General features: G+C 67.3%; 60 protein-coding genes (2 of these 60 only partly in view). 31 read left to right on the forward strand and 29 right to left on the reverse strand.

Annotated features, from left to right (window positions below; all coding sequences use genetic code 11):
• Nucleotides 1–1153 carry the 3' portion of an MFS transporter gene (locus ACIG5A_RS26835; RefSeq protein ID WP_397244752.1) on the forward strand. The gene continues 242 nt to the left of window position 1, outside the view, so the window shows 1153 of its 1395 coding nt (coding positions 243–1395); the start codon falls outside the window, past its left edge; it ends in the stop codon at nt 1151–1153.
• A gap of 59 nt (nt 1154–1212) precedes the next feature.
• Here the strand turns inward: ACIG5A_RS26835 and ACIG5A_RS26840 are convergent, their stop codons facing one another.
• Nucleotides 1213–1794: a TetR/AcrR family transcriptional regulator gene (locus ACIG5A_RS26840; RefSeq protein ID WP_397244754.1), complete on the reverse strand. Its 582-nt coding sequence runs from the start codon at nt 1792–1794 to the stop codon at nt 1213–1215.
• A gap of 296 nt (nt 1795–2090) precedes the next feature.
• Between ACIG5A_RS26840 and ACIG5A_RS26845 the strand changes: the two genes are divergently transcribed.
• Entirely contained in the window at nt 2091–2300 is a 210-nt protein-coding gene (locus tag ACIG5A_RS26845; protein WP_397244756.1) for a hypothetical protein, read from the forward strand.
• A 6-nt stretch (nt 2301–2306) separates the two neighbouring features.
• On the opposite strand, the gene ACIG5A_RS26850 is transcribed toward ACIG5A_RS26845, so the two are convergent.
• Entirely contained in the window at nt 2307–3170 is an 864-nt protein-coding gene (locus tag ACIG5A_RS26850) for a hypothetical protein (RefSeq protein WP_397244759.1), read from the reverse strand.
• A gap of 300 nt (nt 3171–3470) precedes the next feature.
• Here ACIG5A_RS26850 and ACIG5A_RS26855 point away from each other — a divergent pair, with 300 nt between their 5' ends.
• Complete coding sequence (locus ACIG5A_RS26855) at nt 3471–3800, forward strand: ArsR/SmtB family transcription factor (RefSeq protein ID WP_397244761.1); 330 nt, start codon at nt 3471–3473, stop codon at nt 3798–3800.
• Nucleotides 3800–4483, forward strand: a complete 684-nt coding sequence (locus ACIG5A_RS26860) for a cation transporter (RefSeq protein ID WP_397244763.1) — start codon at nt 3800–3802, stop codon at nt 4481–4483. The genes ACIG5A_RS26855 and ACIG5A_RS26860 overlap by 1 nt, the downstream gene beginning before the upstream one ends.
• Here the strand turns inward: ACIG5A_RS26860 and ACIG5A_RS26865 are convergent.
• Complete coding sequence (locus ACIG5A_RS26865) at nt 4480–4902, reverse strand: hypothetical protein (protein ID WP_397244765.1); 423 nt, start codon at nt 4900–4902, stop codon at nt 4480–4482. The genes ACIG5A_RS26860 and ACIG5A_RS26865 overlap by 4 nt on opposite strands.
• A 292-nt stretch (nt 4903–5194) precedes the next feature.
• On the opposite strand from ACIG5A_RS26865, the gene ACIG5A_RS26870 reads away from it, so the two are divergent.
• Both ACIG5A_RS26870 and ACIG5A_RS26875 read left to right on the forward strand, forming a co-directional pair.
• Complete coding sequence (locus ACIG5A_RS26870) at nt 5195–5674, forward strand: gluconokinase (RefSeq protein ID WP_397245916.1); 480 nt, start codon at nt 5195–5197, stop codon at nt 5672–5674.
• A 113-nt stretch (nt 5675–5787) separates the two neighbouring features.
• A complete protein-coding gene (locus ACIG5A_RS26875) occupies nt 5788–6660 on the forward strand; it encodes an alpha/beta hydrolase family esterase (RefSeq protein WP_397244767.1) in 873 nt (290 codons plus the stop codon).
• A 24-nt stretch (nt 6661–6684) separates the two neighbouring features.
• Here ACIG5A_RS26875 and ACIG5A_RS26880 read toward each other — a convergent pair whose 3' ends face one another.
• A complete protein-coding gene (locus ACIG5A_RS26880; protein ID WP_397244769.1) occupies nt 6685–7311 on the reverse strand; it encodes a sigma factor-like helix-turn-helix DNA-binding protein in 627 nt (208 codons plus the stop codon).
• A gap of 4 nt (nt 7312–7315) precedes the next feature.
• On the opposite strand from ACIG5A_RS26880, the gene ACIG5A_RS26885 reads away from it, so the two are divergent.
• From ACIG5A_RS26885 to ACIG5A_RS26900, 4 genes are all read left to right on the forward strand, one after another.
• Nucleotides 7316–7720, forward strand: coding sequence for a nuclear transport factor 2 family protein (locus tag ACIG5A_RS26885; protein ID WP_397244771.1), 405 nt, complete (start codon nt 7316–7318; stop codon nt 7718–7720).
• Between the two features lie 146 nt (nt 7721–7866).
• Nucleotides 7867–9186 (forward strand): preprotein translocase subunit SecY, encoded by a 1320-nt coding sequence (gene secY / locus ACIG5A_RS26890; RefSeq protein ID WP_397244773.1) that lies wholly within the window; start codon nt 7867–7869, stop codon nt 9184–9186.
• Between the two features lie 20 nt (nt 9187–9206).
• Nucleotides 9207–10061: a LuxR C-terminal-related transcriptional regulator gene (locus ACIG5A_RS26895; protein ID WP_397244776.1), complete on the forward strand. Its 855-nt coding sequence runs from the start codon at nt 9207–9209 to the stop codon at nt 10059–10061.
• 146 nt (nt 10062–10207) lie between these two features.
• Nucleotides 10208–11155 carry a hypothetical protein gene (locus tag ACIG5A_RS26900; RefSeq protein WP_397244778.1) on the forward strand — a complete coding sequence of 316 codons (948 nt, stop codon included), beginning with the start codon at nt 10208–10210 and terminating at the stop codon, nt 11153–11155.
• Between the two features lie 57 nt (nt 11156–11212).
• Here ACIG5A_RS26900 and ACIG5A_RS26905 read toward each other — a convergent pair whose 3' ends face one another.
• Entirely contained in the window at nt 11213–11650 is a 438-nt protein-coding gene (locus ACIG5A_RS26905) for a TIGR03618 family F420-dependent PPOX class oxidoreductase (protein WP_397244780.1), read from the reverse strand.
• Between the two features lie 88 nt (nt 11651–11738).
• The gene (locus ACIG5A_RS26910; RefSeq protein WP_397244783.1) at nt 11739–12563 is read right to left on the reverse strand and encodes an alpha/beta fold hydrolase; all 825 of its coding nucleotides are present in this window, start codon (nt 12561–12563) and stop codon (nt 11739–11741) included.
• Between the two features lie 463 nt (nt 12564–13026).
• Here ACIG5A_RS26910 and ACIG5A_RS26915 point away from each other — a divergent pair, with 463 nt between their 5' ends.
• The gene (locus tag ACIG5A_RS26915; RefSeq protein ID WP_397244785.1) at nt 13027–14112 is read left to right on the forward strand and encodes an S-(hydroxymethyl)mycothiol dehydrogenase; all 1086 of its coding nucleotides are present in this window, start codon (nt 13027–13029) and stop codon (nt 14110–14112) included.
• A 178-nt stretch (nt 14113–14290) separates the two neighbouring features.
• Here ACIG5A_RS26915 and ACIG5A_RS26920 read toward each other — a convergent pair whose 3' ends face one another.
• Both ACIG5A_RS26920 and ACIG5A_RS26925 read right to left on the reverse strand, forming a co-directional pair.
• Entirely contained in the window at nt 14291–14947 is a 657-nt protein-coding gene (locus tag ACIG5A_RS26920) for an NAD(P)-dependent oxidoreductase (RefSeq protein ID WP_397244787.1), read from the reverse strand.
• Nucleotides 14944–15552 carry a TetR/AcrR family transcriptional regulator gene (locus ACIG5A_RS26925; RefSeq protein WP_397244791.1) on the reverse strand — a complete coding sequence of 203 codons (609 nt, stop codon included), beginning with the start codon at nt 15550–15552 and terminating at the stop codon, nt 14944–14946. The genes ACIG5A_RS26920 and ACIG5A_RS26925 overlap by 4 nt, the downstream gene beginning before the upstream one ends.
• A gap of 162 nt (nt 15553–15714) precedes the next feature.
• On the opposite strand from ACIG5A_RS26925, the gene ACIG5A_RS26930 reads away from it, so the two are divergent.
• Complete coding sequence (locus tag ACIG5A_RS26930; protein WP_397244793.1) at nt 15715–16077, forward strand: hypothetical protein; 363 nt, start codon at nt 15715–15717, stop codon at nt 16075–16077.
• Nucleotides 16078–16283: 206 nt separating this feature from the next.
• Here the strand turns inward: ACIG5A_RS26930 and ACIG5A_RS26935 are convergent, their stop codons facing one another.
• Nucleotides 16284–16562, reverse strand: a complete 279-nt coding sequence (locus tag ACIG5A_RS26935; RefSeq protein WP_397244795.1) for a hypothetical protein — start codon at nt 16560–16562, stop codon at nt 16284–16286.
• Between the two features lie 172 nt (nt 16563–16734).
• Between ACIG5A_RS26935 and ACIG5A_RS26940 the strand changes: the two genes are divergently transcribed.
• Nucleotides 16735–17115 (forward strand): hypothetical protein, encoded by a 381-nt coding sequence (locus ACIG5A_RS26940; RefSeq protein WP_397244797.1) that lies wholly within the window; start codon nt 16735–16737, stop codon nt 17113–17115.
• 4 nt (nt 17116–17119) lie between these two features.
• Here the strand turns inward: ACIG5A_RS26940 and ACIG5A_RS26945 are convergent, their stop codons facing one another.
• The 3 genes from ACIG5A_RS26945 to ACIG5A_RS26955 form a co-directional block, all read right to left on the reverse strand.
• Nucleotides 17120–17698 (reverse strand): pyridoxamine 5'-phosphate oxidase family protein, encoded by a 579-nt coding sequence (locus ACIG5A_RS26945; RefSeq protein ID WP_397244799.1) that lies wholly within the window; start codon nt 17696–17698, stop codon nt 17120–17122.
• Nucleotides 17699–17783: 85 nt separating this feature from the next.
• Entirely contained in the window at nt 17784–18575 is a 792-nt protein-coding gene (locus tag ACIG5A_RS26950; RefSeq protein ID WP_397244801.1) for a M50 family metallopeptidase, read from the reverse strand.
• A gap of 42 nt (nt 18576–18617) precedes the next feature.
• The gene (locus tag ACIG5A_RS26955) at nt 18618–19667 is read right to left on the reverse strand and encodes a Gfo/Idh/MocA family oxidoreductase (RefSeq protein ID WP_397244804.1); all 1050 of its coding nucleotides are present in this window, start codon (nt 19665–19667) and stop codon (nt 18618–18620) included.
• Between the two features lie 473 nt (nt 19668–20140).
• Between ACIG5A_RS26955 and ACIG5A_RS26960 the strand changes: the two genes are divergently transcribed.
• Together ACIG5A_RS26960 and ACIG5A_RS26965 are read left to right on the forward strand one after the other, a co-directional pair.
• A complete protein-coding gene (locus ACIG5A_RS26960) occupies nt 20141–21715 on the forward strand; it encodes a mannitol dehydrogenase family protein (RefSeq protein WP_397244806.1) in 1575 nt (524 codons plus the stop codon).
• Nucleotides 21712–22404 (forward strand): HAD family hydrolase, encoded by a 693-nt coding sequence (locus ACIG5A_RS26965; protein ID WP_397244808.1) that lies wholly within the window; start codon nt 21712–21714, stop codon nt 22402–22404. The genes ACIG5A_RS26960 and ACIG5A_RS26965 overlap by 4 nt, the downstream gene beginning before the upstream one ends.
• A 30-nt stretch (nt 22405–22434) precedes the next feature.
• Here ACIG5A_RS26965 and ACIG5A_RS26970 read toward each other — a convergent pair whose 3' ends face one another.
• The 6 genes from ACIG5A_RS26970 to ACIG5A_RS26995 form a co-directional block, all read right to left on the reverse strand.
• Nucleotides 22435–22854, reverse strand: a complete 420-nt coding sequence (locus ACIG5A_RS26970) for a MarR family winged helix-turn-helix transcriptional regulator (RefSeq protein WP_397244810.1) — start codon at nt 22852–22854, stop codon at nt 22435–22437.
• Entirely contained in the window at nt 22847–24217 is a 1371-nt protein-coding gene (locus tag ACIG5A_RS26975; RefSeq protein ID WP_397244812.1) for an MFS transporter, read from the reverse strand. Before ACIG5A_RS26975 ends, ACIG5A_RS26970 begins: the two co-directional genes overlap by 8 nt.
• 160 nt (nt 24218–24377) lie before the next feature.
• Nucleotides 24378–25640, reverse strand: coding sequence for a cytochrome P450 (locus tag ACIG5A_RS26980; RefSeq protein ID WP_397244815.1), 1263 nt, complete (start codon nt 25638–25640; stop codon nt 24378–24380).
• A gap of 227 nt (nt 25641–25867) precedes the next feature.
• The gene (locus ACIG5A_RS26985; RefSeq protein WP_397244817.1) at nt 25868–27538 is read right to left on the reverse strand and encodes a hypothetical protein; all 1671 of its coding nucleotides are present in this window, start codon (nt 27536–27538) and stop codon (nt 25868–25870) included.
• Between the two features lie 91 nt (nt 27539–27629).
• Nucleotides 27630–28301 (reverse strand): response regulator, encoded by a 672-nt coding sequence (locus tag ACIG5A_RS26990; protein WP_397244820.1) that lies wholly within the window; start codon nt 28299–28301, stop codon nt 27630–27632.
• Nucleotides 28283–29989 carry an ATP-binding protein gene (locus tag ACIG5A_RS26995; protein WP_397244822.1) on the reverse strand — a complete coding sequence of 569 codons (1707 nt, stop codon included), beginning with the start codon at nt 29987–29989 and terminating at the stop codon, nt 28283–28285. The genes ACIG5A_RS26990 and ACIG5A_RS26995 overlap by 19 nt, the downstream gene beginning before the upstream one ends.
• Nucleotides 29990–30135: 146 nt before the next feature.
• Between ACIG5A_RS26995 and ACIG5A_RS27000 the strand changes: the two genes are divergently transcribed.
• The 5 genes from ACIG5A_RS27000 to ACIG5A_RS27020 all read left to right on the forward strand — a co-directional run bounded on the left by ACIG5A_RS27000 (nt 30136) and on the right by ACIG5A_RS27020 (nt 34005).
• A complete protein-coding gene (locus ACIG5A_RS27000; protein ID WP_397244824.1) occupies nt 30136–30942 on the forward strand; it encodes an ABC transporter ATP-binding protein in 807 nt (268 codons plus the stop codon).
• On the forward strand, nt 30932–31822 hold the full coding sequence (locus ACIG5A_RS27005; RefSeq protein ID WP_397244826.1) for an ABC transporter permease: 891 nt from the start codon (nt 30932–30934) through the stop codon (nt 31820–31822). The genes ACIG5A_RS27000 and ACIG5A_RS27005 overlap by 11 nt, the downstream gene beginning before the upstream one ends.
• A gap of 3 nt (nt 31823–31825) precedes the next feature.
• Entirely contained in the window at nt 31826–32878 is a 1053-nt protein-coding gene (locus tag ACIG5A_RS27010) for an ABC transporter substrate-binding protein (protein WP_397244828.1), read from the forward strand.
• 84 nt (nt 32879–32962) lie between these two features.
• Nucleotides 32963–33118, forward strand: a complete 156-nt coding sequence (locus ACIG5A_RS27015) for a hypothetical protein (RefSeq protein ID WP_397244830.1) — start codon at nt 32963–32965, stop codon at nt 33116–33118.
• A complete protein-coding gene (locus ACIG5A_RS27020; protein ID WP_397244832.1) occupies nt 33115–34005 on the forward strand; it encodes an alpha/beta fold hydrolase in 891 nt (296 codons plus the stop codon). Before ACIG5A_RS27015 ends, ACIG5A_RS27020 begins: the two co-directional genes overlap by 4 nt.
• Nucleotides 34006–34127: 122 nt before the next feature.
• On the opposite strand, the gene ACIG5A_RS27025 is transcribed toward ACIG5A_RS27020, so the two are convergent.
• Together ACIG5A_RS27025 and ACIG5A_RS27030 are read right to left on the reverse strand one after the other, a co-directional pair.
• The gene (locus tag ACIG5A_RS27025) at nt 34128–34886 is read right to left on the reverse strand and encodes a siderophore-interacting protein (RefSeq protein WP_397244834.1); all 759 of its coding nucleotides are present in this window, start codon (nt 34884–34886) and stop codon (nt 34128–34130) included.
• Between the two features lie 82 nt (nt 34887–34968).
• A complete protein-coding gene (locus tag ACIG5A_RS27030; protein WP_397244836.1) occupies nt 34969–35961 on the reverse strand; it encodes an LLM class flavin-dependent oxidoreductase in 993 nt (330 codons plus the stop codon).
• Between the two features lie 182 nt (nt 35962–36143).
• Between ACIG5A_RS27030 and ACIG5A_RS27035 the strand changes: the two genes are divergently transcribed.
• Entirely contained in the window at nt 36144–37571 is a 1428-nt protein-coding gene (locus ACIG5A_RS27035) for an amino acid permease (RefSeq protein WP_397244838.1), read from the forward strand.
• A gap of 79 nt (nt 37572–37650) precedes the next feature.
• Here ACIG5A_RS27035 and ACIG5A_RS27040 read toward each other — a convergent pair whose 3' ends face one another.
• Nucleotides 37651–38403, reverse strand: a complete 753-nt coding sequence (locus ACIG5A_RS27040) for an IclR family transcriptional regulator (protein WP_397244840.1) — start codon at nt 38401–38403, stop codon at nt 37651–37653.
• A 313-nt stretch (nt 38404–38716) separates the two neighbouring features.
• Between ACIG5A_RS27040 and ACIG5A_RS27045 the strand changes: the two genes are divergently transcribed.
• The 4 genes from ACIG5A_RS27045 to ACIG5A_RS27060 all read left to right on the forward strand — a co-directional run bounded on the left by ACIG5A_RS27045 (nt 38717) and on the right by ACIG5A_RS27060 (nt 41252).
• Nucleotides 38717–38965 (forward strand): hypothetical protein, encoded by a 249-nt coding sequence (locus ACIG5A_RS27045; RefSeq protein ID WP_397244842.1) that lies wholly within the window; start codon nt 38717–38719, stop codon nt 38963–38965.
• Between the two features lie 183 nt (nt 38966–39148).
• Nucleotides 39149–39844: a hypothetical protein gene (locus tag ACIG5A_RS27050; RefSeq protein WP_397244844.1), complete on the forward strand. Its 696-nt coding sequence runs from the start codon at nt 39149–39151 to the stop codon at nt 39842–39844.
• Nucleotides 39845–39858: 14 nt separating this feature from the next.
• On the forward strand, nt 39859–40125 hold the full coding sequence (locus ACIG5A_RS27055) for a hypothetical protein (RefSeq protein WP_397244846.1): 267 nt from the start codon (nt 39859–39861) through the stop codon (nt 40123–40125).
• A 53-nt stretch (nt 40126–40178) separates the two neighbouring features.
• A complete protein-coding gene (locus ACIG5A_RS27060; protein ID WP_397244848.1) occupies nt 40179–41252 on the forward strand; it encodes a response regulator transcription factor in 1074 nt (357 codons plus the stop codon).
• Between the two features lie 40 nt (nt 41253–41292).
• Here ACIG5A_RS27060 and ACIG5A_RS27065 read toward each other — a convergent pair whose 3' ends face one another.
• The gene (locus ACIG5A_RS27065; protein ID WP_397244850.1) at nt 41293–42231 is read right to left on the reverse strand and encodes a GlxA family transcriptional regulator; all 939 of its coding nucleotides are present in this window, start codon (nt 42229–42231) and stop codon (nt 41293–41295) included.
• A gap of 72 nt (nt 42232–42303) precedes the next feature.
• On the opposite strand from ACIG5A_RS27065, the gene ACIG5A_RS27070 reads away from it, so the two are divergent.
• The gene (locus ACIG5A_RS27070; protein ID WP_397244852.1) at nt 42304–42903 is read left to right on the forward strand and encodes a DJ-1/PfpI family protein; all 600 of its coding nucleotides are present in this window, start codon (nt 42304–42306) and stop codon (nt 42901–42903) included.
• A 332-nt stretch (nt 42904–43235) separates the two neighbouring features.
• Here ACIG5A_RS27070 and ACIG5A_RS27075 read toward each other — a convergent pair whose 3' ends face one another.
• The 5 genes from ACIG5A_RS27075 to ACIG5A_RS27095 form a co-directional block, all read right to left on the reverse strand.
• Nucleotides 43236–43694, reverse strand: a complete 459-nt coding sequence (locus tag ACIG5A_RS27075) for a winged helix-turn-helix transcriptional regulator (protein WP_397244853.1) — start codon at nt 43692–43694, stop codon at nt 43236–43238.
• A gap of 309 nt (nt 43695–44003) precedes the next feature.
• Entirely contained in the window at nt 44004–44408 is a 405-nt protein-coding gene (locus ACIG5A_RS27080) for a hypothetical protein (RefSeq protein ID WP_397245950.1), read from the reverse strand.
• A gap of 529 nt (nt 44409–44937) precedes the next feature.
• Nucleotides 44938–45513 (reverse strand): GNAT family N-acetyltransferase, encoded by a 576-nt coding sequence (locus ACIG5A_RS27085; protein ID WP_397244855.1) that lies wholly within the window; start codon nt 45511–45513, stop codon nt 44938–44940.
• Nucleotides 45514–45908: 395 nt separating this feature from the next.
• Nucleotides 45909–46853: a helix-turn-helix domain-containing protein gene (locus ACIG5A_RS27090; protein WP_397244857.1), complete on the reverse strand. Its 945-nt coding sequence runs from the start codon at nt 46851–46853 to the stop codon at nt 45909–45911.
• Between the two features lie 51 nt (nt 46854–46904).
• Nucleotides 46905–48317 carry an MDR family MFS transporter gene (locus ACIG5A_RS27095; protein ID WP_397244859.1) on the reverse strand — a complete coding sequence of 471 codons (1413 nt, stop codon included), beginning with the start codon at nt 48315–48317 and terminating at the stop codon, nt 46905–46907.
• 100 nt (nt 48318–48417) lie between these two features.
• Between ACIG5A_RS27095 and ACIG5A_RS27100 the strand changes: the two genes are divergently transcribed.
• Nucleotides 48418–49434 carry an NADP-dependent oxidoreductase gene (locus tag ACIG5A_RS27100; protein WP_397244861.1) on the forward strand — a complete coding sequence of 339 codons (1017 nt, stop codon included), beginning with the start codon at nt 48418–48420 and terminating at the stop codon, nt 49432–49434.
• Between the two features lie 4 nt (nt 49435–49438).
• Here the strand turns inward: ACIG5A_RS27100 and ACIG5A_RS27105 are convergent, their stop codons facing one another.
• Nucleotides 49439–50284, reverse strand: a complete 846-nt coding sequence (locus tag ACIG5A_RS27105) for an SAM-dependent methyltransferase (RefSeq protein ID WP_397244863.1) — start codon at nt 50282–50284, stop codon at nt 49439–49441.
• A 464-nt stretch (nt 50285–50748) separates the two neighbouring features.
• Here ACIG5A_RS27105 and ACIG5A_RS27110 point away from each other — a divergent pair, with 464 nt between their 5' ends.
• Nucleotides 50749–51027: a hypothetical protein gene (locus tag ACIG5A_RS27110; protein ID WP_397244865.1), complete on the forward strand. Its 279-nt coding sequence runs from the start codon at nt 50749–50751 to the stop codon at nt 51025–51027.
• A 51-nt stretch (nt 51028–51078) separates the two neighbouring features.
• On the opposite strand, the gene ACIG5A_RS27115 is transcribed toward ACIG5A_RS27110, so the two are convergent.
• Nucleotides 51079–52668 carry an alpha/beta hydrolase gene (locus ACIG5A_RS27115; RefSeq protein ID WP_397244867.1) on the reverse strand — a complete coding sequence of 530 codons (1590 nt, stop codon included), beginning with the start codon at nt 52666–52668 and terminating at the stop codon, nt 51079–51081.
• Between the two features lie 246 nt (nt 52669–52914).
• Here ACIG5A_RS27115 and rfbC point away from each other — a divergent pair, with 246 nt between their 5' ends.
• The 3 genes from rfbC to ACIG5A_RS27130 all read left to right on the forward strand — a co-directional run.
• Complete coding sequence (rfbC, locus tag ACIG5A_RS27120) at nt 52915–53475, forward strand: dTDP-4-dehydrorhamnose 3,5-epimerase (RefSeq protein WP_397244869.1); 561 nt, start codon at nt 52915–52917, stop codon at nt 53473–53475.
• 199 nt (nt 53476–53674) lie between these two features.
• A complete protein-coding gene (locus ACIG5A_RS27125; protein ID WP_397244871.1) occupies nt 53675–54211 on the forward strand; it encodes a DUF1214 domain-containing protein in 537 nt (178 codons plus the stop codon).
• Between the two features lie 122 nt (nt 54212–54333).
• Nucleotides 54334–54678 carry the 5' portion of a class I SAM-dependent methyltransferase gene (locus tag ACIG5A_RS27130; protein ID WP_397244873.1) on the forward strand. 897 nt of this gene lie beyond the right edge of the window, so the window shows 345 of its 1242 coding nt (coding positions 1–345); the start codon lies at nt 54334–54336; its stop codon lies beyond the right edge, outside the window.

The following is a 54678-nucleotide window of genomic DNA, read 5'->3' on the forward strand; positions in this document are numbered from 1 at the left end:
CGCCGCGGGCTGGCTGGTGCTGCTGGCCGGTTCGGTGATCGCGGGCGCCGCGGGCAATGTCGGCGTCGAGCTCGCCGGTCGGGCTATTCAAGGTGGTGGGGCCGCGTTGATCGCGCCCTCGGCGCTGACACTGCTGATGATGCTGTTCGGCGGCTCGCCGCAGGAACTCACGAAGGCGCTGGCGATCTACGGTGCGGCGGCGCCCGCCGGCGGCACCGCCGGTGTCTTCCTCGGCGGCGTCATAACCGAATACCTCAGCTGGCCATGGGTTTTCTACATCAACGTCCCGATCGCGTTGCTCGCGCTGATCGCTGTTCCGGCCCTGATGCCGAGCGCGCCGGCGCGTTCCGGCTCCGTCGATGTGTTCGGCGCGATCGCGGTCACGGCTGGACTCGCCGCCGCCGTCTACGGCATCGTGCGCGCCCCCGAGGTCGGCTGGGGTTCGGGGCAGACCTGGGCCGTGCTCGCCGTCGCCGCGGCGCTGATCGCCGGGTTCGTCGTCCTGCAGTCCCGTCGTCGTGAACCGCTCATGCGTCTCGGCATCTTCCGTGCGCCGAATCTGGCCGCCGCCAACGTGGCTCAGCTGCTCCTCGGCGCGGCCTGGGTGCCGATGTGGTTCTTCCTGAACCTGTACCTGCAGCAGGTGCTCGGCTACAGCGCGTTCCCGTCCGGCGCCGCACTGCTCCCGATGACGACGCTGATCATGCTCGGCATGGTGGTGCTCGCACCGCGGGCGATGCAGCGCTTCGGGGCCAAGCCGATGATCGTCACCGGGCTGGTCGTGCTCGGCCTCGGTCTCGGCATCATGTCGCTGATCCGGCCGACCGGTAACTTCTGGGTCGACGTGCTGCCCGCCTCGCTGGTCGCCGCAGGCGGCATGTCGCTGGCCTTCATCCCGTCACTCGGCACCGCGATCTCGGCGGCGCGCCCGGAAGAAGGCGGGCTGGCCTCCGGTCTGGTCAACGTGAGCTACCAGGTCGGTTCCGCTGTCGGTCTGGCCGCGATGACCGCGGTCGCCACCGCCTTCGGCGCGGACAAGCTCGGCAATCTGCCCGAGCTCACCGACGGCTACTCCGCCGCCTTCCTCGGTGCGGCAGTCGTCGCCCTGGCGGGCGCTGGCGTCACCGCGCTCACTATGTGCGCATCGGAGTGACCCGAACAACCGCACACCCCTTGATTTCTCGCACACGCAATCGCATGCGATGCGGGAAATCAAGGGGTGTGCGGCTCGGCGGTGTCGGGGGGAAGGTTGAGGATGAGATTGCCTGCGCGGGAAGTGACTTGGTCACGGGTGCGACCCGGGTGGTCGGCGGCGAGGAAGTGCCGGCCGATGGCCAGGCAGAAGGCGAGGAGGCTGCGGGCCTCGATCTCGTCGGGATCGGAGCAGAAGGTGCCGATCGCGTCGCGGGAGAGCTGGATGCGCTGATTGTCCACGCGGCGTAGGCGTTCGGCGACGGCATCGTCGCGGCGGGCCCAGTCCCGGATGGCGAGATCGATGGGGAGGATGCGGTCGCTGGAGAAGGTGAGCTGTCCGGCCAACCGGACCTTGTCCAGCGCGGTGCCGCCCTCCTGCTCGATCTGGGCAAGCACGTCGTCGACGCTTTCGCGCTCCCAGGTGTCGAGCATCGCGGTCAGCAGCGCCTCGCGGTCGGCGAAGTGGCCGTAGAACCCGCCCTTGGTCACCCCGAGCGCCTTGGCAAGCACCTCGACGCGGACGGCGTCCACACCGCCGGTGGCCAGTGCCTGCAGGCCCGCCTCGACCCATGCTTCGCGCGGAGTGCGCAACGCGCCCATAGTGAATCGCTCACTTTCTCACAGATATGTTGTACGGAGCCGTATCACCGACTTGACCTCGGCGTCGTACGCTTCCGTACAACTCTAGAGGGAGTCTCGATGATCAAGTGGGCCGGTTGGATCATCGTGTTCAGCGGAGCCGCGCACACGATCGGCGCGTTCACGATCCAGGAGGCCTGGCGCCATGCCGGGGCGTGGTTCGGCGGCGCGCTGTGGCACGACCACCCCACCGCGATCGCGCCGCCACCGCACAAGTCGCACAGCCGGAGATCGCCGACGTGGATTACCTTGGCGGCGTGGGGTTTACCGAATACGCACCAGGTGACGTCGTCTACTTCCCGGAGGGGCCGTTCAGCGGTATCTGCGCGGTCGTGCGGGAGGTCGACGTGCGCGGCGCCACGCTGCGCATCGACTTCGGTGAGGGCCTTGCCCATCGTGAAGGAGGCGTGCTGCGCGAGCGGCGGCACTGGTTGACCGTCGCTTTCGACGAGGTCGAGTTGGTCTGAGAGTTGTTATCCGCCAAGGGATGAGCCGCGCCACGCCAGGTGGAGCTCGTTCGTGCCGATCGCGGGCCGGAAGGCGCACAGTGCCGGGGCGCAGCCGGTTTCGAAGGCATCGATGCGTACCGGCGGTTGCCAGGTCTGGTCGCCGTCGAACGAGGAATACCAGATCTCCGGTCCGCTGGCCGATTTCCAGGCCAGGTGGAGTCCGCCGTCGTGCGCGGCCAGGGCCGGTGCGAGATCGGAGTAGGCGTCGGGCGGGTTGGCGCGGGAGGTCCAGGAGATGCCGTTGCCGGAACTCCAGAGGCGAATCCACTTGTCGTCGTCCAGTGTCGCTTGCGCGCCACGATGGGCGAGGTAGATGGTGTCGCCGAGCACGGTCACGCCGGGGCTGTCCGCTGAGGCCATGCCGGGCAGATAGGTGGGAGCGCTCCATCCGCTCGCGCCGCGCACACAGGTGTAGAGGTTCTGGTCGGTGGTGAGCAGGTACTCACCGCCGCGCCAGAAGGCGTGCAGCACACCGTGGTACGCGGCCAGGCAGGGCGCGCCCGCGGTTTCCGCGCCGCCGAGGATCTGCTGGGCCTCCCACTTGCGGCCGTCGATCGAGGTGGACCAGTAGATGTTCTGATCGCGATCCGCGCCCCTCCAGGCCAGGTAGAGCGTGTCGTCCAGCGCGGCCATGGCCGGCTGCTGGGAGGTGCCGACATACGGCAGATTCCACGGTACTTCCCAGCTGTCGCCGTCGCCGGTGCAGGCCAGCCAGATGCTGTCGGTACTGTCCTCGGCACGCCAGGCCATGTGCAGATTCTGCTGGAATACGGCAAGTGCGGGACCGCCGGGCGAGGTGGCGCCGGGTACCGGGCTTGTTCGAGCCAAGATCCGCCCGTGGCCGCGCCGGAGGCCCAGAGCCGGGTATCGGGATTTCGTCGGGGAAGCGGAGACATCACAGACTCACCGCGACTTTCTACACAGACGTGAGGGAAAGAGCGACATCGTTGTGCGCGAGAGGTTTTCAGTATGACGCGCGGCCGACTCGATCGCGAATATCGAGGCGGCTCCGAGGTATTCGGGCGGTACTGACGCACCTTGTATTCCACGGTGCAGTCGATCCTTCGCCGGAGCCGAGCCGATGGTTCAGATTTTGGTGAATACAGGGGAATCTGTACTATTGGTGGAGTGGAGACCGCATTGCATACCGACGCGCTGGCGCGGTTCGGGCACGCGCTGTCCGATTCGACGCGCACGCAGATACTGCTGAGCCTGCGCGAGGGGCCGAGCTATCCGTCGGAGTTGGCGGAGCGGATCGGGGTGTCGCGGCAGATCTTGTCCAACCACCTTGCCTGCCTTCGTGGTTGCGGGCTGGTGGTCGCGGTTCCCGAGGGCCGGCGCAGCCGCTACGAGCTGGCCGATCCGCGGATCGAGCGGGCGCTGGCGGATCTGCTCGGCCTGGTGCTCGCGGTCGATCCGGCGTGCTGTCCGGCCTCGGGGACGGCAGGGTGCTGCTGATGTCGGCCCCGTTGGGTATGCCGTCGCTGCGGGTGGGGCCGACGCCGCAGCGCCGGTCGGAGCTGGCGCGGCGGATCCGCTGGTTCGTCGCCGCGACCATCTCCTACAACGTGATCGAAGCGATCATCGCCCTCACCGAAGGGACGCGGGCCTCTTCGGCCGCGCTCATCGGATTCGGGCTCGATTCGGTGATCGAGGTGTCCTCGGCCGCGGCGATCGCCTGGCAGTTCGCCGGTCGCGATCCCGAGCAGCGGGAGAAGATCGCGCTGCGGATCATCGCCTTCTCGTTCTTCGCGCTGGCCGCTTATGTCACCGTGGACTCGGTCCGCGGCCTGCTCGGAATCGGTGCGGCCCGGCATTCGCCGATCGGGATCACGCTGGCCGCCGTCAGCCTGGTCGTCATGCCGGTACTGTCCTGGGCGCAGCGCCGCGCGGGCCGCGAACTCGGCTCCGCCTCCGCGGTCGCCGACTCCAAACAGACGCTGCTCTGTACCTACCTTTCCGCGATCCTGCTGGTCGGGCTGCTGCTCAACAGCCTGTTCGGCTGGTCGTGGGCCGACCCGATCGCCGCGCTCGGCATCGCCGTCGTCGCGGTGAAGGAGGGCGTCAACGCCTGGCGCGGCGACACATGCTGTCCCGCACCGGCCGTCACGGGTGGAACCGATGCCTGCTGTCCGCGCTAGGTGCAGGATGCGCCGGTGACATCCACGTCGACGTACTTGGTCAGGCTGGGGCGCGGCACGCCCGTGTACGCCGCCAGCGTGTGTACGCCCGTGACGGTCGGGGTCCAGGTGGTCGTCGCCTTCTTGTCGACCGAGACGACGGCGCCGAGCGAACGGTCCTCGGTCATGTCCTTGAAGACGACGGTCTCGGGCTGGTAGGTCAGGGTGGCCGTCACGGTGTAGGGGCAGCCGACCCGGTAGCCGTTGTCCGACGGCGCGACGGCGACGCGGGCGACGACCGCCGCGGCGTCCGGTGCGGTGACCAGCAGCAGTGCGGTCGATGCGGCCAGTGCGCAGCCGACCGCGCCGAGCCGCCGCAGGGCGCGGGTGGGGTGGATGTCCTTGGAATCGGCATACTTTCGATGCTTCGGCAGATACATGGAGGTCCCCCTGTGGGAATGATCCGCCGACGATCCGGCGGATCGAGTCGATAGGGTCGACTATCCTCGCCGCCGAGTTGAACACGGCCACTTCCGATCTGATGTGACCTACCTCACTGTTGGCGTCAATGTTGCTGCGCTGCAATCGAATACCTCTCGGCAGAACCCGGCATGCGGTGCCGTCGATCCGCCGGTTTCCACGTGGTGCGCGCACCCGTAGACTGCGGCGAACTACCAGCAACGTCAGGAGCCCGCAGTGACCGAACCGGACCTACACCCGATCGTTGTCGTCATGGGCGTCTCCGGTTCCGGGAAATCCACCGTCGGCGCCGTCCTCGCGGAAACGCTCGGGGTCGAATACGCCGAAGGTGACGCCTTCCACCCCGCATCCAATATCGCGAAGATGTCCGCGGGCATCCCGCTGACCGACGACGACCGTGCCCCGTGGCTGGACATCATCGCGACGTGGCTCGCCGAGCATGTGTCGACGGGCGGCGTCGTCAGCTGCTCCGCCCTGAAACACGCCTACCGCGATCGCCTGCGCGCCGCCGCACCCACCGCCTTCTTCCTGCACCTCGCCGCGTCGCACGAAGAACTGTCCCGCCGCATGTCCACCCGCGCAGGACATTTCATGCCGACCGCCCTGCTCGACTCCCAATTGGCCACCCTCCAGCCGCTGTCCGCCGACGAATGCGGCACGACGCTCGACGCCACCGCCGCGCCGGTGGACATAGTCGAGGAAGCGCTTACAGCATTGCGCATTTCGCGTTGATGCGCCTTTGCTGGGGCGCCTGGTCCCGTATCGGCCAGCGATCTGAGCAATGCCGGAATGCACTGGCGCAGTGACATAGTGAGGTGATGGGTCGGGCTCGTGGACTGGTTACGGTGATCGTCGCGGTGTGCGTCTGCTGCGCGTGCGCCTGTACCGATCCGGGAACTCCCGCTGCCCCGCGGCTGTCGCCGAGCCCTCCCGCCGCGCCCGCGCCGGCGGAACAACCCGCTCCCGGTGATCAGAAGATCACGCTGGATTTCGGCGGAAAGCCGCGGACCTACGTGGTGCATGCGCCACCGACCTACGATGGCCACGCGGCTCTCCCATTGGTCGTCGGCCTGCATTACTCCAATGGAGACGCGGCGGCCATCGCGACGATGAGCGGCCTGAATGCCAAGGCGGACACCGACAATGTCCTGGTGGTCTACCCGGAGGGGTACCAGCGCGAATACAACGCGCTCAACTGCTGCGGTGGGGAAGACGATGTCGGTTTCGTGAAAACCGTTGTCGCCCGCATGGTTTCCCTCTGGAGGGCGGATCCGCGGCGGATATTCGCCGTGGGGATGTCCAATGGCGGGGAAATGGCGTTCAGAATCGCCGTGGAACTGCCCGCCACATTTGCCGCGATCGCCGTGGTCAGTGGCGGCTTCATCGGCCCCAAAACGGTGGAGCAAAGCTATCGGCCTGCGACCCCGGTCTCGGTGATCACGTTCCTCGGCGGCAGAGATCGCCGTTATTTCGCGTTCAACGCCGGAATCGAACGTTGGCAGCAGCAGCTCGCTTGCGTGCCCATCGGTACGGCCTCGCTGGCGAAGGGGATTACCGTCAGCACGGACATATGTAGCGACGTCAGCAATCTGGTGGTCTACCGACTGCCGCACATGTATCACTCGTGGCCGGGCGCGCGAGAGGGCGAGCTGGCCGATCCGGACGCCGGAGTCGATGCCACCGATCTGGTGTGGGAGTTCTTCCGAGCACACGGGTAGTCGCCTACCGCACTGTGCCGCCGATCAGCGGATATGGGTGAGCTTGGCGCGGTTGAGGATGATGCGGATGGCATGAATTCGGTTGTCGCTGCTCACATCCAGCGACAGCACCAAATAGGGCAGGCCGTGCGAGGTGACCACCGCGCCGGGGCTCGCGTTGACGCCGGTCGGACGCAGGCCGAGTGCGGGTGGCCACGCCCAGGTGATCGAGCACAGATAGGCGCCGACCGCGGCCGCGCCACGGACCGGTTCGCGCGGTGTTTCCGAGGTGCCGTCCGCGTCCGCCCAGAACGTGACCTCCGGTGCGAAAAGCTCGACGAGCGTGGCCATATCGCCGCCTACCGCCGCGGCCAGGAATCGCTCGGTGATCTCCCGATGCTCGCCGAGTGTGGGCTGGTGGCGAGGCCGGCGCGCCTGCACGTGCCTGCGTGCGCGGTAACCGAGTTGGCGGGTGGCCCGTTCGGTACGCCCGATCATCTCGGCGATTTCGGTGTGCTCGAATCCGAAGGCCTCGTGCAGGACGAAGACCGCGCGCTCGACCGGATCCAACGCCTCCAAGATCACCAGCAGCGCCATCGACACCGATTCCGCGAGTTCGGCTCCCGTGTCGGGACCGGTCAGCAGCGGCTCGGGAAGCCATGGGCCGCTCAATCCGATGACTATTCCCGATCAGCGCACCGAATCGACCCGTGAGCTGGTTGCCGAGCTGTTCCGCAGATTCGGCGACGGCAACCTCGACGGAGCGCTCGCACTGCTCAGCGACGATTTCCTCTCGCACAATCCGCGGATCCCGCACGACCCGGCGACCAGCACGGGCAAGGAAGCGTTCGCCGCGTTCTTCGAGACGCAGGCGGGCCGGGCCCTCGCGGCCGCACAGCAGGACATCGTGCGGGTGATCGTCGAGGGTGATCACGCGGTCGTCCACACCCGGATGGTGACCGGATCGACCGTCACGGCGGTGGTCGATATCCTGCGCGTGCGCGACGACTTGTTCGTCGAACACTGGGATGTCGTCCAGCAGGTGCCGGAGCCACTGCCGCATCCACACGGGATGTTCTGACGCGCGGTCAGCGTGGCGATTCCCTCTATGGAGGGAGGCGGAAGTCCGACTCGTCGGCGACGCGGACAGGCCGGGTTCTTTCGTACCGTCGAAAGTCCCGTGGCAGGAATCAGCCTGTCCGACATCGTCGTTCGCCAGGAGGATTCGTGCTTTCCGCCTTCGTGCCGGTATTCCGGAGCCCGGATCTGCGGCGGAAGATTCTCGTCACGCTCGGTCTGCTCGCGCTGTATCGCCTCGGCGCGGCATTGCCCTCGCCCGGTGTGGATCTTCCCGCGGTCCGCTCCTGCCTCGCCCTCGTTTCCGGCGGTGAGTCCGCCGGTATCTACCAGCTCATCAACCTCTTTTCCGGCGGTGCGCTGCTCCAGCTTTCGGTGTTCGCGATCGGCATCACGCCCTACATCACCGCCAGCATCATCACCCAGCTGCTGACCGTCGTGATTCCGCGGTTCGAAGAACTGCGCAAGGAAGGCCACACCGGCCAGGCGAAGATCACGCAGTACACCCGCTATCTGACAATGGCATTGGCGGTGCTGCAAGCCTCGACGGTGGTGGCGCTGGCCGCGCGCGGTCAGTTGCTCCGCGACTGTCCCGAGAAAATCCTCTCCGACACAGCCACTTTCGGCGTGATCGTGATCGTGCTGGTGATGACCGCCGGTGCGGCGCTTGTCATGTGGTTCGGTGAGCTCATCACCGAGCGCGGTATCGGCAACGGTATGTCGCTGCTGATCCTCGCCGGGATCGCGGCGCAGGCGCCGAAACAGGTCACCTCGATTCTGGACAGCAAGGGCTGGCCGATGCTGGCCGGGATCGGCGTCGCGATAGTGCTGCTGATCGTCGGCGTGATCTTCGTCGAGCAGGGGCAGCGCCGGATTCCGGTGCAGTACGCCAAGCGGGTGGTCGGCCGGAAGATGTACGGCGGTTCGTCGACGTATCTGCCGCTGAAGGTCAACCCGGCCGGTGTCATCCCGGTGATCTTCGCGTCGTCGCTGCTGTACCTGCCGACGCTGCTCGCACAGGTGACGCGCGACAGTTCGGGCACGCCCGCCCGGTGGCAGGAGTTCATCCAGAAGTACCTGACCAGCCCGGCCAACCCGGTGTATCTCACGGTCAACGTGGTGCTGATCGTGTTCTTCACCTACTTCTACGTCGCGATCACCGTCAATCCGGCGGAGCGCGCGGACGAGATGCGGAAGTTCGGCGGCTTCATCCCCGGCTACCGGCCCGGCAAACCGACCGCGGACTACCTGACCTACGTCCTGAGCCGGATCACCCTGCCCGGCGCCCTCTACCTCGGCGCCGTGACCGTGCTGCCGAACCTGCTGCTCGGCGCCGGGGCCGGGGGGACGACGTCGAGCCTCGCGTTCGGCGGCACCTCGGCGTTGATCGTGGTGAGCGTCGGTCTCGACACGATCAAACAGATCGAAAGCCAGCTGATGAACCGGAACTATGCGGGCTTCCTGCGCTGAACCGGATACGGTCGACAACTATGGGAAGGTCCACACACCGGCTGCACCGGGTGGTGTCGTCGCTCGTGCTCGCCGTCACCGCGGCGACGCTCTCGGTCGCCGTCGCGCCCGCCGCCAACGCATCGACCGTCGACGCCATCGAGAATTATCAGCCCGGAGACCGCGCACTCGCGCCGATCGAACCTTCCCCGCGATCGACGATTTCCGTCTTGCTCGCGGAGCAGCCGGTGTTTCGGTCGGGCCTGCGGGCGGCGATCGGCACCCAGCGCGACATCCGCTGTGTCGCGGAGGTCGGCGACGGCGCCGCGGCCATCAGGGAAATCGAGCGGTTGCGGCCCGATGTCGCCATCATCGGCCTCGACCTGCCCGGTCTCGACGGGCGAGCTGCCGCGGATACGGTCGCGAGCCTCGGTGGCGCCACCAGGATCCTCGCGCTCACCAACGGCCACACCGATGAAAGCCTTTACCACGCACTATGTCTCGGCGCGACGGGCGTCCTCGCCAAAGGAGTGCCCGCCGACGGCCTGATCTCCGCCATCCGGACGGCGGTGCACAGCGAAGCGCTGATCGATCCGAACCTGACCCGCCGCCTCGTCACGCGCCTCACCAACGGAATCGAACCGTTCCCGACCGCCCCGGAACTCGAAACCCTCACCGCCCGTGAGCATCAGGTACTCATGCTGATGGCCAAGGCCTGCACGAACCCCGAGATCGCCGCCATGCTCGGCGTCGGCGAGCAGACCGTCAAAACCCACGTCTCCAACGTGCTCGCGAAACTGGGTGTCCGCGACCGAGTCCAGGCGGTCGTCTACGCCCACACCCGCCGAATCGTGCCCCTCGAAACACATTTCGCGCCCGACATGAGTGCACGCTGACCAGACACCCTGCGAGCGCAGTCCAATGGCCCTGCGACGCGCCGTAATCGGGGGCCATTCGACTGCGCTCGACGGTCCGTAGCTTCGAGTAGTGCCCGTGCCTTCCTCGACGATCTGGCGCGCCGACCTCTGGCACGATGATCGCTATGCGTTTCACTGTGTCCGCCATCGCGTTGATGATGGCGGCAGTCCTGCTGACCGGATGTTTCGCGAAAGGGCCCGATCAGGCCGAGCGTGACAGCTGGTCGGAGAAGATCGAGACGGCCATCGAAGCCCTTCCGGGGGTGGCCGACGCGTCACATGCGTTCCAGTACCACCCGTACGGCCCCAACTCGTACTACACATCCCTGCTCGACGTGCAGCTCGAGGCCGGCGCCACACCAGCCGAGACCGCGTCTGTCGTGCGTGTCATGGGCGCCCAGCAACTGCCCCCGCACTATCGAGGCGACTCGACCATGGTCAAAATCCACCGGATGAAAGACTCCTATTTCGGGGGCTGGCCCTTCGGGCGGGACGTGGACCGGGAAGCGAACGCGGCATCCACCTGGACGCGAGTGTCATCGGCCGATACCGGTGCGGAGATCCACTGGTCCAGCCACGGCGTCAAGCACGCGGACGGACAGGCCGAAACCATCAGTGTCCGAGCGGGTTCCGAGGCCCAACCCCAGCGTGCCACCGCGGCGATGCGCCGAATCATCCAGGACTTCCCGGAACTGGCACCCAACGACTGGACAGTGTCCCCCGTCCATGGGGAGAGCATGAACTACTCGAGACTGGCGCCCAGTGTGACCTACTCGGACCGCCGCCCCCGCTTCCCCTCCAACGCCGAACTCGAATTGTGGGAGTGGTTCCTGACCGATCAACCCACTCTACTCCTCGCCGAGGTGTCGGCCTTCGACCCACCCGCGACAGCAGGCCGCACACTGGGCGTCACGATCTTCCCGCCCGTCGGAAAGGTATTCAGCGCCGCGCAGGCGACACAACTCGCCGACCGGCATCTTCGCTACCTGTCCCAGCGCGGTGGCGTGGTCGATTACACGATCGTGACGCGCAACGGCCCCCGCTTCGCCGTCTTTTGTCGGCGGCTGCCCTGAGCCCAGGCGCGAGGTGGCACCGGAATCGGAGCCCTTCGCGCGGCAGTATGAACGCTGCTAGTTGCTGTAGACGCGGGTCGGTGCGACGAGTACCGCGGCCCGGCGCTCGGCCGCCATCACGCGGTCGTATTCGTCCCAGTCGTCGTGCTTGCCGCCCGCGGCCGTGAATACGTCCCGGAGCAGCACGCGCAGCCCCTCGGCATCCAGCCACGGCCGCGGATCGTCCGGCCCGACGATCTGGCCGAGCCCCTCGACCGTCGCCCACGCCCAACCGCGCCGAAACGTGGTGGTCACCTGCGGCCGAGCTCGGAGATTGGCGAGCTTCACCTTGCCGTAGGTGACAAAGGCGAGCACCGGCTCACCCGACAGGGGATGAGCCAAGAGCCCGACATTGACCAGCGAAGACTGAATCGTGTTGTCGGCCCGAAGAGTCGAGACGACAGCGAGCCCACTCTCGTCCCGAGCGAGCTCCGCCGCCTGCGCCAATGTCGTCATCACATCTCCCATGATCGAACGCCCACCAGATCGTCCCATGCTCCGCCGTGCGTCCGCCAGAACGTCCGCGGCCGGGCGGTCGTGGACTTCAATGCTTACGGAGCCAGGATCGGAGCTCGGATTCGACGATATCGGGGCGTTCGAGGGCGAGCATGTGGGCGGCGTCGGTGACCGGAGTGAGCATTGCCGACGCACATTCGCGTTCGATGGTGGCTGCCATGGCGCGCATACCGAGGGTGTCGGCCTCGCCGACCAGCACGCTTACCGGACAGGTGATTTCGTTGAGCCGCCCGGCGGCAGGTGGCTCCATGGGGGTGAAGTCGGGCGTATCTTCGGCGCGCTGCTGCGCGTAGTTGGTGCGCGACATTTCCGCGACGCGCTGACGCAGATCGTCTCGTTCGGTCGCCGGTGCGCGGGTCGGGCCATCCACCCACAAGCGCGACTCGTGCGTGATGATCGCCTCGATGTCCGACGCGTCCTCGGCGCGCTCGATCGCCTCGAAGAGCGCACGTTCGTCCTCGGCGATGGGCATGTCGAACCCGGAAATGCTCGGCGCGAGAAGGAACAGTCCGCGAACCCTGTCCGGGTGGGTGAGGGTGAAATCGATCGCGATCCGGGCGCCGCGCGAGGCTCCGACCAGGATCGCGCGATCCACGCCGTAGGCGTCGAAAACGCTTGTGAGATCGTCTGTATCGGAATACGTGCCTTCCGATGTTGTGGTGGAGCGGCCGAAGCAACGGCAGTCGTAGGCGATGCCGAACAGCTCGTCGCTCACCGAATCCATGAGCGGGGCCCACATCCGCGAGTGGGCCAGCCCGTGATGCAGCATGATCGCCGCTGGTTTCCGCGGTGCGCCGGTGCTGCTCACCCAGATCGAACCGCCGGGAACCGATATCGCGCGAGTCTCCATCATCCCCCCGAGCGCTGCGTAACTCCTTGGCGGCGTTGACATCCTGCGCCGTCGCGCCCAAGTGACGGCTGGACTCGTGAACATCGCCGCCGCCACCCTGTGCGCTCCAGCAGCCGGGATGCTGGGCATGCCAGTGATTTTGGACGACGTCGGGGAACTCAACTCTGTTCCCAGCTATAGATCCAGGAACTTCCCCGCGTCGCGGCGATCACTCTAGCGGTCCTTTCGGCGGGGCGCTACTCGATTAATACTGGCCGGCGCTCATGAGCGCAGTAGTTGCTGTCGAGTAGCCGTTCGAAGGCCTTTGAGTGAAGGGTATGCATTGGATTCCCTGATGAGCGGGGACGACAGCCGGTTGCCGTTGTCGAGGATTGTCGGTAGCCGGGTTTATGCTGACTGTGCATGGTTCGACGATTTCACCGCACTGAGAGCACCCGAGCCGGGTGCGTGGCGGAAGGGGACGTGCATGGGGCAGGTGGTGAGTGGGGTGATCGCGCGGTCGAGGTCGGCACCGGTTGAGTTGGTGCGGATCGGGATTCCGGATCCGGGCCCCGGCGAGGCGGTAGTGCGGGTGCAGGCGTGTGGGGTGTGTGAGACGGATCTGAATCATCGGGACGGGCGAGTCGGTGACGGGTTTCCGTTCTTGCTCGGCCACGAGGCCGCGGGTGTGGTGGAGCAGGTTGGTAGCGGCGTCGATGACGTAGCGCCGGGTGACTTCGTCATTCTGAACTGGCGGGCGGTGTGCGGCGGCTGCCGCGCCTGCCGCAAGGGCAGGCCGTGGAACTGTCTGTCGCCGTTGACCGCCGCTCAGCCGATGGTGCTCGCCGACGGTACGCCGCTCACACCCGTGCTCGGGCTCGGCGCGTGCGCCGAGAAGATCCTTGTCCACGCGAGGCAGTGCACTAGGGCCGATCCGAGCGTCGCGCCGGCGGCGGCCGCTCTGCTCGGCTGCGGTGTCGCCACGGGAATCGGCGCCGCGCTCAATACCGGAGCGGTCGAACGTGGTGACAGTGTCGCGGTCATCGGATGTGACGGCATCGGCAGCGCGGCGATCGCCGGAGCTCGGTTGGCCGGGGCCGATCCGATCATCGCCGTCGACACCGATCCCCGAAGGTTGGAGTGGGCCACGACTTTCGGCGCCACGCACGTCATCGACGCGACGATCGCCGACCCGGCGCCACGGATCCGCGAACTCACCGACGGCCTCGGCGCGGACGTCGTCATCGACTCGATGGGGCACCTCGAGACCTGGAAGCAGGCGTTCGACGCGCGCGGCCCGGCGGGAACGCTCGTCATGCTCGGCTTGCCCGCCGCCGACGAACGGATGGACATTCCCTTGCGCGAATTGCGCGTCCGCGGCGGTGCGATCAAGTCCTCCTGGTACGGCGACACCCTGCCGTCACGCGACTTTCCCGCCTTGATCGGTCTCCATCGCCAGGGCCTTCTCGATCTGGATGCCTTTGTCACCGAAACGATTTCACTGAACGAAGTGGAGCAGGCGCTGTCGAAGCTGCGCCATCGTGAGGTGCTGCGTTCGGTGGTCATCCCGTAGCCCGAGCGATCGGAAGCTGCACGGGTTCGGCTGTCCGGGTACGGCTTCGCGGAGCCGAGCATCTTGTGGGCGGTGCTCACGAAACGGAGTCGTTGCCGTCATCGAGCTGCCTCGCGAGATGGGGCGTCGGCAACCCTGGGACGGAGCCGGTCGGGTGTTCTCGGCATCCGGATGGGCGCTATCGCATGGCGCGACCCGCGGTGGTGACCACGTCGATGCAGGCGTCGACGTTGCGGTTCTCGGTGGCCTCGCGCAGCAGGGCGTCGGCCAGGTCCGCGCGGGAGGTGTAGCGGCCGGCAATGCTCGACGGCGCGACGGTGTAGTCGGTGATGCGGGTGCCGTCGACCAGGCCCGAGGCGCGCACGATGGTCCAGTCGAGTCCGCTGTTGCGTGCGATGTCTTCCATGCGGTGCATGTCGCGGTACGCGGTACGTCCCAGTTCGAGCAGGATGGGGAGCAGGAGCAAGCGGAAGATCGCGGTTTCGCCGGGTGCTGCCTTGCCAGCGACGCAGACCGAGCTGACGCAGACCAGACGCCGAATGCCTTGGGCCGTCATGGCATTCGTGATGTTGCCCATACCTCGGGAAAAGACCGAGACGGGCTTGCGGGTGTAGGTTCCGCCGAGTGCGGAGATCACCGCGTCGTGTCCGGTCACCGCGTCCGTGACCGTTTCGCCGTCGAGCGCGTCGGCGCGTACCACCCGCAATCCCGGTGCGGTGAACGGGAATTCGTCGGGACGGCGGATCGCGGCGGTGACGGTGTGACCCCTGTCGATCGCCTGACGGACTACGTGCCTGCCGGTGCGCCCGTTGGCGCCGAATACCACCAGCTTCATCTGTGCTTTCCTGTCAGGAGCGGAACGAGCAGGGAATCGACGATGCGCTCGAAATACGCGCCGTCGAGGGGATCTCCGATATTGAGCAGCCGGTAGAAGATCATCGCGGGCAGCACGTCGGCGATCATGTCGGTGTCGGCGCCGTCGGCGATCTCGCCGCGTGCCCGCGCGTTCGCCAGGATCTCGGCGTATGCGGCGCGGCGCGGGGCGGCGATCTCGTTCTCGGCGATTTCGGCCAGTTGCGGGTCGCGGCCGACCGCGGTGGCGATCGCCGACAGCATCGCGTCGCGGTGGCTGTCGCGGTCCAAATACATTGCGCCGACCGCGATCAGGTCGGCACGGAGGCTGCCGGTGTCGGGTGTGGGCTCGGTCCAGCCCAGTGTGCGGATCGCATCGCGGACCAGCTCGGACTTGTCGCGCCAGCGGCGGTAGACGGTCGCGCGGCTGGCGCCCGCTCGCGAGGCGACGGCGTCCATCGTCAACCGGTCGTAGCCGACCTCGGGCAGTATCTCGCCGACGGCGGCGAGCAGTGCCCGGTCGCGTTCCGGATCACGCGGGCGCCCACCGGGTTTCGGGTTCTTCCGATCATCTTGCTGGGTAGACACAACGTCACCGTAGCCCGATTTCAGTTACGAAACAACAGTGTTCCGTATCGAATCTAGAAGATCGCACGGTGTGCCGCGTTCCGGCACATGGATGCCCGTCGAGTGATTACCCTGGGGATAGCTGGTTCTCGGCGGTGCTCGCCTGAGAGAAAGACTGGATCAATGGCATTCGACTTCAACGTCGATGTGAAGCTCACCGACGCCGCCGACCCCGACAGTGTTCAATTCATCAACATGACCATCGATGCCGTCCCGGCCGGTGTCACCCAGCTCAGCGGCACCTGGCGCGGCGCTTCGGTCTTCGTGCCCGCGAGCAACGGCGAATTCGACTGGGACGGCCGACCAGGCCACGAGGTCGCCTTCGTCTTCGACGGTTCCTCGTCGGGCGCCCGCCTTGTTCTCGGCCTACTCGGCTTCATCGGAGCATCCGGCAAGCTCCCCGGGCGGGGGACGACCGGCGACGGCGAAGTGCTCGACCCGACCCAACCGGCATTCCGCGGCGAGGTCAGGTGGAAGGTCACCTGACCTGCCGAGCGGGGCTTGCCGGGGCTAGGTGAACTCCGGCTTGATGAGAGCGAACGGGGCGCCGAAGGGATCGGCGAGGAACGCGGACCGAGGGCTGCGACGATCTTGCCATCTTGGCTGGGACTTCCCGGCTCGACCACAGGATGGCATCCGCGGCACCGAACCGTACGGCGATTCGTCGCACCGGCGGCGTGTCCGTGAATAGATTACCGCCGTCTCTTGCCGAGCAAGCTGGACACCGAGATGACCACCAAAAGCGTTGGCAGCAGGAATAATTGCAGGATCACCAGATAGGTGCCGGTGTGGAAGAAGAAAGCGAGATAGATTCCGTACCCGGCACAGAGCGCGCCGACCGCCGCGTCGGCCGAGCGCCACCACCATTCGATAGCGGGCGGGATGGCGAGCAGCAGCAGGACGGCACCGCTCACCAGCAGCAGTACGACGTACCACGAAAACCCGGAGTGTGCACCGAAATCTAGGTTCATGAGGTTCTCCCCGCCCGTGTTCGACTCATTCTCGGCGTCGACCGCGAAACAGGCAACTTATCCGCCCTCTTCGTCCGTTTGTGCCGGGGTGACCCGGGTAACCGGCAGAGGGATACCGCCCCCGATCCGACGGCGAACACTCCGATGACGATGCTCGAGAAAGGAAAGATCAATGAGCACACACAAATCGGGCAATGAGACGCAGGAGAAGATGCGGGAACTGGCCGCGACCGCCCGCGCCGAAGCGGCGGAGGCCAGGGAGCACGCCAAGGTCAAAGCCGCTGAGGTCAGGCACGACGCCAAAGCAAGGAGCGCGGAGATCAAGCGGGAGACGAAGGCCAAAGCCGCTGAGATCAAACAAGATACGAGAACGAAGGCCGCCGAGATCAAGCGCGAGGCCAAAGCCAAGGCCGAACACGCCAAGGCTCAGGCCCGCAACCTGATCGACCAGAGCGAAGCCCAGCCGGAAAGTCAGCGGCCACCCGTACCGGTGCTGCTTGCCGCCGCGGCGGTCGCGGCCCTCGTCCTCTGGCGCCTGCTGCGCCGGCGCTGAGCGGCTACCGCTCGATACTCGACGGGAGGGGGTGGTCGGGCAGGAGAGCGGGAAGTCCGTCGATGCTCGCGGCGTTGACGGTGGTGATGCGCTGGGCGAATTCGTCGTCGGTGCGCCGTGCGTGCAGTGCGTCGAGGACGGGGCGTTCGTCGACCAGGTCGAGGTAGGGGACCGAGTAGCCGCAGGAATCGGCGATGCGGTCCACCGAGACGACGATGACGGCGCGGATGCCGGGGTGTTGCAGGCCGAAATGGGGTCGCAGGGCATCGAATTCGGGGGAGTCCGGGCGGACCACACGGCCGGTGCCGAAGAGGCGCAGGATCTTCGAGGTGCGGGTGAAGGAGCAGAACATCACCGTGATGCGGCCGTTGTCGCGCAGGTGGGCGATGGTTTCCGCGCCGCTGCCGAACAGATCGAGGTAGGCGACGGTGTGCTCGTCGAGGATGGCGAAGGTATCGCGGTAGCCCTTGGGGGAGACATTGACGTGGCCGCCCTCGGACGGCGCGGTGGCCACGAAGAACATCGGCTGTTCCTCGATGAACTTCTGTAGCTTGTCGTCTATTTCAGCGAAGATCTTCGCCATCGTGAATCTCCTTGCTCCCGGCGATACAGCTCACCCTAGTGAGGGTATACAGGAGAACCCGCTGGTTATCGCAGTGAAATCGCTCTCAGGGCGCGGTGGGTACCGGGCAGGCGCTGTCGGACAGGTGCGGGATGCACATCCCGCTCGCGTCGGCGAGCAGCAGCCCCGCGCCGACGATCAGCGCGCCCACCGCGATCGCGCCGAAGACCAGCACCCACAGCAGTCCGGGAATGTGGGTGAGGCGGGCGAGCTGATCGGCGTCGGAGTCGCGCGCGCCACCGCCGCGCCGGGATCTGGTGCGCTGCAACTCGATTACCGGGCGCGCACCGGCGAACAGCAGGAACCACGCGCCGAGATAGGCGAAACCGGCCTGCACCGTGTCGGTCCCGAACCAGGAAACGGCGAATACCGCTGCGCCCAGAGCGAATACGGTGAACAGGCCATAGATGTTGCGCACCTTGATCAGCACTGCGAACAGCAGCGCGATGGTGACCCACAGCATCAGCGTGATCCGGTGTGCCCCAAGGAGTGCGGCGAAGCCGAGGCCGACGAGCGGCGGCGCGGGATAGCCCGCCATCGCGGTGAGAATCATGCCGAGCCCGTACGGCTTTCCGCTGGAGACGGTCAAACCCGAAGTGTCGGAATGCAAGGTGATGCTGTTGAGCCTGCGCCCGGTGAGCAGTGCGAGCAGCGCGTGCCCGCCCTCGTGCGCGATGGTCACCACGGCGCGGGCGAGCCGCCAGATCGGGGTGAACCCGACGAACGCCAGCGCGAGCGCCGCGGTCGCGGCCACCAGCCACCACGGCGGCGCCGCCTGTGTCGTTGTCAGCCGATCCGCGATGGAGGCTCCACGGTCGACGAACTCGGCTGTATCCACCGCCGCACCATATAGCCCGCCGCACTGCGTCAGCATCTCGAATCAGAATTCGGTGACGACCTCGTTGTCGTCCGAGGAGCGACGCGCGGCGTCGAGGATGCGCAGGGTGGCGACGGCATCGCGGGGATCGACCGGCACCGGCGCGCCGTCGAGCAGCGCCGCCGCCATCGCGGCGTAGAACGCCGGATAGTCGCCCGCGAGCAGCGGGACGCGCTCGGCGGGATCGGCGCCCAGCGCGCCCCAACGGTCGGCGGTGCCCCACGGCCCCTGTCCGTCGTCGGGTCGCCTGCCCGAGCGCAAGGCTTCCTCCTGCGGATCCAGTCCGTAGGAGACGAAGCCCGCATCGCTGCCGAGCACCCGCAGGCGCGGCCCGAGTTGCGGTGTCACCGCGCTCATCCACAGCTGCGACCGGACGCCGGATTCGTGCGTGAGCGCCACGAAAGTGTCGTCGTCGGAAAGGATTCCGTCGCGGCGCCGGTCGAGCTCGGCGTAGACGGCGCGCACCGGCCCGAACAGCGTCACCGCCTGATCGACGAGGTGGCTGCCGAGGTCGAACAGGATGCCGGCGCCGTCCTCGGCGCTGCCGACCTCACGCCAGCTGCCCTTCGGCACCGGCCGCCAGCGCTCGAATCGCGATTCGAAGCGGTTGATCGCGCCGAGCTTTCCGGCCTCGATCAGCCCGCGCGCGGTCAGGAAGTCGTCGTCCCAGCGCCGATTCTGGAAGACCGACAAGGCGAGCCCGGCCTGTTCCGCCCGCGCGATCAGGTCCTCGGCGTCGGCGACCGTCACCGCGAACGGCTTGTCCACCACCACGGGCAGCCCGGCCGCCAGCGCCTGCCGGGCCAGCGGCGCGTGGCTGCGGTTCGGTGTCGCGACCACCACGAGGTCGATGCCCGCGGGAGCGGCGAACAGTTCCTCGGCGCTGCCGAGCACCCGGACGCCGGGGTGCTCGCGCCGGGCCTGCGCCGCCCGCTCGCCGGATCCGGTGACCACCGCGGCTACCCGCAGCCGCGGTTGTGCGGCGATCAGCGGTGCGTGGAAGACCGATCCGGCGAGGCCGTACCCGAGGATGGCGACGTCGAGGCTGCTCATTGTCCCGACGCTACTGCAGTATGTGACTTGGCCCGCTTGCCGGATCAGGGGCGGCGGTCTTTACGGTTTGCGTGCATTCGCAGCTACCGCCAGCCCCAACGGGTACTAGCTCAAGGTTTGCCAAGGCGAACCGGGCGGTAGGTTTGCTCAGTTACTCGTTGGCAAATTAAGAGTTTCCCAAAATTGCCGCTATTCGGACAATTCGAAATATAGTTAGCGTGGCCAAGGTCACGTTCCGTTATTTTCGGACTTGTTTTTGCCCGTTTTCGCCTCCGGTGTCGCACCCGATGACGTGCCGCTTTATGGAAAATTAACGACAAACGCTGTGAGCTGCGTCTATGCCTGATTCGGGGCGATCCGACCTGCTATCCGTCGAAATATCCCATGCCCTGACCTAGCGTGTGAAACGCGCCTGACTCAGTGCTGATCAGCCGTTCCCGATCGACAATTTCTGGCACGGATGGAGGCCGCACATGCGTGTGCCGCTGCATACCGCTCTCGCGAAGAAAAATGAATCCGGCGCGGACGCGATGCCGGACATATCGGAGAATCGAATCGTTCCGCGCCTTTCCGCGGATTTGCTCACCCGCCTGCCCGACACGGTCGCCAGGCCCACCTTCGCGCCGCGCAGCCTGACCACCGGCATCCTGCATCTGGGCTGCGGAGCTTTCCATCGGGCCCACCAGGCCCTGCTCACCCAGCACGCCATGAATGCCGCGGCCGATCCGCGCTGGGGCATCGCGGCGGTGGCCATGACCCGGCCGACCGTCGTGGATGCCCTTCGGGCACAAGACAATCTGTACACCACGCTGCTGCACGACGACGGCGACGCACGGGTGGAGGTGGTCGGCTCGATCACCGAGACCGTGCACGCGCCGACCGACCGGATCGGCGTACCCGCGCGGATGGCCGACCCGAACATCAAGATCGTCACCTTGACCGTCACCGCCAGCGGCTACTGCATCTCGCCGGTGACCGGCAGGCTGGACGCGGCATGCGACGCCGTGCACCACGACATCCGCTGCCCCGCGACACCGGTGAGCCCGATCGGCATGCTGGTGCGCGGGCTGGAGGCGGTACGCAAGCGCGGCGGGACGCCGCCGGTGGTGATCAGCTGCGACAACCTGTGCGAGAACGGCAGGAAGCTGCGCGGCGCGGTGATCGACCTCGCCTCGCTGCGCGACGACGGGCTCGCCGATTGGATCGCCCGCAACGTGCAGTTCCCCAACAGCGTCGTCGACCGCATCGTGCAGCCGGGCAGCCCGGCCGATCTCGCGGTCGCGCGCAACTGCCTCGGCGGCATCGAGGATCACGCGCCCGTCTCGGCTGAACCGTTCATGACCTGGACGATCGAGAATTTCGACGGTGAGCGCCCGCGGTGGGAAGACGCGGGCGCGCATTTCGTCGACGATGTCACCGACTACGAGCTGGCGAAGCTGCGCCTGCTCAACGCCAGCCACATGCTGCTGGCCTACCTCGGTGCGCTGGCGGGATATTCGACCATCGCCGAGGCGACCGCCGATCCGGCGCTCGCGGCGCTGGCCCGCCAGTTCATGCTCCGCGAACAGGGCCCGACCCTGGCGCTGCCACCCGCGGAACTGCGCAGGACCGTGGACGGGCTGATCCGCCGCTTCCGCAATCCGGCCATCTGCCACGACATGACCCGGGTCGGGCGCAACGGCTCGGACAAGATGGTGCCGCGGGTGGTCGCGGCGATGTGCGAGAACATCGCGGCGGGCAGGCCGACACCCGGCGCCACCCTGTTGATCGCCGCGTGGATCCGCTGGTTCACCGAAACCCAGCGCCCCAACGCGATCATGGAGGTGATCGATCCGCGCCTGGAGTCGCTGACGAAGTCGGCGAGCCAGCCCGATCCCTACCGCAGGGCCAGGGAGTTCCTGTGGCGCGCCGATATCTTCGGCACGCTGCCCGACCCGGACCGGGTGCAGCGCCAGGTGGGCGACGCACTGGCCGAACTCGCCGGTGACCGGGTAGACACGGTGGTGCGGCGCAGATTGCTGCCCGAATTCGAAAGGGGTATCGAATGAGTGCCGAAACACCGGTGCGCGCGGTCGTTTTCGATATGGACGGCCTGCTGATCGATTCGGAGCGGCTGGCGATGGAATCGCTGGTGAGCGCGGGCGCCGAACTCGGCTACGACATGCCGATCGAGTTCTGCCGCAGCATGATCGGTGTGCCCGCCGATCGCTGTCGCGAGCTGGCGGCCGCCGCGTACGGCCCGGACTTCCCGTTGGAGCGGTACTTCGTGGTGCACGAGGTGCATCTGCGGGTGCTGGTCGACAGCGGGCGGCTCACCACCAAGCCCGGCGCCGCCGAACTGCTGGATTACCTGGAGTTCCAAGGGATTCCGAAGGCGATCGCCACCTCGTCCTCGCGCGATCGCGCCGATCACCACCTGCGGCTGGTCGGTCTCGCCGACCGGTTCGACGCCGTGATCACCCGCCAGGACGTGACGAACGGCAAACCCGATCCGGAGCCGTACCTCACCGCCATGGCCGCACTCGGCGGCGAAGTGGAAACCACACTGGCACTGGAGGATTCGACCAACGGCCTGCGCGCCGCGCACGCCGCGGGCCTGCGCTGCCTGCTGATCCCCGATCTCGTCCAGCCCACCGACGAGTCCCGGCACATGGCCCACCGCCTGTACCCGGACCTCCTGCATGCCGTCGACTACATCGCCGCCGCCAACGAACGCACCCCCGAACCCGCCTCGTGACCCCGCTGTCCCGCTGCCGCCGCGGCGGGGTCAGTGTTCGAGTTTGCGGAGGACGTCGCGGAGGGCGCGGAGGTCTGTGGGGGAGAGGGCGGTGACGGGGGCGGGGGCCGGGTCGGGGGTGGCGAGTGCGTCGGTGACGATGGCGCGGCCCGCGTCGGTGATGGAGACCTGTTTGCGGCGGCGGTTGGTGGGGTCGATCTCGCGGACCACCAGGCCGCGCTCCTCCAGATCGTTGACCACCACCGTGGTCGCGGGGGCGTCCATGGTGGTGGCGGTGGCGATCTGCCCGAGTGTCAGCGGACCGGGCAGCAGCCGCTTCAGGATGCGAATCCTGCTGAACGGCATACCCATTCGATCGACGACCGCCCGCTTCCACTGATCGCGGGTGTCCATCACCACATGGGTGAGCAGCGCCCACACCTCATCGGCGGTGGGCGGGTCGTCAGGCATGTGCGGGCACCTTCTGGTCGAGGATCGGGGCGACGCGCGCGCGGGACCGTTCGGCCCACGCGGTATTCGCGACAATCCCGAGTATGGCGATTCCCGCGGTGAGCGCCGCGAGCACCCACCACAATCCCGCCCCCGCGACAGTTCCGGCCAGTGCCACGCCGATACTCGTGCCGGCCTGACGGCTCGTCGAGGCCACCGCGGCGGCCGCACCCGCGCGATCCAATGGCATGCCGCTCACCGCCGCCGTGGTGATCGGCGCGTTCACCATGCCGAAGCCGATGCCGAAGATCGCGAACGTCACGATCAGTGCCCACTCCGGCGTGCTCGCGTCGAGCCGGGTCAGCAGTACCGCGGCGATCGTCATGAACGCACCCGCCGCGAGCAGCGACGGCCGCGTGCCGTACTTGCCGACCAGTCGTCCCGACAGCGGCGAGAAGATCAGCATCGCGCCCGCCATCGCGAGATACAGCATTCCGGTGTGCACGGCCGAATATCCGCGCACCGATTGCAGATAGATCGAGCAGGTGAACAGGAACGCGCCGAAGGTGGCGAACGCGCACACCGCGATGACGGTGGCCGCGCTGAACGGCGCGCTGCGGAAGAAGCGCAGATCGATGAACGGCTGCCGGTGCCGCGATTCGTACCAGACGAACGCGATGCCCGCGAGCGTCGCGACCACGAACATCAGCGGCATCTGCTCGATCAGCCCGAACACCAGCGTGAACATCAGCGCGATCGCCAGCAGCTGCCCGATCGGATCGATACCGCGCGGCGTCGCCGACTTGGATTCGGGCACATAGACAGTCGTGAGCACCAGGGCGGCCGCACAGATCGGCAGGTTGATCCAGAACACCGACGGCCAGCCGAGCGCATCGATCAGCACGCCGCCGACGATCGGCCCGAGCGCCATCGCGATACCGACGACAGCGCCCCAAACACCAATGGCGCGAGCGCGTTCCACCTTTCCGGTGAACACCTGGGTGATGATCGACATGGCCACCGGATTCAGCATCGAGCCACCGAGCGCCTGCAGGAAGCGGGCGCCGATCAGCGCCTCGATGGTCGGCGCCATGCTGCACAGCAGCGAGCCGAGCGCGAAGAGCGTCAGCCCGATTCGGAACACCCTGCGCCGCCCGAACCGGTCGGCCATCGCGCCGGACAGCAGCAGCACGCTGGCCAGGGTGAGCGTGTAGATGTCGATGATCCACTGCAACCGCGCGGTCGACGCGTGCAGATCGTCGCGAATGGCGGGGACCGCGACATTGACGATGGTCGCGTCCATCGAGACGATCAGCAGGCTCAGGCAGCAGGTCAGCAGCACGACGGTCTTGCGCCGCGGCGACAGTTCAAAGGTTGTGCTCACACAACTATTGTGCGAGCACAACTGTTCCGCTGGCAAGAGGTGTGCCCTGAGTCACTTCACGTGGTCGCGACTGGACGCGACCGTGGGGAGGCTGACCAGGCACGCGCCGACGGGTACGTCGGCCCCGGCGCATCAGGCACGGGTGGGATCGCGTCGACGTCTAACCGGTCCGCACCGGAAGCCGTCGCAGGCCACGGATCACCGTGGTGTTGCGTCGGCGTTCGGGCCCGGCCGGGCGCAGGTCGGGCGCGCGTTCGGCGAGCGCGCGCAGCGCGACGGCCCCTTCCATGCGAGCGAGCGGGGCGCCGAGGCAGTAGTGGATGCCGCTGGAGAAGGCAAGGTGGCCTGCCTCGGGCGTCCTGGTGATGTCGAATTCGTCGGGGCGGGCGAATACCCGCTCGTCGCGGCCGGTGGCGCCGAGCAATAGGACGACCACATCGTCGCGCCGGAACCGGTGGCCGCCGAATTCGAAGTCCTCCTTGGCGAATCGGCCGGTGAGCTGGATCGGCGGGTCGTAGCGCAGTGTCTCCTCGACGGCCCGTTCGGCCAGATCGGGATCGGTGCACAGCAAACCCCACTGCGCCGGATGCCGCAGCAATGCGCTGACGGCATTGCCGATGAGATTGACGGTGGTTTCGAAACCCGCGATGAGCAGCAGCCGGCAGGTGGCGACCAGTTCGAGGCCGGTCAGCCGCTGTTCGGCGCGCGCGGTGGCCAGTGCGCTGATCACGTCGTCGCCCGGATCGCTCGTTCGCTCGTCGGCGAGCCTGGTGAACAACGAATGCAGCTGTGCGGTGGCCTCTTTCAGTTCCCGCGCGTGCCGCAGCGAGCGCACGCCGTCGAGCGAGGCGACGAGGGCGGTGCCGTAGTCGGCGAATATCTCGGCATCCACGTCGGGGATGCCGAGCAGGTCGCTGATGACCGCGATCGGCAGCGGCGTGGCGAAATCTGCGATGAGATCGAAGCTCCCCTTGGAGGTCGCGCGATCGAGCAGTTCCTTGGTGACACGCTCCACCGCGGGGCGGTACCCGGTGATCTTCCTTGCGCTGAACGCCGGGCGGGCGAGGCCGCGCAGCCGGGTGTGCTCGGGCGGATCGAGGTCGAGGAACGATGGTGTCGCCTCGATGTCGGCGAGAAATTGCGCCTGATAGCTGGGCGGTGACGCCGTGGAGCGCTGCACGCCGAACCGGCGATCGCGCAGCACCGCGTCACACAGGTGGTAGCCCGGCGCCATCGTCATGCCGGTCCGGCTCGGCAACCATGGTCCGGTGGCGCGCAATTCGGCATAGATCGGATAGGGATCCATCCGCCATGGCGCGTTGCCCAGGCGCGCGAGCCGATCGCCGGAGAGGGCGAGCAGCCAGCCCGAGCCTCGGGTGAACCCGATTCGGGACGCGAACCGGATATCGGAAATGGACAGCACCACAACCTCCTTCGAGCCGCGGCGAGGAGGTCGGGGCTCGCGCATGTGTGTCCGACACTATCGAATCCGCGCCGCCACGACGTCCTCCCAACGGCGGATGGACGGGGTGAGATCCACACCGCGCGCATGGCCGAACGGAGGGAGGCGCACGGCCCGTTCCGCCACGGTGATCGCTTGCCGTGCCGACTTCCGCACCTCGGCGACTGAGCGCCGCCGAGGTGTTCGCGCTACTTCGCCGGTAGTTGCGTGGTGGTCGGCGTTCCTCGGTCGGTAACGGTGAGCGTGATCGAGGTGCCGCCGCCGTCCCAGCCGTCGAAATCGAAGGCGGCGCTCGCGCCCGCGGCCACGGTGACGCCGTCCTTCTGGAAGGTGCGTGCGGCGTGATCGTCGACGCGTTCCATCAGCACACCGATGGCCCCGGCCGCGCCGGACTTGCTCGCGTCGACGGTGAAGACGTTGCGGTCCAAGGGAAGTGAGACGGTGACCGTGCCGCCCGCGCCGACGGCCGCCTGCTTCGCGGTGAAGGTGTAGTCGGCCGCGTCGTAGGCTTCGCCGATTTCGATATCGGGCGCCTGAGCGTCGGTGGAGGAGTAGGTGACTCGGTCGCCGTCGACCGACATATCGATCGTCGACTTCGCGCCGGGCGCCAGCTTGATGCCGGAGACGGTGACCGCGAAGGCATCGCCGAGGATTGTCACGTCGGTCGAATCGGCCTTCTTCAGCCCGGTGCCGTCGACGGTCACGGTGAAGTGGGTGTCCGGCGGCAGCTCGTAGTCGGGTTCGTAGGCGTAGGTGGAGTTGTTGGCCTTGACGTCGACGAACCGCGCGCCGGGAATCTCGTTGACCCGCTTGCCGTTCAGGTAGCCGATGCGGCGACCCTTGTCGTCGCTGATCAGCAGATGCCCGTGGTCGATCGGGTTGCCGTCGAGATACACGGTGACCGGCGGGCCGCCCGCGGGCGCACCGCCCTTGGCGCCCTTGGCATCATGTGCGGTGTAGGCGAATTGGTGCGTCTTCTGGGCCGGGGTCGTCGGGTCGAGCGCCAGGGTGCCGGTGCTCGCGTCGCCCTCGTAGGGTTCGCTGGGCTCGGCCGGGTTCGACGCGGTTTCGTAGCGCCAGGTGTCGGCGGTGCGGTCGACATCGATGTGGCGGGTGACGCCGGGGTAGTTGTTGTCGTAGATCAGGATTGCCGCTTTGCCGTCGCCCTTGTCCTCCACCGCGTACGGGGTGACCTCGTGGCCGCCGGTCATGTCGCGCTTGTAGAACCCGATCGAGTAGGTCTCCTTCGCGCCCGGCTTCAGCAGTTCGACGAGCTTGTCGACGATCTGCTTCGGCGTGCCCTTGATCTGGCCCGCGACCACGTCCGGCATGAACTGCCCGACGAACTGCTGCGCGATCATCGTCTGCAGCGCCTGGTTGCCCGCCAGGTCGATCTTCGCGGCGGAATCGGCGCCGTACTTCGCCGGATCGAGCTGCTTGGATTGCAGCAGCAGGCTGGTCACCGACATGCCGTAGCAGTGCCCGGCGCCCATGCCCTTGTTCTGCTCCTCCATCCATGCCTCGGCCTGCGGGATGAGTGCGCAGTGGCCGTCCGCCGTATTCGCGCATACCGAGTCGCCGAACAGCGTGCGCATGGTGTCCGCGGTCAGGTTGGCCGGATTCTCGTCGTTGCCGTAGTTCTGGAAGCCGAAACCGTTGGTCGCGGGCCGGAATCCGGAGTCGGCCAGCAGCTTTCCGGTCGGCGTGTAATCCGGTTCGCTCCCACCCGCCGCCGACCCTTTGCTCGACCCTTTTCCGGCGGTCGTCGGCTGAGCGGAGTCACTGGAACCGCAGCCGGTCAGTGCGAGCGCGAGCAGGGTGACCGCTGCCGCGGCGCGGAGTCTGATGGTGGAACGCATTGACTAAGCATCCACACGCTCCGTCACCGGGTGGTCAGTGACGCATCATCGATTCATCATAGACCGGTCGGTTTATTTTGTCCGGAAAGTCTCACTCCCGGCGGGCGGGCTCGTACTCCTGCTCCGGGCGGCCGGTCGTGCCGTAGCGCAACCGCATCAGCACCGTTCCCGCGCCGACGAGGGCGGCCAGGTAGCGCTGGGCAGTGGCACGGGAGATGCCGATCGCGATGGCGACCTCGCCCGCGGACAGCGGTGCGCCGGCCTCCAGGATCGTGTGTAGCACAAGATCCTTGGTGGGGGAGGCGGCCGCGACGCTCGCGGTAGGCGATGGGCCGGAGCGCAGCGCCTGCAGCGCGGCCTCGATGCGGTCGTTGTCGACGTGCGGTGCGGCGAGGGTGCGCCGGTAGCGGGCGTATCCGGCCAGCCGGGCCGCGAGCACGGTGTGCGGGAAGGGCTTCACCAGGTAGGCCAGCGCGCCGGCGGCGAAGGCGGCACGCGCGGTGGCGCTTTCGGTGGCAGCTGTCAAAACCATGGTGTCGCACGATAGTTCGCGCACCAGCTCGATACCCGAACCGTCGGGCAGGAATACGTCGACGAGCGCGAGGTCCACCGGCCCCGCGGCGCTGAGCTCACGGGCGGCGGCCACCGTGTTCGCGGTGCCCGCGACACGGAAACCCGCGATGGCGGACACGATTCCGGCATGCAGGTTGGCGACGCGGAAGTCGTCGTCGACGACGAGTACGGTCAGATCTGACGCGGCCATGACACCTCGCTGTCTCCGAGCGCCTCGCGGTTTCCGAGTACTCCGGGTAGTCGGGCAATGAATTCGGCGCCGGTCAACGGCGGTGTGTCGCCGTGCGGTGAGGCCAGCCGGACATCGCCGCCGTGGGCGCGGGCGATCTGGCGGATCAGCGCGAGGCCGACCCCGCGCCCGCCGGGTACGCCGCGGTCCTCCCTGGTCGAGGTGCCCTCGGTGAACAGGGTATCGAGCAATTCGGGTGCGACACCGTCACCGCTGTCCGCGACCACGATGTGCAGGGTCGAATCCTCCTGCACCAGTTCGACATCCACCTGTTTGACCGGGTTGTCGCCGATACGCGCCGCCTCGATGGCATTGTCGAGCAGGTTGCCGAGCACGGTGGTGACGTCCACCGGATCGGCGAGGGTGCTGTCCACCCAGGTGTTGGGACCGAGCGAGAGCTGAACGCCACTTTCCCTGGAGTGCGCGGCTTTTGCCGCGAGGAACGCCTGCAGATAGGGGTCCTGGATGGCATCGATGCCCGGGGTCGCCGGCCCGAGTGGACCTGCGCCGGTCAGCTCGTCGAGCACGCGCGCGGCCTCCTCGGTGCGGCCGCCGTGCAGCAGGCCGCTGAGCAGATGCATCTTGTTGGAGAATTCGTGGCGTTGGGCCCGAAGGACGGTACTCATCGACTGCACCGCATCCAGTTGGCGCGTCAGTGCTTCCACGTCGGTGCGGTCGCGCACGGTCAGTACCGCGCCGAGATCCCGGTTCTCCCGGCTGACCCGTCGCGCGGAGACGACCACGATGTGTGAGCCGACCGTTGCGGGTGTCGGCTGCTCGTCGAGTGCGCGGAAGACCTCCAAAACCCTTGGGGTCAGCCCGATTTCATCCACAGGTCGGCCGACCTCGTCGGAGACGCCGAGCAGTTTGCGCGCCTCGTCGTTGACGAACGTGGTGCGCCAGCGCGAATCGACGGCGAGCACACCGCGCCCGATACCGTGCAGCACCGCCGCCTGCCCGCGCACCAGCTCGGCGAGTTCGCTCGGCTCCAGTCCGAGCGTCAGCCCGCGCCACCGCCTGGCGAGCAGCGCCGAGCCGAGGATGCCGACCAGCAGTGCGGCGCCGACCAGCAGTGCGGCGGTGCGCAAGTCGTCGAGCAGCTGATCGCGGATCGCCGCCGTCGAGATGCCGACGCTGACCTGCCCTACCACCTGCTCCGAATCCGGAGACAGCACAGGAACTTTCGCGCGCACCGAATCGCCGAGCGTGCCGCGCTCCTCGACGATCACCTCGCGTCCGGCCAGCGCGCGCGACGGATCGGTGCTGACGTGCTCGGCCAGCCGGTCCGGATCCGGATGCGCGAGCCGGATGCCCGCGTCGTCGGTGATCACCACGAACAGGGCGCCGGTGCGCTGGGTGGCGTCCACCGCGATCCGCTCCAGTGGTCCGGTGACGAGTTGCTGACGCAGCCCCGGATCGGTGTCGAGCGCACCGGGCGCATACCGGGTCACCTCGCTGCGCACCAGCGGATCGGAGGCGACCGTGCGGGCGATCGCCAACGCCCTTTGTCCGTAGGCGTCGCCGAGACGGCGGTCACTGACGTAGCCGAAAACCGCGAACGCGACGCCGAGGGTCAGCGTCACGACCACGATCTGCAGCGCGAGCACCTGCGTTCGCAACCGGACTGCCGGTGACCCTCTGTTGGCCATTCCCGCAGCATAATGCACGTATGCTCGCGTGAGCACAATGCGCAAAACCATCGAATCGATGCTTTGCGCGGGTTGCGCGCACAAGTCGCCAGTTGTGACGGCGGTTACGTACCGTTCACCTACCTATTACGTAGGAGTTACCCAGCATGACCGAACCACTCATCGAGCTGCGGAGCGCGACGAAGCGATTTCCCGGCTCGAACGGCGGTATCCACACCGCCGTGAAGAATCTCGACCTCGAAGTGCGCCCCGGCGAATTCGTCGCCGTGGTCGGCCCGACCGGATGCGGAAAGTCCACCACCCTCTCGCTGGTTTCCGGGCTCGAACCCGCCTCCGCGGGACGGACCCTGGTGCACGGCAAGGATGTGCACGGCATCCCGGACGGCATCGGCTACATGTTCCAGCAGGACGCGGTGCTGCCGTGGAAGAGCGTGCTCGACAATGTCGCGCTCGGCCCCAAGCTGCGCGGCGCGTCGAAGGCCGAGGCGCGCGAGAAGGCGAAAGCGTGGGTGCGCAAGGTCGGGCTGGCCGGCTTCGAGAGCTACTACCCGCATCAGCTGTCCGGCGGTATGCGCAAGCGCGTCGCGCTGGCGCAGACGCTGGTCAACGAGCCGGAGATTCTGCTGATGGACGAGCCGTTCAGCGCGCTCGACGTGCAGACCCGCGCGCTGATGCAGGACGAGCTGCTGCGCGTGTGGGCGGGCACCGGCGCCGCGGTCATCTTCGTGACCCACGATCTGGAAGAGGCGATCGTGCTCGCCGACCGGGTGGTCGTGATGACCGCGAGCCCGGCGACGGTGTGCGGCAACTTCACTGTCTCGCTGGACCGGCCACGCGATGTCGAAGAGGTCCGGCTCACCACCGAGTTCCGCGACATCTACAAGGAAATTTGGGAAACGCTGCGCGACCAGGTCGAGGCGGCTCGAGCACAGGGAGCGTCCCGTGTCGCATAACGTCCTCGAGAAGGACAACGGGGCTGCCCCGCTGATCGTCGAGCATGAAACCGAGGAGCAGATCCTCGCCCGGGTGCGGACGAACGTGCGGCGCAACCGGATTCGCACCTGGGGTCTGCGCCTCGCACTGGTCGCGCTGTGGCTCGGCTCCTGGGAGCTGACCGCCACGCTGTGGATCGACCCGTTCTTCTACTCCAAGCCCTCGGCCATCTGGGCCCGGCTGGTCGAATGGTTCACCGACGGAACCCAATTCGGGTCGGTCTGGTTGCAGATCTACACCACCGTGCAGGAAGCGGTGCTCGGCTTCGTGATCGGCACCGTCGCCGGTGTCGTGCTCGGCACACTGCTGGGCCGCAGCCGGTACTGGGCCGAGGTGCTCGCGCCGTTCATCAAGGCGCTCAACGCCGTTCCGCGCATCGTGCTCGCCTCGCTGTTCATCATCTGGTTCGGCCTCGGGCTGCAGTCCAAGGTGGCCACCGTGGTGGTACTGGTGTTCTTCGCGGTGTTCTTCAACGCCTTCACCGGCGCGCGGGAGGTGGACGGCAACGTCATCAACAACGCGCGCATCCTCGGCGCGAGCAAGCGCCAGGTGCTCAGTTCGATCGTGCTGCCCAGCGCCACCACCTGGATCCTGTCCAGCCTGCACACCGCGTTCGGCTTCGCGCTGATCGGCGCGGTGGTCGGCGAATACGCGGGCGCCAGTAAGGGTTTGGGCCTGCTGATCAGCAACGCGCAGGGCACCTTCGACTCGGCGGGTATCTACGCGGGCATGATCATCATCACGGTGATCGCGCTCATGGCCGAGTGGGCGATCGGCATGGCCGAGGCCAGGCTGCTGAAATGGCGTCCCTCGCAGGCCAACTCGGGCCACGGGATCTGACGCATGAGGTACTTCAGGCATCTGACGATCGCACTGGTCGCCATCGCGGCGCTGCTGCTCGCCACCGGATGTCGTGACTCGCGCACGATTCCGATGGTGAACGGGCGTCCGCAGATCACCATCATGGTCGGCGGGCTGGAAAAGGTGATCTACCTGCCGGCCATGCTCACCAAGCAACTCGGCTTCTTCGAGAAGAACGACGTCGACGTGAAGCTGATGGGCGAGCAATCCGGCGCCAACGCCGAAACCGCCATGCTCACCGGCGATGTACAGGGCGTGATCGGGTTCTACGACCACACCATCGACCTGCAGGCCAAGGAGCAGTGCGTCAAATCGGTGGTGCAGTTCTCCGATGTGCCCGGCGAGGTGGAGCTGGTGTCCAAACAGGACGCCGACACCATCAAATCGGCGAAAGACCTGCGCGGCAAGAACCTCGGCGTCACCTCGCTCGGTTCGTCCACCGACTTCCTCACCCAGGCGCTGACCGGCCAGGAGGGGATGACCACCGCGGATTACACCCGGGTGAAAGTCGGTGCGGGACAGACGTTCATCGCGGGCATGAACCACAACGGCATCGATGCGGGCATGACCACCGACCCCACGGTGGCGCAGATGGTGAACTCCGGCGATGCCAAGATCCTGATCGATATGCGCGACGAGAAGGGCACCCGTGCCGCGCTCGGCGGGCTGTACCCGGCGACCTCGCTGTACATGCGCTGCGAGACCATCGAGTCGCATCCGGATATCGTGCGCAAGATCGCCGCGGCGTTCGTGCAGACACTGCAGTGGATCAAGAAGCACACCCCGGAGGAGATCGCCGCCAAGATGCCGTCGCAGTACGCGAACGCGGGCAAGGATCTCTACGTCCAGTCCATCCGCGATTCGATCGGGATGTTCAACGGTGACGGCGTGATGAAGGCCGAAGGCGCGGAGAACGTGCTGCGCATCCTGTCCAAGTACTCGCGCAACGTCGCGCCGGTCAAGGATCGGATCAAGCTGTCCGAGACCTACACGACGCAGTTCGTGGAGGAGGCGCTGCGCGCGAACGCTCAGTAACGCGCATCCCCGAATCCCATGCCCCGCGGCGAACATCCGCCGGGGCATGGGATTTCGCGTGTGCGGGTCACGCCGAAGGATCAGATGACCGACAGAACGACATCGTGGGCGAGGGAGGATCTTGGTGACGGGCTACCGTCGAGGTATGGACAGTGGGGTTCGGCGATGAGCGAGCGAATCATCGGCGCGGCGTCCGAGCAGATCACGGCGGAACCGGGTGCCGGCGAGGTGCGGCTGTGAGTGGCGCGATTCGACGGCGCTCGGGACCGGTCCCGGTCGGTATCGGTGAGGCGCCCGCGGAGTTGCCGCAGTGGCATGCGGTCGATCTGGCCGACGGCACGCGGGTGGTGGCGCGGGTAGCGCAGGGGGAGACGCCGATCCTGCTGCTGCACGGGTGGGCGATCACCGCGGACGTGAACTTCTGCCACGTCATGCAGCCGCTGGCCGACGAATACGGCGTGGTGGCGATGGATATGCGCGGGCACGGCCGCGGCCTGCCGATCGAGCGCGGCGCGCGGTTCGATATCGCGCAGTGCGCCGACGACGCGGCCGCACTCCTCGACGCGCTCGGCATCGACCGGGTGGTGGTGTGCGGTTACTCGCTGGGCGGGCCGGTGGGGCTGGAATTCGCCCGGCGCCATCGCGACCGCGTCGCGGGTCTGGTGTTCCAGGCGACGGCGATGTCGTTCGACAGCGCCGCGGACAAGGTCGGCCGTGTCCTCTTCCGCGGGCTGCGGCCACTGGCCGACCACAGCCGCGGCCTCGGACGTTCACTGCCGGTGAGCTACTTCCGCCATGTGCGCCTGCGCAATCCGCAAACCGCGGCATGGTGGCCCTGGCTGCGCAGCGAACTGGTGCTCTGCCCGCCGCGCGTCATCGTCGACGTGATCCTTGCCGAATACGCCTTCGATTTCCGCCCGCACCTCGACACCATCGCCGGGCTGCCCACCGCCGTCGTCATCACCACCCGCGACGGTGCGGTGCCGCCGAAAGACCAGTGGGAACTGGCCGACCTGCTCGGCGCCCGAGTCTTCGAACTCAACGCGGCTCACGACGTCTTCCTCACCGACCCCGCCACCTACACCGCCGCCACCATCGCCGCCATCGAGCACGTCCGGCGAGGCTGAGCTGCCAAAGCACCGGCCATCGAGCGCGGGTGCGGCTCTGCGGCTCGGGGTTTTGTCGAGCGCAGTCAAATGGCCCCTCTGTACGGCGTGTCGTAGGGCCATTCGACTGCGCTCGGCGGGGGTTAGACGGCGGGGGTGGATTCTTCGGCGGCCAGGTCGCGCTTCCACTCGCGGAAGCCTTCTTCGGTGCGGCCGCGGCGCCAGTAGCCGGAGATGGAGTTGGCCCATTCGGCGGGGACGTCGCGGTCGCGGCGGATGTAGCGGCGCAGGTCGTGCATGACGGCCTTGGCTTCGCCGTGGATGAAGACCTGTACCCGGCCGTCGCGCCACGGTGTGTTGCGGACGGCGTCGGCGAGCAGGTCGCCCGGTTCGCGGTCACCGCGGTGCAGCCAGGTCAGCTCGACGCCGGCCGGTTTGTCCAGTGCCAGTTCGTCATCCGGGCCCGCCACCTCGACGAAGGCGTGCCCGACCGCCGCCGCGTCCATGGCCTGTAGTGCGGCGGCGATGGCGGGCAGCGCCGACTCGTCACCGGCGAGCAGATGCCAATCCGCGTCCGCGCGAGGCGAATACGCGCCGCCGGGGCCGTAGAGATCGATGGTCTCGCCCGGCTGCACGCTGGCCGCCCACGGTCCCGCGATGCCCTCCGCGCCGTGGTAGACGAAGTCGGCGGCGAGTTCGCCGGCGACCGGATCGACCGAGCGGACGGTGTAGGTGCGCAGCACCTCGATCCCGTCGCGCGGGAAGATGAACTTCACATACGAGTCGGAGAACTCGCTCGGTTGGAACGCGGCGAAGCCGGGCCCGCCGAAGTGCACCCGGATGAGATGCGGGGTCAACTGCTCGGTGCGCTGCACCGTGAGGGTGGTACGGGGACGTGCCATAGATGGATACCTCCACAATCGATAATTAGGTTTGCCTTACCAACTTACCTCCTGTGTGGGGTGCGGGTGTCATCTTCGGTGGTCAGGCCGCCACCTTCTCCTTGATGAGCTCGAACGAGCGCGCCCGGTCCTCGATGTCGTAGACCAGTGTGTTCAGCATGAGCTCATCGGCCTGGGTGCGCGCCAGCAGATCCTCGAGCTGGCGGCGCACGGTCTCGGGCGAGCCCTGTGCCTGCCCCGCGCGCCGCTGCCGGACGAATTCGCGTTCTCGGTCGTTGCCCGGGAAGTCGGCCGCCTGCTCCGGCGTCGGAATCGCCTGCGGCTTACCGGAGGTCAGATAGGCGAAGGCGAGATCACGCGGGCGGGCGAGCCGTTCGGCGCGCTCATCGGTATCGGCGCAGATCGCCGACGCCGCGACGATCGTGTACGGGCGGTCGAGCTGCTCCGACGGCTGGAAGCGCTCGCGATACAGCGCGAGCGCGGCCTCGGTATTGGCCGGGGCGATGTGGTGGGCGAAGGCGAACGGCAGCCCGAGCATCGCCGCGACCTGGGCGCTGAAACCGCTCGAGCCGAGCAGCCAGACCTGCGGCTCCTCGCCGCGCCCCGGCGTCGCGGTGATCCCGCTCGGCCCGGTGCCGCGGAAGAAATGCAGCAGCGCGGCGAGTTCCTGCGGGAACGCGTCACCGGACAGGCCCTCGGCCGTCCGGCGCAGGGCGAGCGCGGTCGCCTGATCGGTGCCCGGCGCGCGGCCGATACCGAGATCGATCCGGCCGGGATGCAACGCGTGCAAGGTGCCGAACTGCTCGGCCACCACCAGCGGCGCGTGATTGGGCAGCATCACCCCGCCGGAGCCGACGCGGATCGTCGAAGTCGCGGCCGCCAGATGAGCTAGCACGACGCTCGGCGCCGAGCTCGCGATGCCGGGCATGTTGTGGTGTTCGGCCACCCAGAAACGGTGATAGCCAAGCGCTTCGGTGCGCCGCGCCAGCTCGGTGGTGGCGGCGAGCGCCTCGCCGGGGCTGCGGCCGGCCTCGACCGGCGCCAGATCGAGCACGGACAGCGGGACGTCGATCATCGGGCTCCTCGGTATACGGCAACTCTTCCTGCCAACACCGCATGCGCCCGGCATATTTCTGCGCAAGAGGCGTACCGGAAACACGAACGTCATCTGGAACATGCGATGATCCCACGTCATATGTTCGAGATCACTCGGCGCTGCGCCGCCGAGTTGGTGCCCAGCAGGGAAGGACGCACCATATGACAGCCTCCGACCGTCAGGTCACGGGCACGCCGCCGGATGCCGTATCCGGTGAATCCGAGGGCTACACCCGCGGGCTCAGCTCGCGCACCATCCAGATGATCGCCATCGGCGGTGCGATCGGCACCGGCCTGTTCTACGGGGCGGGCGGCGCGATCGAGAAGGCCGGTCCCGCGCTGATCCTGGCGTACCTGGTCGCGGGCCTGGCCATCTTCGTGATCATGCGGGCGCTGGGTGAGCTGCTCACCTACCGTCCGGTGTCCGGCAGCTTCGCCGAGTACGCGCACGAATTCGTCGGGCGTTTCGCGGGATTCGCGACCGGCTGGTCCTACTGGGCGGTGTGGGTCGCGACCTGCATGGCCGAGATCACCGTCGCGGGCAAGTACGTGCAGTACTGGTTCGACATCGAGCCGTGGATCACCGCGCTGGTGGTGCTCGCGGTGATGTTCGCCGCGAACCTGATCTCGGTGCGGCTGTTCGGGGAGGGCGAGTTCTGGTTCTCCGCCATCAAGGTCATCGCGATCCTGTCCATGATCGCCATCGGCATCGGCGTGCTGGTGTTCGGCTTCGGCCACGCCGTCAACCCGACCGTCACCAACCTGTGGGCCGACGGCGGTGTCTTCCCCAACGGCTTCGGCCCCTCGCTGCTCGTGCTGCAGATCGTGCTGTTCGCCTACGTCGGTGTCGAGCTGGTCGGCGTGACCGCCGGTGAGGCGCGCGATCCCAAGACCACGCTGCGCAAGGCGATCAATACCCTGCCGTTCCGTATCGGCCTGTTCTACGTCGGCGCGCTGATCGTCATCATGTCGGTGGCCAGCTGGCGCACCTTCCACGCGGGCCGCAGCCCGTTCGTCGAGGTGTTCGAGCAGATCGGCATCCCGGCCGCCGCGGGCATCATCAACTTCGTGCTGCTGACCGCCGCGCTGTCGTCCTGCAACTCCGGCATCTACTCCACCGGCCGCATGCTGCGCACCCTGTCGCTGCACCGCGAGGCGCCCGCCAAGCTCGGCAAGCTGAGCTCGCGCCACGTGCCGTACATGGGCATCACCGCCTCGGCGGCCGCCATGGTGATCGGCGTCGTGGTCAACCTGATCTCGCCGGACAAGGCCTTCGCCTACATCACCTCGGTGTCGACCATCGGCATCATCTTCGTCTGGGGCATGATCCTGGTCTGCCACCTGCTCTACCGCGCCAAGGTGAGCCGCGGCGAGCTGCCCGCCAGCGACTACCGCCTGCCCGGCGCGCCGTACACCACCGTCGCGGCGCTCGCCTTCCTCGGTCTGGTCGTCGTGCTGCTGTTCTTCGACGAGAGCGGCCGCACCGCGGTGGTCGTCGGCGTGGTCTGGGCGGCATTGGTCGGCATCGGCTACCTCGTGTTGACGAGGCTCGAAAAGGGTGAGGCGACAGCGGAATCCGCGCACCTCTGAATCGGCCGCATACCGCCACATCCGCCGCGCGCCGGCCGCCCTGGAACGGGATCGGCCGGCGCGCGGTCGTATCAGTCGCTCACAGGGATAGGGAGCGGCGGGTGCGCAGCAGGCGGGCCAGGTTGGCTGTCATCACGCCCGCCGCGCGCTGGACCGGGTCGGCCATGGCGGTGAGCCGGTGCGGTTCCAGGGTGGCCGCGCCGAGCGCGGCGACGACCTCGCCCTCGGGTCCGTGGACCGGCGCGGCGACGCAGACGATGCCGCGCCGGCGGATATCCATGTCGTATGCCAGGCCGCGGGCGCGCGCGGCGGTGGTGAGGCGCAGCCATTCCGCGCGCGAAATCCCCTCGGGCGGTGTGTATTCCGTAACGGTGGGGGACAGGATCTGGGCGGCGGCGCCGCCGGGAGGTAGCAGCGCGCCCGCGCGCAGCGGCATGACCGCGTCGAGTTCGCGGCCGATCGCGCCGACGATCATGATCCGGCCGCGGTCGGCGACGGCCACCGCGTAGGTTCCGTGCCTGCCGCGGGCCGCGAGTTGCCGCATCGGCTCGGCGGAGGCGGTCCGCAGCAGGTGCGCGGGCTGCCAGGTCTGTCCGAGCCGGAAGACGCGCGGGCCGAGCCGATAGCGTCCCGCGCGACGTTCCACCGCGCCCTCGGCGACCAGCTGGCCGAGCAGCCGATAGGCGGTCGATTTGGGCACCCCCGCGGTTCTCGCCAGTTCGCTCAGCCCCACTTCGTCACTGTGCGTGAGCTGTTCGAGTAAGGCGAACGCCCCCGCGAGCACACCACGTCCACCCTGCGCGGGCGTGATGGCTTCCGTCCTTTCGCTCATTTCTCTTTCCTCCCCATGTGTCGCTGCGCCGGTGCACCGAGCACCAGATGTTGATCGCGGACAGTCGCAGGAGTGGAACATCGATTCCGCTGGTCGGACCGCCGACTTCTGTTGAGCCGCAGCGCAATTCACGATGGAGCGAGCTGGCGCACCGGCTTTTCCCTCGTCGCCTGCCCTTCGCTATTGCCGTCGATCGGCGCGGGATCTCCTGAGAATATCGAAATACCGTGTCGTGGAACGCTATTCGGCCAGGTCTACGATGGAGGCACGGTGGCGTTGCGTCACTCCACTACGACACGAATGGAGCCGTGTCATGTCGGATATGAACAAGCGCAATCTCGTCTATTTCGAAAGTCCTTCCATGCGGGGGTTGTACGAGTGCATGGAGGAGTGGCAGCAGGCTACTGCTCAGCGGCTGTTGTCGATCAGTGTTCAGCAGGATCGGGACAACTACTGTTGTATCGCGCTGACCAATCCGGCCGAGGTGGTGATCACCAGCGCTGATGGGCACAACTACGCGCACGTCAGTCGCTTCGGGATGCTCGCCGTCGACGCCCAATAGGTTCGAATCGCCTGATCAGAGCGCCGTTCCGGGCTCGGCCGTCCGGTCGGAGGACGGTCGGCCGCAGACGCGACCCAGAGCCGGGCCCGGTCCGCCATACGAACTTTCGCGTATGGCGGCCGGGTTACGCGCGTGGCTAATTTAGGTGTCTATAGGCGGTGCCATGAACGAAAAGGGGCAGCGATGCCGACATTGACACAGTACTGGTTCGATGAGCGCTACTTCGGCGGCGAATTTCTCGGAGCCAACGTTCAATTCGATCCCGGTGGATGGGCGGAAATCTCCGAAACCGGAGGTGTCACGGAGGGGACGCTGGTGCGGATCCGGCCCGACAGCGAGTTGGTCATCGATATCGCCCCGCTGTTGAATACGAGGCCGGTATTCACCGCCATCAAGAGGTTGCTCGGCACCGACGGTAAGCGAACCAGCCGGATCCGCGCGGCGGGCGTCTTCTGGATCGATGTGCCCGCACACGACGGTGACCCGAACCGCCACAACGACTACGACATGCTGGTGAAGGTCGATTTCGACTTCCACATCGAAACCCCTTGGTACTGCACCGATGTCGACGGCACCATCGCCTACTTCCTCGTGCTGTACCTGGACGACTCCGGCCATCTCGCCGGCTATGTGGACAGCGGCCGATACGACTTCGGCGGCGGGACCATTTGCTCGGGCGCCGTCGGCGATGCGCTGGACCAGGCCCTCATCGCGGGAATACCCCTGGTCCAGGGTTTCCTCGACACCGCGCTGTCCGCCTTCGGCTCCCAAACCTTTTGGACGCTGTACTACCTGCCGGGCGACGGCACGGCCAAACCGGGCACCTTCCGGCAGAACGGCGATAACGATGTGGCCGTCGTCGGGCTGCAGCCCGTCTAGAAACGAGGACACAGATGAATTCCCCCGACGCTCCCGCCGACCTGCTCGAGGCGATCACCGCCGCCTTGTATGCCGCGGGTCTCGCTGACCTGTCCCGCTCCATCGGCTCCGGTGGCGCGGAAATGCTGACCGTCGAGCGCGAAGGCGCGAAGGCGACTTTCGTTCTTGTTCCCGGGGGTCCGGCTCGCACCAGCGGGCATATCGTGAACCCGGTACCCATCCCGTGCAACTTCAAGGAGAAAGCCAGCGCGCCGCGGCCGCTGAACCTGCGTTCCCGATAGTAGAGCGGACCCGTTCGTCGCTGTGGGCGGGTCCCTTCGCGTTACCGTTGGCTATGACCGATCTGCGCGACGGTGACGCACGTGTGGTCGCGTCGGTGATCGGTGAAATCGGCGAACCGCGTGATCCTGCCGAGCTGCTGCGGACGCTGCTGCCGAAGCTGTCGCGGTTCGCGCCGAGCGAATTGGTCACCTATATCGAGGTGGATCTGCCCACCGGACAGGACCGGCAGATCGCCTCCGAGGAGACCGCGCTCACGCCGGATCTGTTGCGGGCCTTCAGTGCGACGATGGCCGAACACCCATTGCTGGTGGCGTACGCGGAATCCGGTGATCCGGGTGCGGTGAAGTTCTCCGACGTGGTGAGTCACCGGCAGCTCCAGCAGTTGGCGGTATTCCGCGAGTTCTTCGTCCCGCTCGGTGTGGACAACCAGATGGGCTGCGGTGTGTTCCCGCGCCCCGGCGTACTCGCCGGATTCTGCTGGGACCGTGCGGGACCGGTGGATTTCACCGAATACGAACGGGCCACCATCGATCTGGCCCGGCTGCATCTCCAGTCCGCGATGCGGATCGCGGAGCTCCGGCAGGGGTTGACCAGGGTGGTCGACAGCTTGGAAATCGCCGACGACGCGGTCCAATCGGTGGTCGCGCTCCGTACTCGGCACGAAATCGACCGGGCGGCACCCTCGGCACTCGCCTTGCTCGACCGCTACTTCACCGAGAAATCCGCGGAGGGCGCAGCGGTACCCGGCGAGCTGTCCGCGTGGCTGAGTGATCGCGCGACACTCGAGCATCGTCCGGATTTCGTCGCCGACCGCGGTGGCCGCCGGTTGCGCATACGGCGCATCGCCATGGCCGGGGAGGATCTCCTGTTGCTGACGGAATATGTTGCCGCACCGAAGGTTTGCCCGCCGGTGCCGGGCCTGTCCCCGCGCGAGGCGGAGGTGCTGTGGGAGGTCGCGCAAGGCCGGTCCAGCAGGCAGGTGGCACGCCTGCTCGGCATCAGCCCGCGCACCGTCGACAAGCACCTCGAGCACGCCTCGGCGAAGCTCGGCGCCCCCAGCCGCACCGCCGCCGTGGCCCGCGCTTTCGGACTGACTCGGCGCGACCAGGCTGGACATCGACCATGAACGAACCTGGGGGAGAACGGGTTCGGGTCACGAGCGGTTGTCAGGGGGTGGTGCCTCGGTAGGTGCGGCGGTAGTGGGTGGGGGTGGTGCCGGTGTCGCGGGACAGGAGGAGGCGGAGGTTGGCGGCGGTGCCGAGGCCGGTGCGGGTGGCTACCTGATCGATCGGGAGGGTGGTCAGTTCGAGGAGGCGGCGGGCTTCCAGCAGTCGTTGAGCGGTCAGCCACCGTTGCGGGGTGGTGCCGGTTTCGGCGACGAAGTGGCGGGCGAAAGTCCTCGGCGCCCAGCCTGCGTGGCGGGCGAGGTCGGCGACGGTCATGCGGTCGGCGAGGCGGGTGAGGGCCCATTCGCAGGTGGGGGCAAGGCCGGTGGCCGGTGGGGGGACGGGGCGGTGCAGGAATTGGGCCTGGCCGCCGGTGCGGTGTGGGGCCACGACCATTCGGCGGGCTACCTCGGTGGCGGCGTGCTCGCCGTAGTCGGTGCGGACCACGTGGACGCAGAGGTCGATGCCCGCCGCCACGCCCGCGCTGGACATGATGGACCCGTCGCTGATGTACAAGGCGTCGGGGTCGACGTGGACGGTGGGGTAGCGGGCGGCGAGTTCGGCGGCGTCGCGCCAGTGGGTCGCGACGCGCCTGCCGTCGAGCAGGCCGGTGGGGGCGAGGGCGAATGCGCCGGTGCAGACGGAGATCATACGAGCGCCACGGGCGGCGGAGCGCCGAAGTGCCTCCAGCACTGCGTGATTCGGTGCATCGTGGGGTGCATAGCCGGGGATCACCACGGTGTCCGCGGTGGTCAGCGCTGCCAGGCCGGTGTCGACGGATATCGCGAATCCTGTTGTGGACGGCACCAATCCGGGGGAAGGCGTGCAGACGGTCAGCGTGTAGCGGTCGCGTTCGTCGGGATGGCCGAAGACCTGTGCCGGGACGCCGAGGTCGAAGGCCACCACATCCGGCAGGACGAGGACCGCGACATGATGCATAGGCAGAATCCTTGCACAATGGGGCAATCCTGCCTCTCGTTCGCGCGCGATCGTGACCGCATCGTGGATGCCATGACCAATTCCGTTCGCCACCTGGGGATTCTGCTGTTCGATCAAATGGAGGAACTCGACGCCATCGGCCCGTGGGAGGTGTTCGCCTGGTGGACCAGGCACTTTCCGGACGACGGATACCTGGCGACCACGTTCTCCGCCGACGGCGAAGCCGTCACCTGTGAAAAGGGACTCGTCGTGCGCCCGCACCACAGCATTGCCAGCGTGCCCGCCCTCGACGTGCTGCTGCATCCCGGTGGTGACGGCACCAACGCGATGCTCACCGATCCGGATCACCTGCGGTGGCTGTGTGCACAGCGCGCGCAGGTCCCGCTGATGGCGAGCGTCTGTACCGGCTCAACGGTTTTCGCCGCGGCCGGTCTCCTGCGCGGCAGGCCTGCCACGAGTAATCGCGGTGCGGTGGTTCAGCTGTGCGAGATCGATTCGACCATCACGGCCTGCCCGGGCGAGCGCTATGTGGACGACGGCGATGTCATCACCTCCGCGGGCATCTCGGCCGGAATCGATATGGCACTGCACATCGTCGGCCGCCTGGCCGGCCCGGCCCGCGCCCGCGAGGTCAGGGAAGGTATCGAATACGCACCGGATCCGGGTTACTGATCCGGCTCGGCGCCCAAGAATGTAGGGGGCGTTTCTGTCGTACCCCCCGACTAAAATCAGTGGTGTCGGCACCAGTTGGGTGGCCACACTTGAACTCTCCGGAGGTGGGCGTCGCGAGGTCGGTGCGATCAACGAGGATCGCGGCGGGTTCGCGGGTGAGGTGCGAGGCGAGTTGCGGACCGGCGCGGCATTGCGGCGATCCACGGGATCACCGACGCTGTCGTGGAATTCGCTGAGATGAGGCGCCGGCGGGCGAGGACCGACTCGTTTCGCAGCAGGGGTTCGGCGGTGTCAACGATGCTGCCGCCGGGCTCGTGGACATCACGTCGAGGTCAGCGGGGTAGGCGCGCTTCCACCTCGCGTGGGTCGAGTTCCTCGCGGCAGTGGGCGCAGACGACCACGGCGTGGGTGTCGTGATCGCAGGGCATATGGTGCAGGCGGACGTGCTCGCCGAGTTCGGGGTGGTGGACGTCGGCCCAGTGCAGTAGCGCGAGGATGGCGCCGTACAGGTCGCGGCCCGCGGGGGTGAGGATGTACTCGTACCAGTCCGGCTCCGTGTGATAGAGGCGGCGTTCGAGGATGCCCATGGCGACGAGATCCTTGAGGCGCGTGGTCAGTACCTTGCGCGCGATGCCGAGATTGCGCGCCATATCGCCGAATCGGCGAGTGCCGTAGAAACATTCGCGCACGATCAGCATGGTCCAGCGATCGCCGAGCAGATGTGCGGCGGTCGCCATGCCGTCGGCATGGGGCTTCGATCCCGAATCGACGGGCTGGCTACCGGTGGGCACCTGATTTCTCCCCGCTCACGTGGTCTCCTTATGTAACCGGTCTCCTCTGGATACTACTCGAGGCGCGATCTCGACGGCTATGCGGTCGGCGGTGGTCTGGAGATCACCATGGCCTGCGATTTCGTCGTCGCGACCGAGCGGGCGCGGTGGGGCATGCCGGAGATCGACGTCGGCATCACCACCGCCGTCGACGGCAACTGGCGCGCCGCCGACGCCGAGGAGGGCGACGGCCTGCGCGATTTCGCCGCCAAGGGACGGTTGTGGCAGTTGCGTCGCGGATGGCCCGCGACTTCTGGGCCGACGCCTGAGTTATCGCCCTGCCCGCGGCCGCTTGAACCAGCGGCCCGCCGAACCCTGGTACAGCAGAACGATGATCGCGATGGCGGCGACGAGAATCAGTGGGCCCGCAAGGATTCCGGGAGCGTAGTACTGACCCGACGTGGTGAGGGGTTGCGGGCGGCCCGCGGAGGCGAAAGCGCCGAGCCCGCAGAAGGCCTCGAGTGCGACGAGCACGGTCGCGGTGATCCGGATCCCGTTGCCGCCGACCCCGAAGAAGCACGCGACGATCGCCAGAATCCAATACAGCCCGTACATGGCGGTGTCGCGACCCGCGTAGTACGAATCGATCGTCACCCCTTGAAAGACGGTGACCAGCAGCCCGATTCCGGCGATGACGAAGATCGTGATCTGCGCCGCCCGAACCGAACCAGGCATCGACGTCGGAATCGGATGCTGCGGTCCAGGTGGATAGTAGGGCGGTTGCCCACCCCAGTACGGCGACTGGCCGGGCGGCGGTTGTTGCCCGCCCCATTGGGGCGGGTGGCCTCCGGGCTGCGACGGCTGTCCACCCCACTGAGGTAAGTGGCCCCCTGGTTGCGGTGGTTGTCCGCTCCATTGGGGTAGGTGGCCTCCGGGCTGCGGCGGTTGTTGCCCGCCCCATTGGGGTAGGTGGCCCCCTGGTTGCGGTGGTTGTCCGTCCCACTGAGGTATCTGTGGTTGCTGCTCAGCCGATTTTGGCTCGAGCGCATCCCCCTGCGGCGGTTGCCCGCCCCCTGCCGATTGCTGCTCGCCCGCTCGCGGATCAGCCCCACCCCAAGGCGACGGTGGTTCTGGTGACTGCATCTATCTCCCCGTCCTGCAAAGTATTCCCAGCATTCATACCCGCCGCCGCACAGTCATGTCCCCGATACCACTGGATGATTCGGCCCCACCCGAATCCGGCGCCGGCGACGCCGCCCGGAGATCAGTCGCCGTTGATCCTGGCGTGTATGTGCATATCGTGCCACCCGTCGACATGGTTGAACGCGCTGCGTTTGGTGCCCTCCAAGGAGAATCCCGCCTTGACCGCGACACGGCACGAGGCCGCGTTGTGCACCGAGTGCAGTAGTTCGATGCGGTGGAACCCGATATCGTCGAACGCCCATGCCGTCACGATGCGTACCGCGCCTGCGGTGATGCCGCGCCCGCGAACGTCCGGCACGGCCCAGTAGGCGAGTTCGCCGAGTGCGTTCGGCGCCGAGAAGTTCTTCAGTGTCACCCGGCCGACGACCCGGTCGTCCTCGGTGACGGCCCAGTGTGCCCCCGCGCCGATCGACCACGCTTGTCGCCACCGCTCGACGAGCTGCCGAGCTTCGCTGTCCGAAGTCATCGTTCGGACCTCCCAGCGCTGTATGTCCGGGTCGCGAAATGCCGCGAACACCACGGGCGCATCCGCCATCAGCCACGGCCGCAGCACCAAGCCGTCCGCGGAGGTGAGTACGGGTTGCGGTGCGCGAGTGTGGGTCCGGATATCGAGGAGATCGGGTATCTGCGCGGTCACGGATGCCATCCTGGTCCGTGCCGCGACGATCGTCGATGTGTTTATCCGTTGGGTGCCAGCGGGATACGGCGGATCGCTGAGCGGTTCGCGGTATCAGGCGAAATCGGCCAGTGGTTCGTCGGGCTGACGTGTCGCGCGCTCGGGTGCGACCGTGGCGTCATGCAAACAAACACGTGGAAGCGCAATGTCAGTATCGGTCTCGCGAGTTTCGCGATCGGCGGCGCGGTGTTCGGTGCGGCGCCCGCACAAGCCGATCAGCACAGTGGGACCGAGGGGACGCGGGTCACCGAGCAGACGGACGGGACTCGAGTAACCGAGGGAACACGAGTCACCGAGCAGACGGAGGGGACTCGGGTTACCGAGGGAACGCGGGTTACCGATCGAGATATATAGGGTCAGAACGTCACCGATCCCACGCGCACTTGCTCGGAAATGCGACCGCCTGCTGGGGCGCCCCATACTTCCTCGGCCTGGGGGAGTGGGTGTTCGGTGGTCGGCATGCGGCGGATGAATGCGGCGGCGACTTTGAAGTACGGGTCGTATTCGTGGAGCCATTCGGAGGGCGGGCAGCCGGCGAGTGCCCGCCATTCGTTGCTCAGGTGGGCCTGGTCGTAGAAGCCTGCCGCGGTGGCGACATCGGCGGGTGGGCGGCCGGTGCGCAGCAGTGACGCGCTGTGCTCGAATCGCATGAGGCGCGAGACCTGTTTGGGTCCGAGTCCGGTCGCGCGGGTGAACCGTTTGCCGAGATACTGTCTGCTCCAACCGACTTCCGCGGCCAGCCGGCCGATCGCGATGTTGCCCTGTCGCGACGCCAGTTGCCGCCATATCCAACCTACTTCGGGCAAGGTCGGATCGGGGCGCAGCGCGGCGAGTAGTTCGGCGTCGAGCAAGCGGAAGCGTCCCGCCCAATCCGGTTGTGCGAGTAGCCGTTCGGGAAGCGATCTGGCCCATGGCACGGGCAGTTCCGTCACATCGAGGAACTGGGAGGCGAGTTCGGGCGCGGCGACGCCGAGCAGGGTGTGCACACCGAGCGGATTGATCTCGATATGAATGCCGCCCTGGCTGCGCTCCTGTTGGAGCAGTGCGTGTCCGAGGTGCAGGCCGCTGACCGCCGCCTGCGCCCGTATCGCGCCGTCGGGGTCGTCCGGTTCGGCGAGCAGATGGAACGGTTCGGCCAAGCTGATCATCAGCACGACCGTGTGGGCGGGCAGACCGCGATGCGGGCGACCACTGTCGAGCGGGGCGAGCGCCTGGAAGTAGCCGAAGTATCTGCGTACCAGGTGGCGCAGCGCCGGATGCGGCGCACGTACGGCCCACTCCAACCGAGGGCTGTCCATCATCGGAGCCTAGCCGCGAGAGCGCGTGCGGCGCAGGCCCCGAAATGTCCCGGGCTACGCGGAATCGGCGGTGCGCCCCGGCATCATGGCCGCGCTGACGACCATGACCACCGCCATCGCGGCCACGGTCAGGAAGACCAGGTGCACGGCCGAGGACAGGGCGGCGGGGGCCGGATGGTCGGTGCCGCCGATGCGCGAGTTCACGATCGCGCCGAAGACGGCGACGCCGACCGCGCTGCCGATCGAGCGGGCGAACATATTGGCCGAGGTGACCACGCCGCGCTCGGTCCATTCCGCGCTGGCCTGGGCGGCGATCAGCGTCGGGGTGGCGACCAGGCCCATGCCGACGCCGATCACGAAACACGTTCCGGCGACCTGCAGCAGCGTGGACCGCTCGTTGATGAGTAGCGTGGTCGCCGCGCCGAGGGTGGCGAGGCCGCTGCCGATCAGCGCGGTCCACCGGAAACCGATGCGCAGGTAGAGCTTTCCGGCCTGCGAGGCCGCCAGCGGCCAGCCGAGGGTGAGCGCGCCGACGGTGAGCCCGGCGACGAGCGCGCCGGTGCCGAGCACGCCCTGGGTGAAAGTCGGGACGTAGGAGGTCAATCCGATCAGGATCGCGCCGATCAACAGCGAGACCAGGCTGCTGGCGATCACCACCTGCCTGGTGAAAACCCACAGCGGCAGAATCGGATTCACCGCCCGCCGCTCGACGAAGCCGAACAGCACGAGCACCGCCAGGCCACCCGCGAAGATGGCGATGCCGACCGGGGAGTTCCACGCCCACGCCTGCCCGCCCTCGAGCAGGCCGAGGATCAGCGCGCCCGCGCCGACCGTCAGCAGTCCGGCGCCGAGGTAGTCCACCTGCTGACTGACCCGCGGCGCCTTCTCCTTGAAGCTGCGGATCAGCATCCAGGCTGCGACGGCACACAGCGGCAGGTTGATCCAGAAGATCCAGCGCCAGCTCACGTATTCGGCGAACAGGCCGCCGAGCAGCGGCCCGACCACCGAGGACATCGCCCAGACGCTGGCGATGTAGCCCTGCACCTTGGCGCGCTCGGTGAGCGTGTAGAGATCACCCGCGATCGTCATGGTGGTCGGCGCCACCGCGCCCGCGCCGATGCCCTGCACCGCGCGGAAGATGATCAACGCGAGCATGCTCGGCGCCACGGCACAGAGCAGCGAGCCGAGCGCGAACGCCGCGATCCCGAACAGCATCACCGGTTTGCGCCCGATCGTGTCGGCGATCTTGCCGTAGATCGGGACGGTGACCGCCTGCGCGAGCAGGTAGATCGAGAACAGCCACGGGAACTGGTTGAACCCGCCCAGGTCGTCGGTGATGGTGAGCACCGCGGTGGCGATGATGGTCGAGTCGAGCGCGACCAGCCCGGTCGCCAGCATGAGCGAGATGAGGATCGCCCCGCGTTCCGACCGGAATCCGACCGATGCCTCAACCGTCTCGGTCGCCACCCGGCGCTCCCTTCGTTCGTTCGTCTAAATATTCCGAATGAACGTATCGTGCTCGCCGGTATTCCCGCACCTCGATATCCGTGAACACTAAGGTTGGTGCATGGTCGAGACGACACGGATTGTCCTGGCAGCGCGCCCGGTGGGCGCACCGACACCGGCGAACTTCCGCCTCGAGACCGGCGAGCTGCCCGATCCCGGGCCGGGCGAGGTGCTGTTGCGCACCAGGTACCTGTCGCTGGATCCCTACATGCGCGGCCGGATGAGCGCCGCCGAATCGTATGCACCGCCGGTCGAGGTCGACGGGGTGATGGTCGGCGCGACGGTGGCCGAGGTGCTGGAGTCGCGCGACCCGTCGCTGGCGAAAGGCGATGTGGTGGTCGCCTACTCGGGCTGGCAGACCCATCATGTGGCGCCCGCGTCCGCGGTGCGCAAGCTCGATCCGGACGCCGCGCCGCCCTCGACGGCGCTCGGTGTGCTCGGCATGCCCGGTTTCACCGCGTATTCCGGGCTGCTGAAGATCGGTCAGCCGAAACCGGGGGAGACCGTGGTCGTCGCCGCGGCCAGCGGCCCGGTCGGCGCCACGGTCGGGCAGATCGCGCGGATCAAGGGCGCACGCGCCGTCGGCATCGCGGGCGGCCCGGACAAGTGCGCGTACGTGCGCGACGAGCTCGGCTTCGACGCCGTGATCGACCATCGCGCACCGGATTTCGCCGACCAGCTGAAGAACGCGGTGCCCGATGGCATCGACGTCTACTTCGAGAACGTCGGCGGCGCGGTCGCGGCGGCGGTATTTCCGCTGCTGAATACCTATGGGCGCGTACCGGTCTGCGGTTTGATCGCCGATTACAACGCCACCGAGGCACCGTCGGGCCCGGACCGGCTGCCTGCCCACTTCCGCCGCGTCCTGACCAAGAGCCTGACCGTGCGCGGGTTCATCCAGACCGAATTCGTCGCGGAGATGTACCGGGATTTCCTGCGCGACATGTCCGGCTGGATCGGTGAGGGCCTGGTGCGCTACCGCGAGGACATCGTGGACGGCTTGGAGAACGCACCGGCGGCCTTCATCGGTCTGCTCGAGGGACGCAACTTCGGCAAGCTGGTCGTCCGGGTGGCCTAGCCGTTCACGGTTTGCGGCCGATACCCGCCCAGTACCAGGCGGATTCGGGGTCGGCGGCCGCGCCGTCGGTCACCGGCCTGTCGGCGAGTTCGGGCCGCCAGGTGACGACCGGGACGACGCCCGGTTCGAGAATGTCGGTGCCGGCGAACAGGGTTCGGGTCTCGGCCTGGCTGCGTGGCTGGAAGGTGATGCCCGCCTGCTGGGCGGACAGCACCACCCTGGCCATCGCGCGTTCGTCGAAATCGGCGGTGGGATGGGTGATGACGACGTAGCTGCCCGACGGTACCGCGTCGATCAGGCCGCGCACGATCGCGTGCGGGTCGTCGGCGTCGCGGAAATACATCATGATCGCGACGAGCATGATCGCGACGGGCCGCTCGAAATCCAGTGTGGCGGTGAGGTTCGGATCGTGCAGTATGGCCTCGGGATCGTGCAGGTCGGCGTGGATGAACGCCGTCCTGCCCTCCCGCGTGCTCGACATCAGCGCCCTGGCGTGGGCGAGCACGATCGGATCGTTGTCGACGTAGACCACGCGCGCGGTCGGTTCTAGTCGCTGTGCGACCTCATGGGTGTTGCCCGCGGTGGGGATGCCGGTGCCGATATCGAGGAACTGGGTGATGCCTGCCTCGGCGACCAGGTAGCGCACGGCGCGGCCGAGGAAGGCGCGGTTGGCGCGCGCCATGCTCTTGATGGCCGGAATGTGGGTGGCGATCGCGTCTCCGAGCGCGCGATCGGCGGGGTAATTGTCTTTGCCGCCGAGCCAGTAATCGTAGACGCGCGCCTCGTGCGCGACGGTCGTATCGATCTTGGTCGGCAATCCAGAGGCGGTCTGAGCGTGACTGTCCGGCATGATGATTCCCTCTCCGTGGTGGTCGCGGGGTGTCGATTCGGCAACCACCCGATCGCCGGCAGACGGCGACGGTCCACTGTGTTTTCGTTTGCTCAGAATATTCCAGCGAACACCCGGCATGCGGCGATATCGCGCGGATTGGCGGCCGGAATCCGCGTGTCGGAACCGACCGGAACACCGATGTGGTGATGGGATGTTTCGGAGTTGATACAGCGGGCTGTACGAGTTTCGCGACGACGCTTCCTAATGTGTCGAAGCCACTTCTGACCGGGATCACAAGGTGATTCCGGTCTGCGCCCGATGCGGTGTGTCGGCTCCTATTATCGATCTTGCTGAGGTTGAATCGATGAGGTCAGCGAGTTTTCCCGCGATGACCAGAGGCAACCGGCCGTGAACTACCGGCGCATGTTGATCCGAATCTCCAGCATCACCTCAGCATCCGAAAAGGAGCATCGAAAGTGAGCATGATTCTGGCCGCGCTCCACGAGACCGTTCTCGCGCAGGTCGGCAATCCGACACCGGAACCACCGCCGGTGGCGGATAAGATTCTGCAGCTTGGCCGGTATTTCACCTGGCTCGTTCAACTTTCCGGCATTACCGCGATCACCTACGGCGGCGGCCGGTTCGCCTGGGAGAAATGGAGCGGCGGCGGCCTGCAGTCGCCGAAGATGGTGGCGAGCGCGATGGCGGGCGGCGCGGTCGCCACCAGCGCGGGCACCATCATGAACTCCGTCGTTTCATAATCGAGGACCACGAGCGAGGCGCCGGGCTGTGAGCGGTCCGGCGCCTCGGTGCTATCCGGCTGGTGCGCACCGGGTATCGCGTGCGGGCACCGTCCCGTTGAGGAAGTAGTCCGTGACGATGTGGTCCACGCACGGCGAGCCCTTGCCGTAGGCGATGTGATCGTCGCGCTCGCTGACCACGAGCACCGCGTCGGCGAGATTGCGCGCGACGTTCTCCGCGGCCGCCAGCGTCGTCGCCGCGTCGCCGGTGTTGTTGATCAGCACGATGGTCGGCGCGCCCGCCGCCTTCACCGCGGTCGCCTTCATCGACGGCGGCACCGGCCAGAACGCGCACTGCGCGTTGCGGTAGACGTCGTTCGTGCCGAACAGCGGCGAACTGGCTTGCGCCTTTGTCGCGTTCGCGGTCAGCTTCGCGAGGATCTGCTCGTCGGATTTGCTCCGGTACTTCGCCGGATCGCCGTTGAGGCACTGGACCGCGGAGAACGAGTAGGGCGCGGTCGCGTACTTGCCCGAGGCGTCGCGCTTGACGTAGGCGTCGGCGAGTTTCGCCAGCTCGGCGCCGTCGCCGTTGAGTCCGTCGGCGAGGCCCCTGTCCAGCGACGGCCAGTACTCGGTGTCGTAGGTCGCCTGGAAGACGCCGGTGAGCGCCAGATTCGAGCCGAGCTTGCGGCCGTCTGGCAGCGGGAGCGGCGCCGCGTCCACCCGTTCGACGAGCTCGCGCAGCCGCGCCATCGAGGCATCGGGATCCTGCCCGACCGGGCAGGCCGGTCCGGTGGCGCAGGCGGCGAAGATGGTCTGCACCGACTTCTCCTCCTGCGACAGCTCGGCCGGTGACGACTCGAATTCGGTGACCTCGTCGTCTTCGTCGGCGACGCCGTCGTTCTCACCCGGATCATCGATGGAATCGAGCAGCATCCGGCCGACCCGCTGCGGGAACTGGTCGGCGTAGTACTGGCCGATCCTGGTGCCGTAGGAGAAGCCGATGTAGTTGAGCTTCTCCTCGCCCAGCGCCGAGCGCATGACATCCATATCCTTGGGGATGTTCTCGGTGCCGACGAAGCCGAGGAGTTTGCCCGCCTGTCGCTGGCAGCCCTCGCCGTAGCGCTTGTGCGCGTCGATCACCTGCTGCTTGCCCGCGTCGTCGCTCGGGGTGAAGTCGGTGGCCAGATAGTCGTCCATCTCCTTGTCGCCGAGGCAGACGATGCCCGCGGTCTTGCCGATGCCGCGCGGATCCCAGCCGATCAGGTCGTAGCGCTCGCGCAGCGGCCGCAGGCTGGTCTCGCTGTCCTCGCGGGCATTGAGCACCGCCTCGATCCCGGATTCGCCCGGGCCGCCCGGATTCGTGGTGAGCACGCCGAGCCGGGCTTCGGGGTTGGTCGCGGCCAGTTTGACCAGCGGCATGGTGATGGCGGCGTCACCGGGATGCCGATAGTCGATCGGCACCCGGATCGAACCGCATTCGACGCCGGGCTGATCGGGGCACGGCGTCCACTCGATGTGCTGGGCGTTGTACTCCTCGATACTCGCCAGTGGTGGCGCGGAGCCGGTGGCGGGTGGCCTGCTCGTGGCCGACGTGTCGTCGGATCCGCCCGAGTCCGAACAGGCCGCCGCGGCCAGAACGGCTGCCGCGGTCGCCGACAAGATTCGATTCCTTCGCCGCATCCGCGGTGCCTCCAGCTTCATCGATGGGGAACAGCCTGGTCAGCTCTGAATAGTAGCCATGAGTTCGCTGATGGTATTCGGTGAACGGCCGTCGGACGCCCGACCGAGATGGTGTGGGCGCGCACGGAATAGCAGACCAAGGGCTCGATGAGAATTTCGTGAATGCATCCCGCCCTGTCCTCGGCTGACCCGGTGGCTGCCGCGTATCCGTGACACCATGAGCCGATGCGTGTCGAGCGAACCGACCTTGCCGACGTCCTGGTGCTCGCGCCGCAACCGTTCCTGGATGCGCGCGGGTTGTTCGTCCGGACCTTCGACGCCGAACTCTTCGACGAGCAGCTCGGCATGCCGGGCGCGGCGGCGAGCTTCGTGCAGGATTCGCAGTCGCGCTCGGCGCGCGGGGTGATCCGCGGCATGCATGGCCGCGCCGGGCGCGGCGAGGCGAAGCTGGTGCGCTGCGCGCGCGGCGCGGTGCACGACGTCCTCGTCGACATCCGGCCCGGCTCACCGACTTTCGGCGGCCATCAGTCCTTCCTGCTCGATGACGAGAGCTTCCGTCATCTGTACGTGCCGCCGGGATTTCTGCACGGATTTCAAGCGCTGACCGAGATCGCCGACGTCTGCTACCGGATCAATCGGCCGCACGATCCGGCCGAGGATCTCGCTGTCGCCCACGACGATCCGGACCTGGCGATCGCGTGGCCGCTGCCGGTCGGCGTGATCTCGGCGCGGGATGCCGGCGCGGGCAGCTGGCGGGAATTGCGCGCGCGACTAGAGCGCGAATAGGTGACGGCGGATGTCCGCCATCGCCTCTTTTCGGCCGGTAATGCCCGGTCGCGTGTGAATTACGTCGATGGAATTCCCTGTCCGTGCTTGCCCCGTATTCGGTCACTGCGCCCAGTTCCCGATATCCGGACTTCGTGTTTGACTGCAATACGAAAGCGCTTCGGCGCCAGCGATCGAGCCTGATGAAGGAAAGCCCGCATTGTCACAACGTTCCGCGATAGAACATCGGAAGCCGGTGCCCGACCTCTGTATTCGCGATGTCGACGCGGTCCGGCCCGCACACCGTCGCGCGCCGAACATCTGGGCGCCGCACACCCGGCGATCCAGGCGGGCGCCACGGCCGGTACGTCCCGATGTCACGGCCTCGCTGGAGGATGCGATCTATCTCGTCGACCGCGACGGCGAACCATTGACGGGGGCAGGTAGTTTCACCATCACCATCGATCCGTCCCGGCTGCCGTGCGCGCCGGAGGGGTTCTGGACGTTGACCGTGTTCGGTACGCAGGGACGCGCGTTCGCCGCGGGCTTCGAGCTCGGAAATCGCGAGCGCGAACTCGCAAGGGATACGGACGGTTTGATCACCGTGGGACTGTCGTCGGGCAGGCCCGCGGCTCCGTGGGTGAATTGGCTGCCGGTGCCCGACGGCGCCTTCTCGGTGCTGTACCGGGCATTCCTGCCCGTGCCCGAGGTGATTCGCGGTACCTATGGATATCCGCCCATTGTGCGCGCCATGTGAGCAAATGCCATCTGTCCGTCCAAGCCCCGCGATTGGGCAGCGCGACCCGTGGGCGGCGGATGCCGATTCTGTTTGAATTCGTTGGGCCGTCACCGCTTCGGCGGAAATTCAGGAGGTGCGTCGTGCTCGAATGCCGATTGTGTGAATCGGAACGGATGCTCAGCGTCCTGGATCTCGGGGCGACACCGCCGTGCGAGAAATTTCTCACGGCAGGCGAAATCGACCAGCCCGAACCGACTTACCCGCTGCACCTGCGGTTGTGTGAGGAATGCCTGCTGTTGCAGATTCCGGCGCTGATCACACCGGAGGAAACCTTCACCGAATACGCTTACTACGCCTCGTATGCCGACAGCTGGGTACGTCACGCCGAGCGGTTCGTGGACGAGGCGGTCGCGCGACTCGATCTGGGCACGGAATCGTTCGTGGTCGAGGTGGCGAGCAACGACGGCTATCTGTTGCAGCACATG

Origin of the sequence: Nocardia sp. NPDC052566 (assembly GCF_044547285.1) — a bacterium.
Taxonomy (GTDB): domain Bacteria; phylum Actinomycetota; class Actinomycetes; order Mycobacteriales; family Mycobacteriaceae; genus Nocardia.

Bases quoted from the DNA above. Each gene is read 5' to 3' on its own strand.
- ACIG5A_RS27060 (WP_397244848.1), top strand. From the start codon at position 40,179: ATGACCGATCTGCGCGACGGTGACGCACGTGTGGTCGCGTCGGTGATC.
- ACIG5A_RS26990 (WP_397244820.1), bottom strand. From the start codon at position 28,301: ATGGCCGCGTCAGATCTGACCGTACTCGTCGTCGACGACGACTTCCGC.
- ACIG5A_RS26930 (WP_397244793.1), top strand. From the start codon at position 15,715: ATGGCATTCGACTTCAACGTCGATGTGAAGCTCACCGACGCCGCCGAC.
- ACIG5A_RS27100 (WP_397244861.1), top strand. From the start codon at position 48,418: ATGGTCGAGACGACACGGATTGTCCTGGCAGCGCGCCCGGTGGGCGCA.
- ACIG5A_RS27015 (WP_397244830.1), top strand. From the start codon at position 32,963: ATGACCGACAGAACGACATCGTGGGCGAGGGAGGATCTTGGTGACGGG.
- ACIG5A_RS27045 (WP_397244842.1), top strand. From the start codon at position 38,717: ATGTCGGATATGAACAAGCGCAATCTCGTCTATTTCGAAAGTCCTTCC.
- ACIG5A_RS27110 (WP_397244865.1), top strand. From the start codon at position 50,749: ATGATTCTGGCCGCGCTCCACGAGACCGTTCTCGCGCAGGTCGGCAAT.
- ACIG5A_RS26870 (WP_397245916.1), top strand. From the start codon at position 5,195: ATGGGCGTCTCCGGTTCCGGGAAATCCACCGTCGGCGCCGTCCTCGCG.
- ACIG5A_RS27055 (WP_397244846.1), top strand. From the start codon at position 39,859: ATGAATTCCCCCGACGCTCCCGCCGACCTGCTCGAGGCGATCACCGCC.
- ACIG5A_RS27070 (WP_397244852.1), top strand. From the start codon at position 42,304: ATGACCAATTCCGTTCGCCACCTGGGGATTCTGCTGTTCGATCAAATG.
- ACIG5A_RS27065 (WP_397244850.1), bottom strand. From the start codon at position 42,231: ATGCATCATGTCGCGGTCCTCGTCCTGCCGGATGTGGTGGCCTTCGAC.
- ACIG5A_RS27025 (WP_397244834.1), bottom strand. From the start codon at position 34,886: ATGGCACGTCCCCGTACCACCCTCACGGTGCAGCGCACCGAGCAGTTG.
- ACIG5A_RS26945 (WP_397244799.1), bottom strand. From the start codon at position 17,698: ATGGCGAAGATCTTCGCTGAAATAGACGACAAGCTACAGAAGTTCATC.
- ACIG5A_RS26995 (WP_397244822.1), bottom strand. From the start codon at position 29,989: ATGGCCAACAGAGGGTCACCGGCAGTCCGGTTGCGAACGCAGGTGCTC.
- ACIG5A_RS27030 (WP_397244836.1), bottom strand. From the start codon at position 35,961: ATGATCGACGTCCCGCTGTCCGTGCTCGATCTGGCGCCGGTCGAGGCC.
- ACIG5A_RS26910 (WP_397244783.1), bottom strand. From the start codon at position 12,563: ATGATGGAGACTCGCGCGATATCGGTTCCCGGCGGTTCGATCTGGGTG.
- ACIG5A_RS27000 (WP_397244824.1), top strand. From the start codon at position 30,136: ATGACCGAACCACTCATCGAGCTGCGGAGCGCGACGAAGCGATTTCCC.
- ACIG5A_RS27090 (WP_397244857.1), bottom strand. From the start codon at position 46,853: ATGATGGACAGCCCTCGGTTGGAGTGGGCCGTACGTGCGCCGCATCCG.
- ACIG5A_RS26965 (WP_397244808.1), top strand. From the start codon at position 21,712: ATGAGTGCCGAAACACCGGTGCGCGCGGTCGTTTTCGATATGGACGGC.
- ACIG5A_RS26985 (WP_397244817.1), bottom strand. From the start codon at position 27,538: ATGCGTTCCACCATCAGACTCCGCGCCGCGGCAGCGGTCACCCTGCTC.
- ACIG5A_RS26970 (WP_397244810.1), bottom strand. From the start codon at position 22,854: ATGCCTGACGACCCGCCCACCGCCGATGAGGTGTGGGCGCTGCTCACC.
- ACIG5A_RS26960 (WP_397244806.1), top strand. From the start codon at position 20,141: ATGCGTGTGCCGCTGCATACCGCTCTCGCGAAGAAAAATGAATCCGGC.
- ACIG5A_RS27035 (WP_397244838.1), top strand. From the start codon at position 36,144: ATGACAGCCTCCGACCGTCAGGTCACGGGCACGCCGCCGGATGCCGTA.
- ACIG5A_RS27040 (WP_397244840.1), bottom strand. From the start codon at position 38,403: ATGAGCGAAAGGACGGAAGCCATCACGCCCGCGCAGGGTGGACGTGGT.
- ACIG5A_RS27050 (WP_397244844.1), top strand. From the start codon at position 39,149: ATGCCGACATTGACACAGTACTGGTTCGATGAGCGCTACTTCGGCGGC.
- ACIG5A_RS26865 (WP_397244765.1), bottom strand. From the start codon at position 4,902: ATGTATCTGCCGAAGCATCGAAAGTATGCCGATTCCAAGGACATCCAC.
- ACIG5A_RS26920 (WP_397244787.1), bottom strand. From the start codon at position 14,947: ATGAAGCTGGTGGTATTCGGCGCCAACGGGCGCACCGGCAGGCACGTA.
- rfbC (WP_397244869.1), top strand. From the start codon at position 52,915: ATGCGTGTCGAGCGAACCGACCTTGCCGACGTCCTGGTGCTCGCGCCG.
- ACIG5A_RS26895 (WP_397244776.1), top strand. From the start codon at position 9,207: ATGGGAAGGTCCACACACCGGCTGCACCGGGTGGTGTCGTCGCTCGTG.
- ACIG5A_RS27080 (WP_397245950.1), bottom strand. From the start codon at position 44,408: ATGCCTGGTTCGGTTCGGGCGGCGCAGATCACGATCTTCGTCATCGCC.
- ACIG5A_RS26905 (WP_397244780.1), bottom strand. From the start codon at position 11,650: ATGACGACATTGGCGCAGGCGGCGGAGCTCGCTCGGGACGAGAGTGGG.
- ACIG5A_RS26915 (WP_397244785.1), top strand. From the start codon at position 13,027: ATGGGGCAGGTGGTGAGTGGGGTGATCGCGCGGTCGAGGTCGGCACCG.
- ACIG5A_RS26840 (WP_397244754.1), bottom strand. From the start codon at position 1,794: ATGGGCGCGTTGCGCACTCCGCGCGAAGCATGGGTCGAGGCGGGCCTG.
- ACIG5A_RS27105 (WP_397244863.1), bottom strand. From the start codon at position 50,284: ATGCCGGACAGTCACGCTCAGACCGCCTCTGGATTGCCGACCAAGATC.
- ACIG5A_RS26955 (WP_397244804.1), bottom strand. From the start codon at position 19,667: ATGAGCAGCCTCGACGTCGCCATCCTCGGGTACGGCCTCGCCGGATCG.
- ACIG5A_RS26900 (WP_397244778.1), top strand. From the start codon at position 10,208: ATGCGTTTCACTGTGTCCGCCATCGCGTTGATGATGGCGGCAGTCCTG.
- ACIG5A_RS27010 (WP_397244828.1), top strand. From the start codon at position 31,826: ATGAGGTACTTCAGGCATCTGACGATCGCACTGGTCGCCATCGCGGCG.
- ACIG5A_RS26940 (WP_397244797.1), top strand. From the start codon at position 16,735: ATGAGCACACACAAATCGGGCAATGAGACGCAGGAGAAGATGCGGGAA.
- ACIG5A_RS26935 (WP_397244795.1), bottom strand. From the start codon at position 16,562: ATGAACCTAGATTTCGGTGCACACTCCGGGTTTTCGTGGTACGTCGTA.
- ACIG5A_RS26860 (WP_397244763.1), top strand. From the start codon at position 3,800: ATGTCGGCCCCGTTGGGTATGCCGTCGCTGCGGGTGGGGCCGACGCCG.
- ACIG5A_RS26885 (WP_397244771.1), top strand. From the start codon at position 7,316: ATGACTATTCCCGATCAGCGCACCGAATCGACCCGTGAGCTGGTTGCC.